This window comes from Virgibacillus halodenitrificans, from assembly GCF_001878675.1.
GTDB classification, from domain to species: Bacteria; Bacillota; Bacilli; order Bacillales; family Amphibacillaceae; genus Virgibacillus_Q; species Virgibacillus_Q halodenitrificans.
The window spans coordinates 344,925-402,595 of the sequence record NZ_CP017962.1 but is presented as its reverse complement, the minus strand read 5'-3'; the positions used below and the strand labels follow the sequence as shown (position 1 = coordinate 402,595).

The following is a 57,671-nucleotide window of genomic DNA, read 5'->3' as shown; positions in this document are numbered from 1 at the left end:
TGGTAGTTATTGATTATCTGTTGCTCTTTTTCATTTCCGTTCATTATTAATCACCTGCTTTTCGTAAGATGAAAACCCACATAAAGGTTAGCGTTTGCTTTAATTCAAGTGAAAGATTTGCATAATTTTGTTCTTTCACCCCTTCTTTATAAACGCCAAAACCATCGATATACTCCAAGCCCTTATCTTGCGCAATCCTCAGAAACTCCCATGGCATCATTGTATTACAAATAGCATTCTCTCCATATAGACGAGGAAAGCTATTTTCTCTGGGGCCAGCTGTCGGGCCTAAAATTCCAACACATAAATAACCATCTCTTTTGACGACTCTCATCATTTCATTTAAAGCACTTACTGGGTTTTCTGTCCACTCCAACACATTAATACCAATTGCACCCTGAAAGGTATTAGCTGCAAAGGGTAATTGATTTATATCTGCCTGATAAAAGTCTGCTCTATTCTTATTGTTTTGTTTTGCTAATTCAATCATCTCTTTTGATATATCTGCACCCGTTACTTCATATCCGGCTTGTGTTAATTTAAATGATCCATAACCATCCCCACAGCCAACATCAAGCAAAGTATGCTCTTTAGGTATGTATTTCTTAATAAAACCAATAATATCTTTTCTGCTCCCACTGTCCCACATTTTCTTGCTTCTTGCATTCCAGAAAGCAGCTCGCTGATTCCATTGCATTTCAGCTTCTTTTTCCCAATCAAATGACTTCATATTGGTTTCCCTCTCCTTTCATCCGCTCGTTCATTTTAAAATGTAAAAGTATTAAGTAGTAATAATTCCTTATTCCTGGCTTGTCTAATCTTTGAGGTTCTATCGCAAATGTTGGGGTAAGACCATTATCTCGTACATTCATAGTTGGAGTAAACAGCGGACTAGTGTGTGAACAAATTAATCGGCTGCAGAACAAGATTATCCGCCGGAGAGCAATTTAATCGGCTGCAGAGCAAGATTATCCGCTGGAGAACAAATTAATCGGCTGCAGAGCAAATTAATCCGCTGCAGACATTAACAAATTAGCTATAGTGTGTTCATTATAAATTATTTTCCGAAATGGGGGTTTGTAGCCATATCAAGTTAGTCCGCATTCATCTAACCTGCGAATCATTGGATAATCCAAGCATATATAATAAAAAAGGTTTATCTCATGAATGAGATAAACCTTTTGATAATCATCTATTATAGACGAACAACGTTAGCTGCTTGTGGTCCGCGGTTACCTTCTACGATTTCAAATTCAACGTCTTGACCTTCTTCAAGCGTTTTGAAGCCGTCAGCTTGGATAGCTGAGAAATGTACGAATACATCGTCTCCGTCTTCGCGCTCGATGAAACCAAAGCCTTTTTCTGCGTTAAACCATTTTACTTTACCAGTCATTAAAATGACCTCCTTATACAAATATCGTGCAAAGTAATTGAATCATAAATACTTTTACAACGCTTTGTTAAAGAGATCGTAAAGTATTATTCAAACTTCAATTTCCTTTTGCTTTCTTAACTTTAACCTTTTTACAGAAAAAATGCAAGTAATTTAGAATTTATTTTCTCTTTGTATTTTCACATTTTATTCACCGAAAAAACAAAAGGCTGATCCATACAAAAAATTAAAGAAAACTAGTCATTTTTCGGTTCAACTTCCTTATATCTTCTTTTTTGCCGATATCCATAAGTAATATCCCTAACCAGTTCCTCATTTTCCAGGCCAGCACCTATTGCACCAGCTATGGTTGATATGGAGGTACCTAGCCAGGCCAGCCTTATATATTGTAACATGGTAAAATCACCTTCCCTATTAACAGCAGAGTTATATGCTTCAGGTGGCACAATTACAATTACAGCAGCCAGGAACAATAAAAATAAAAATGCATAATACGTTAAGACAGAAAGGAGCAGTGTTATCAATGTTGTCTGATTATATAAATGCCTGAGGTGTGGTTGACGTTGACTCGATGGCCTCTCCCACAAATGATGTGCATTAATAATCCAAATGACCATTAAGCTGATTGCAGCAAAAGATAAGACAGTTAATCTGAGGGTACTTAGAATATCACTTAAATTCCAGAGCGTTGTGAAAATCAACCCGAATGCACCTGTTGAGAAAGCAATAGCAATTACTTTTTTAAACGATGACATAATACTCCATGGTCGGTTTGCTTGTGTCATACCCATCAGTAAACGTAACTGTCCATTTATTCTTGGAATTACTATATAACGAACTTCTATATCCTTGTGCTCATTTTTAGGAGAGATTCGTTTCACTTTTGTAAGTGGAAATTGACGTTGGAGCATATCGCCAGTAAACAGCTTTTTCACTTTATGGTCATTATTTTCCAATCGAGAGCCGTTATACAATTCATTCATAATTTGAATAACGGCTTTTCTCATTCTCTTTTTCATGGGCAACCATCCAAATGAAGGAACAGATATTTGAGCAATATAATGCTTTTTACTTATGTCCGCTGCTACGATATTCTTGCCCTCAAATATCGGTAAATCAGTCAAACAAATAGCATATCCCCAATCCTTTCCATTCCGCAGTTCTGCAGCCTTTTCAATAATTTCATCAACATTTTCAGCTGATCCTGTAAGAGGATCTACTACCATTTCCACTTCCCATGTAACACTATCGTCAATTTGCCTTTCAAAGGCTTCAGGTAATTTTTCTACATAGCGATTCGCTATTTCAGCAGGTAGCTCGGGAGCTGCAATTAGGCCTACCTTAACTTTTTCTTTATCCATTCAACCCCTCCTCTCTTCCTTATGTTAAGATTGCTCAGCTTCTTCTTTATTATCGTATTCCTGTCCTACTTCATAATAACGTTGCTGTTGTCGAAAGGAATACGTTATATTTCTGATTTTGTCCTCTTTCTCTAAACCGGCACCAATTGCACCAGCAAGCGTTCCAAGTGAAGTAACTAACCAAACTAAGTTTAAATAATATTTAAATGTAGGTTCCTCATCCAGTCCCGTCCATGCTTGAAACAATTCTGGCGGAACAAAAATAGAGATGGCAATGGAAAACATCATAAATAATACAATGTAATTGATAATAACAATAGAGCTTAATGTACTGAAGGTTGTCCAATTGTATAGATCTCGCCATCGTTTCTTACCACGATCTGATGGTTTCTCCCACAAATTTTGAGAAAAAATAACCCACATAACCATACCCATGATAGCTATAATAGTTAAAATGATTAATCTTATTGGGGTATATACAATGCTCAGCTGCCATGGTGTAGGAAAAATGGAAATATAAGAACCTGTAGCAAAAGATAAAGTTATCATTTTATTAAAAGAAAACAATGCCTTCCATGGTCGATTTGCAAATGTCATACCTAATAACACTCGCAAATAACCAGTAAATCTCGATTTTATGAAGTAACGAAGATCTACAACGTCATCTTTTGATGTTGCTTTCATCCTGCCTATTTGAGAGAGAGAAAACTGATGTGTTAATTTATTTTTGTTTTTATTTTTACTTTTTGAAGGTTGCTCTTTCACTGCCAGCTTGGCTTGTGGCGATTCCGTTTGAGATTCTTCTACATACAATTCTTGCATCATCTGCATGAGGGTTTTTCGAATTCTTCTTCTCATGGGCATCAATCCAAATGTAGGAACAGAGATTTGTGCTACCCGATCCTTTAAACTCGCATTAGCAACAACTAAGTATTTCCCAAAAAAGATAGGGAGATCAGTCAGACAAATAGCGTAGTCCCACTCATTCTCTTCTTTTATATTGTCTGCTTTCTCTAAGACTTCTTGTGTATTTTCAGCGACTCCAACCAAAGAATCGATGGTCATTTCAACCTTCCAGGATACATCTTTATCAATTTTCTCGGAAAGTAGTTCCGGTAGCTCTTTTATAAGGTCACTAGCAATTTCAGCTGGTAGATCAGGTGCTGAAATAAGCCCTAGCTTAATTGTATTAATTTTTCTCACCTCCACCCTCTATATATATTAAATCCCTATAGGGTTCTTTGCTTTGGTATTTTACCCGTTTTGAGTGAACAAAAACATGTCTGCCTTTTAAATGAGTAGTAGTGGCGTATTTAGATCAGCTTGAAAATTAGCTTATTCCTTGGTAAAATAGTTTCTTGCAAGATTATAATTTAATAGTGACTACCAAACATTTATATCTTGCAAATATGAATGACAGGTGGTAAATAAAATGGAAAAAACGAATTATCGGGTTTTGTTGTACTATAACTATGTGCATATTGAGGATCCAGAGGCCTATGCCGCAGAGCATCTTCAATTTTGCAAGGACTTGGAACTAAAAGGAAGAATCCTTGTTGCTCAAGAAGGAATAAATGGTACAGTTTCCGGGACAATTGAGCAAACAAATAAATACATGGAAGCAATGAAAAACGATCCACGTTTTGCTGACATGGTATTTAAAATTGATGAGCATGAAGGGCATGCATTTAAGAAAATGCATGTGCGTCCTCGAAAGGAATTAGTAACACTTCGTCTGGAAGATGATATTAACCCATTGCAAACAACTGGGAATTACCTTTCTCCAAAGGAATTCTATGAGGCAATGCAAGATGAAGATACTGTAGTGATTGATGCTCGAAATGATTATGAATATGAACTAGGGCATTTTCGCGGAGCAATTAAGCCAGATATTAAAACTTTCCGTGAGTTACCGGATTGGATTAAAGAAAATAAAGAAAAAATTGAAGGCAAAAAAGTGCTTACCTATTGTACTGGCGGCATCCGTTGTGAAAAATTCTCCGGGTGGTTAAAAGAAGAGGGTTTTGAAGATGTAAACCAATTACATGGTGGAATTGTAACATATGGTAAAGACCCTGAAGTACAAGGAGAGTTATGGGATGGAAAGTGCTACGTCTTTGATGAACGAATCTCTGTTCCAGTAAATCAAAAAGAACATGTTGTAGTCGGCATGGACTATTTTGATGGAAAACCTTGTGAGCGCTATGTAAACTGTGCAAACCCTGATTGTAATAAACAAATTCTCTGCTCTGAAGAAAACGAGCATAAATATATGAGAGGTTGTACACATGAATGTCGTGTCAGCCCACGCAATATGTACGTAAAAGAATACAACTTGTCAGAAGAAGATATTGACCATAGACTTCAGATGCTGGGTGAATCCAGGAAACAAGAAGCATAATAAGATACGAAAAGAGCTCCAGGATAACTCCTGGAGCTCTTTTTCATGGATAAAATGTTACAACATTTAACCATAACTATTGATTATTTAATTCTAATTCAGCCACTTATTAAAGTGCTGCATCTACGTCTGTATAGTCGTAACCAAATTCATCAGCAACTGCTTTAAATGTTACTTTTCCATTAACCACGTTCACTCCTGTTTTAATTGGAGCATTCTCTCTTATTGCTTTTTCTGCACCTTTAGAGGCTATTTGGATGGCATATGGAATAGTTACGTTTGTCAGAGCAATTGTTGACGTACGTGGCACGGCACCAGGCATGTTTGCAACAGCATAGTGAAGAACACCATGTTTTTCATAAATTGGATCATCATGTGTTGTAATATGATCGACTGTTTCAAAATTACCACCTTGGTCAATTGCCACATCTACAATTACAGATCCAGGTTGCATTGCTTTAACCATATCTTCTGTTACTAATTTTGGTGCTTTAGCTCCTGGAATTAGCACAGATCCGATTACAAGGTCAGATTTCTTTACTGCTTCTGCAATATTATATGGATTCGACATTAATGTTTGTACACTTGAACCAAAGATATCTTCCAATTGACGTAAACGATTTGGGTTTAAATCAATAATTGTAACATTGGCTCCTAAGCCATTAGCTACTTTAGCAGCATTGGTACCAACCATACCGCCACCGATTACTGTAACATTGGCTCTGCTAACACCCGGCACCCCACTTAATAGAATTCCTTTACCGCCCTTTGACTTTTCAAGGAATTGAGCACCAATCTGAGCAGCCATTCTGCCAGCTACTTCACTCATTGGAGAAAGAAGTGGCAATGTATTATTAACAGTAATTGTCTCATAGGCAATTGCTGTTACTTCATTCTCTACTAATGCTTTTGTTAATGATTCTTCTGCTGCTAAATGTAAATAAGTAAATAGAATTAGACCTTTACGGAAATAACCGTATTCAGACTCTAAAGGTTCTTTTACTTTCATTATCATATCAGCTTTAGCCCAGACATCTGAAGCGTTTTCAATAATCTCAGCCCCAGCTTCCTTGTACTCTTCATTAGTAAAGTTACTACCCTCTCCAGCATTAGTTTCAATGATGACCTGATGGCCTGCTTTTACAATAGCTACTACCCCTGCTGGTGTCATGGCAACTCGGTTTTCGTTGTTCTTTATTTCTTTAGGAACCCCTATAATCATGTTTGTTTCCTCCCTATTTTCCATTTAGATTTATTATATAACTTGATTTATTAAAACGCTTTAGTCAGTATACAAAATATAACCAATAGTATTTGTGTAATTCCACATATAATTACACTCACATTTCCAATAGCTTCAAATCCAAAAATAACGTAACTTTTTGATTAGGATCCTTCAAATCTATATCCGTTAGTTCAGTAATTCGCTTTAGACGATAATTTAACGTGTTTGTATGAACATGAATCTCGTTGGCTGCTTTATACACATTACTATCACAATTTAAAAAGGCTTTCAAGGTTTTAAGTAATTCAGTATTATGGTTTTCATCATATTGTTTTAATGTTCTAATCACATCATTTTTATAATTTGTCTGCTTCCGAATTTCTTTTAATTCATCTATGAATTGGTATACTCCCAGTTCGTTATATCCGAATACTTTTTCCAACTGGTTTGGGAATTGACTTTTAGCGTTAAGTACTCTTTCTGCCTGATTATAGCTGTCCTTAATATATTTTGGCGAATCAAATATGAGCCCAAAGGCAGCTGAAATATTATGATGTAGCTTTAACCGTTCTTCTATTTTGGCAGTAAAATTACTGACATATTCTTTTAAAATTTTGTTAGAATCTTTGATGGTCGGAAATCTTACTAATAGGATAAACTGATTTTGGTCGAAAACTTTACATACCACCTCAACCCCTCGAAGAGTTTCTGTTAGATAGAAGGAATGTTTTTCAATTTCCTCTGTCACTTCCTCCTCAAACTCAATCATCGCTATAGCAACATACCCATTGAGGTAAAGACCATATTTTTGCGCTTGCTGTTCAATTTCTGCGGAATCCTTAAGATGGCCTGTAAGCAATTGCCAAAAGAATTCCTTATAGCTTTCCTCCATCCGCTGTTTCTTGATCTGCAGCTTGAGTAATTTTTTCTGAACAGCTTTAGCAGCCTCCGTGAGCATCATGTAATTCTCTTCTGTTATTTCTCTTCCGTTGGTATGTGCCCATATAAAGCCTAATATCTCATTATTTTTGCTGACAGAGATTGCTATACGATCGCCTAGGCCAACTTCTGGTATTGCAGGTATTTTAACTGGTTTATCATCTTTAAATAGTTTTGACATAAACCCTTTTTTCCATAAACTATTTATCACCTTTTCAGGTACTTTTCTTTGAATAATCGTATTCACACGAACATTGTCTACGCTATCTTCATGTGAACTATACGAGATAATATGATGATTCGAATCTTCAATCGTTATGGGACAGTTCATTATTTCTGCAATTCGATCCGCCAGCCCTTCCAAGGAATCAAAATTCAATTGAAAAAGCCCCGAATGATTAACCGCGTGTGACATCTTGCTTCCTCCGATCTTGTACTTTAGGAAGAGTATTTTTTAATATTTATTACCCTTCAAGAATACCACATAATTAGTATGTTTTAGTGACATTAAACAAACTTTCTTCCTTTATTTTTACAAAATGAACAAATAAAATTGATTGATTATTTGTTAAAATAAATGTAATCGTCACCATTTTTCAACGAATTTCGACATTTTAAACTCTTTTGTTCTACATCTGTTTAATATTTTGGTATGATCAGTTACAGACTTGTATTTGGGGGAAAGTAGTATGAAGAAAATATTAAAAATTGGTAGCGCTTTTATTGGAATAATCGTTGGGGCTGGCTTTGCTTCTGGGCAGGAAGTTTTGCAGTACTTTACGAGTTTTGGCTTAATTGGCACCTTAGGAGCCATTGTCGCCACCGCATTATTTGCCTATCTTGGTATGACACTTACTAGATTAGGTAGTCGTTTACAAACAACTTCCCATAAAGATGCGATTTATGAGGTCAGTTTCCATCCATGGTTAGCACTTATTGTTGACTACATTATTATTTTCACTTTATTTGGAGTGGGAGTTGTGATGGTTGCTGGCGCTGGTTCCATTTTTGACCAACAGTTTGGCTTGCCTGCATTTATAGGTACCTTGCTGATGACTATTTTAGTTTTATTAACGGCGATGTTAAATGTGGATCGGGTAGTCAATGTTATTGGAAGTATTACACCTTTTTTAATTATCAGTGTTATCATCGTCTCTGTTTATAGCCTTCTTACGATGGATTCCACCTTTGCTGAATTAAATCCAATTGCAAAGGAACAGGCTTCTACCTTGCCGAATTGGTTTATTGCCGGAGTCAACTATGTGTCCTTTAATATTGCAGTTGGTGCATCTATGTCTCTTGTTATGGGAGGTGCAGAAAAAGATGAACGAGCTGCCAAACTCGGTGGATTAGTTGGTGGCCTCGGTCTGGGACTTCTTATTGTGCTAAGTCATCTTGCCATCTTTTCAAAGGTCGATGTTGTTGCAGAATATGACATGCCTATGCTACAAATCGTCAATGAACTATCTCCGTTTCTTGGTACGTTTTATTCAGTGATTTTATTCGGAATGATTTTTAATACTGGGATTAGTATGTTTTTTGCATTCGGTGCGAGATTCACAGAAATTGGCACAAGCAAATTCAAGTTATTTATTACGATAACATTGATTATTGGCTTTATTGCCAGCTTTGCCGGTTTTACAGATCTTGTTGCCTTCTTCTATCCGCTAATTGGCTATTTAGGTCTTTTCTTAATTTTAGCACTCGTCACCGCTTCCTTTAAGATGCCAACAGGGAAGAAGAACAGGCTAACAGATCATGAATAGTTTTCCTTTTTTGACGGGAGAGATCCTTATTGCTATTCTTTGAGTAAAGGAGGCCGCTTGATATGAATGTTTATGACTTTTCAGCTAAGACTTTGCTAGGTGAAGAAAAATCCCTGTCAGATTATAAGGGAAAAGTACTTTTGATTGTCAATACAGCAAGTGAATGTGGCTTTACGCCCCAATTTGAAGGGCTGCAACAATTATACGGCAAATACAAAGAACAAGGTTTAGAAATTCTGGGTTTTCCTTGTAATCAATTTAATAACCAGGACCCAGGTTCAAACGAAGAGATTTCAGAGTTTTGTCAGCGGAACTATGGAGTCACCTTTCAAATGTTTAGTAAAGTCGATGTAAAAGGAGAGCAAGCCCATCCTTTATTTTCATACTTAACAGAAGAAGCAAAGGGTATGCTGACGAAGCAAATTAAATGGAACTTCACAAAGTTTCTTATTGATAGAAATGGAAATGTCATTAAACGATTTGCACCTCAAACCAAGCCAGAAAGCTTGGAACAGGACATTGAAGAGCTACTATAACTGATAGAAATCCATCAGGCAGCACATAACGTCTCCCTGATGGATTTTTTCTATTTTAAAAATTTCATCTTGCTAATCACACTATTATTTGTGCTAATATTAAAATAACACCTGCACTAGGAAGGGAGCCCTAACTTTGGAAGCATTACATAAAATCAAAAAAGCAAAAGAAGCATTAAACAACGTGATTTTAGGACAGGAAGAGGCTGTAGATCTAGTATTTATTACACTCCTTAGCGGTGGTCATATTTTATTAGAGAGTGTCCCAGGCTCTGGAAAGACAAAACTAGCAAATGCTTTAGCTAAGTTAATCAAAGGTAATTTTAGACGTATTCAATTTACACCAGATGTTCTTCCAAGCGATGTCACTGGCATTCAATTTTTCAATCCAAAAACACAGGAATTTGAAATGCGAATGGGGCCTGTTGACACAAATATTTTATTAGCAGATGAGATAAACCGTGCTCCCCCTCGAACTCAATCCAGCCTTTTGGAGGTCATGGAAGAAAATCAGACAACAATTGATGGGGAGACAATTCAGCTTACACCGCCTTTTTTCGTTATTGCCAGTCAGAATCCAATTGAATCAAATCAAGGAACCTTTCCGCTACCAGAGGCTCAGTTGGATCGCTTTATGATGATAGTTAAAATGGATTACCCTTCCTACAACAATGAGAAACAGATTCTAAAAAATCAGCGTTTAACTGATCCGATAAACGATCTGTCACCTCACGTGACAAAGGAAGACATTATTACACTACAAAAAGAAGTCCGTAAAATAGAAATAACAGATATAGTTATGGATTATTTATTAGAGCTAGTCAGAAAAACCCGTGAACATGAGGACATCGAAATTGGCGTAAGTACCAGGGCCGCCTTAGCCTTAATGCGTGCTTCTCAAAGTAAGGCATTACTGGAAGGAAAAGATTATGTCACCCCTCAGGATATTAAATTGCTCGCCCCTCATTTATTTGAACATCGAATTAATCTTAGTATGGAAGGTTCTCTTCGCTACAACAAGGAAGACATTATCCAACAGCTAATTGAATCAGTCCCTGTTCCTGTAGAAATGGGGCATATGAAATAAATCTATTTTTTGCATGCAAAAAACACATCGGGAACGTACTATTCCCGATGTGTTTTTATAATATTTTTTCGAGGAAATTTTGTGCCCGCACTGTTTGTGGCTTTGCAAAAAACGATTCTGGTTTGCCCTCTTCCACAAGCATACCATTATCAAGAAATAACACTCGATCCGCTACTTCCTTTGCAAAATTCATTTCATGTGTAACAATGACCATCGTCATTCCACTATCTGCCAGATCCTTCATCACATCCAATACTTCTTTTACCATTTCAGGATCAAGTGCGGAGGTAGGTTCATCAAACAGCATGATGTCCGGCTCCATTGCTAATGCTCTTGCAATAGCAACACGCTGCTTTTGTCCTCCTGACAAACGATTTGGATAAGCAGTCTCTTTATCAGTTAAACCGACCTTAGCAATTAAGCTTTTTCCGATTTCATCCGCTTCTGTTTTTTTCATGTTTTTTACTTTTTTTGGCGCATAACTAACATTCTCCAATACTGTCATATGAGGAAATAGATGAAAGTGCTGAAATACCATTCCTATATTCTTTCTAATCTCCAGCTTGTTTACTTTTGATGATGTAATCATCTTTTCATTAATACAAATATCTCCTGCTGTTGGCTGTTCCAAAAGGTTTAAACATCTTAAAAAGGTTGACTTACCAGATCCAGAAGGCCCGATGACTGCTACTACTTCGCCCTGTTTTATAGTTGTTGATATATTTTTTAATACTGCATTTTCTCCAAATGATTTAGAAACATTATCTACCTTAATCACTGTATCTCATCCTCCGTTCTACTACTTTGCCGAGTTGTGTAAGCACATAGACCATTAGCCAGTAGATCACACCTGCAAACAACAGAGGTTCAAAATTACGATAAATATCAGCACCTACAATTTGCGCACGGCGCATGATATCAAGGTAGCCAATAACCGATACAATGGCAGATTCCTTTGTTAATGTGATAAATTCATTCATTAACGCTGGTAAAATATTTTTAATTGCCTGGGGTAAAATGATGTTTGCCATCATTGATTTATATGGTACTCCCAGCGCTTGTGCTGCCTCTGTTTGTCCTTTATCTACTGCCATAATACCTGCACGTATAATTTCTGAAACATATGCAGCTGAGTTTAGTCCAAACGCCAGGATGGCTGATGAAAATGGTTCAATATCATATCCTGTCAATTGAGGTACAGCAAAATAAAAAATCATTAATTGTAGAATTAATGGTGTCCCCCGGAAGATTGATGTATAAATATCAGCAATAACCTTTAATACTGGTATCTTAGTAATCTTGCATAATGCCAATAATGTACCTATAATAAATCCAATCACAATTGAAGCACTAACAAATTTTAATGTAACCCATATTCCCTCTAGCATAAACGGAATATAAGGCACGATCTGGCTAAAGTCCAAATTCATGCCTTACCACCTCTTTCTCTCTATGTTGTTTTTATTGTTCGTTCAACCATTTATCTTTCAGCTTTTGCAGTTCTCCGTTTTCTTCAAACTTCTTTAACGCCTTGTTCACATCTTCTACAAGATCACTGTCTTTTGGAAATGCGATACCCATCCCAGGAGAACTCGTTGTTGGATCATCAAAGCCTTGTAGATCCTGCTCCTTGATATACCCTTTTGCAACAGATTTATCCATATAAGCTACATCAATACGATTGGAGTTAAGTTCCTGGATCATTGTGCCAGCGTCATCTACTTTCTTAACTGTAAAGCCATATTCTTCACTTAATGCATCGGCACCTTCTTCTTGTATGGTCCCAAGCTGCACTCCTATCGTTTTTCCCTTCAAGCTCTCAAGATCTTTAAAAGCGTTTGTTGGTTTAAATATAAACATTTCACCTGACCGGTTGTATTCCGTAGAGAATTCAACATTCTGTCTTCGCTTTTCAGTTGCACTCATTCCAGCCATAACCATGTCCACTCTTCCAGATTGTAAAGCACCGACTAATCCATCAAATTTCATATCTTCAATCTCTAGCTCATACCCTAATTCCTTTGCTACCATATGGGCTAAATCAATATCAAAACCTTCGTAATTGCCCGCTGTATCACGTGACTCAAATGGGGGGAAATCTGCTGAAGTTGCCATCTTTAGTATTTTTTTATCTTCTGTATTTTGATTATTCCCTTCAGAATTTGCTTCACTTTTCCCACATGCTGCCAATAAAGTGATAACTAAAACTAATAAAGTGAGTGTACCTATTATTTTTTTCAATTTATATTCTCCTCTTTTCTCTTTACACAAGTTGATGAATCTTATTAAATTCGTGTTGAATTTCCTCAAATAACGATGGATCTGTCAATACATCATATCCTGTCTCAGCCAGAGCCAATACACCTTCTGCCAATGTTTGATGTCCGTCTGCTGTAATCGTTTGATCAGCAAATTCTACTGTATGTCCTACTAATCCAGGCTTATTTAAACTAATATATGGATGAATTGCAGGAACGACTTGGCTTACATTTCCCATATCAATCGAACCATAGCTCATCTTTGCAGACTGAATTGGCTGCTCACTTATATTTTTTAAATTAGCTGTAAAAGCTTTTGATAAAGTTTGGTTTGTTTTCATATTGTCATAGCTTAATTCATAATTCGAAATATCTAGTGTAGCTCCTGTCATTAATGCTGCTCCATTTGCTATATTAATTACTTTCGCAACAATTTCATCCAAGCAGCTTCGTTCCTTAGATCGCACATAAAATTGTGCAACTGCTTTGTCAGGAACTACATTAGCAGCTTGTCCGCCTTCAGAGATAATACCGTGTATACGTACATCTTCGGGTAAGTGCTCCCTTAGTGCGTTAATGCCGTTGAACAATTGAATAACACTGTCTAAAGCATTAATTCCCTTTTCAGGTGACGCGGCAGCATGAGACGTTTTACCCTTGTAGGCAAATTGTATAGCATCCATAGCCAGTGAATCGCCACTTTCATAGGATTGATCGGAAGGATGTACCATCATCGCCACATCGATAGAGTCAAAAATTCCTTTTTCACTCATCGGCACTTTAGCTCCGTTTGTTTCCTCAGCAGGGGTGCCTAATACCACAATGCTACCTCCTATTTCATTTAATAGTTTACTTAAAATAATACCCGCGCCTACACTCATCGTCCCTATTAGATTATGACCACATCCATGTCCCACTTCAGGCAATGCATCATATTCAGCTAAATATGCAATAACAGGGCCAGGTTTACCACTGTTAAATTCAGCTTTAAATGCAGTTTTTCTATCTACTATATTTTTCTCAATATGAAAGTTATGTTGTTCAAGATATTCCGTTAAAAGCTTCATTGAATTGTATTCCTGATCACCGATCTCAGGGTTTTTATAGAGTTGATCACTCATATTACATAACTCGCCTATAATATTACTCAATTCCTTCTTTAACTGGCTCTTCATGATGTATCCTCCAATATGTATAATTATTAATGAACATGTATATTTATACCACGAATATTATATTTATGCAATAGTTTTTTTATAAGCTGTATGGAAAAACGTTATAGGATAAAGAGGAATGATGAAAAGTTAAAAATTTACTAACAAAAATTGCAGTGGTCATAAATTAATTCAGATTATAGATATACTGCGAAGTAATTTGCTACTTGGTAAGACTGCAAACTCCCATTTTAAAAAAATTCAATATAGCTAATCCCTAACTATCTAAGGCAATTTTATTTACTCTCCGGTGGATTAATTCACTCTACTGCCGATTAATTTGCTCTCCGGCGGATTAATTCATTCTACTGCTGATTAATTTTGTTCTCCGGAAGATTATCTCGCTCTGCTGCAGCCCTAACTTTATGTGTGTGCACAAAAAAACAAGCACGTCTTATGTGCTTGTTTTTCCATTTTTTCGTTATACGTATTAGTATGCTTTTGCCCAATATACTAATTCTTTTGCTTCCTTACCACAACATACACAGGTATCTGAAACTTTCTCCTGTTCGAATGGGATACAACGGGAAGTTGCTGTCGTTTCCTCTTTTATCTTTTCTTCACATGCTGTATCTCCACACCACATAGCTTTAATAAAGCCTGGGTTTTCTTCCAATGCTGCTTTGAACTCGTCCATGTTTTTTGCTACAGAAGTCTTTTCTTCTCGGTGTGCTTTTGCTTTTTCATATAAGTTTTGCTGAATCTCTTCTAGCAATACAGGAAGGCGGTCTTGTAATTCAGCTAGTGCAATAAATTCTTTTTCCCCTGTATCCCTACGCACAAGTACTACTTGGTTCTTTTCAATATCTTTTGGTCCCATCTCAATACGAACAGGGAATCCCTTCATTTCTGTTTCATTGAACTTCCATCCAGGAGTTTTATCACTCGCATCTATATCTACACGTACAAGATTCTTCAGTTGATCACGTAGTTCATATGCTTTATCCAATACGCCTTCTTTATGCTGGGCAATTGGTACAATCATAGCCTGGGTTGGTGCTATTCTTGGAGGAATAACTAAACCACGGTTATCACCATGCACCATAATTAGTGCACCCATTATGCGAGTAGACAGACCCCATGAAGTTTGATGCACATATTGACTTTTCCCATTTTCATCAAGATACGTAATATCAAATGCTTCTGCAAAGCCAGAACCAAAGTGATGGGATGTACCAGATTGCAATGCCTTACCGTCATGCATCATACTCTCGATTGTTAAGGTATACTTTGCGCCTGCAAATTTTTCTTTATCTGTTTTCCGCCCCTTCAGCACAGGAATAGCCAAGTACTTCTCTACAAGGTCAGCATAAATACCAAGCATTCTGTCTGTTTCTTCTGCAGCATCTTGATCAGTAGCATGCGCTGTATGACCTTCCTGCCAATGGAACTCAGAAGAGCGAAGGAATGGGCGAGTTGTTTTTTCCCAACGGACTACATTACCCCACTGATTATACAATTTCGGCAAGTCACGATAGGAATGGATATTATTTGAATAATAATCACAGAAAAGAACTTCTGAGGTTGGACGTACAGCAATTCTCTCTGTCAGCTCCTCTTCTCCCCCATGCGTTACCCAAGCAACTTCAGGTGCAAACCCTTCTACATGGTCTTTTTCCTTTTGTAAAAGGCTCTCTGGGATAAATAATGGAAAGGCTACATTAGAATGACCAGTTTCTTTAAATTTTTTATCTAATTCATCCTTAATATTTTCCCAAATTGCATATCCATATGGTTTAATAATCATTGTTCCACGAACTTGACCATACTCCACTAATTCCGCTTGTTTCACTACATCTGTGTACCACTGTGCGAAATCTTCCTCCATCGCTGTCACTTTTTCAACAAACTGCTTATTTTTTTTACCCAAGCTGAACACCTCTTTATATAAATTTATAATTTAATTAACAAATCGGAACACAAAAAATCCTCCATCCGAAAAGGGACCGAGGTCTGGTGGTACCACCCTTGTTTACAGGAAATACTGTACACTTAAATTGGTAACGGTCATAGACCGCGCACATCTTACAGCAACAAGGCTTTAACGATGGCGAACTCAGAGGCAGGTTCCCACTTATGTCTTTAGAAATTTCCAGCAGCCATTTCCTCTCTTGAAAAGACAATAAATTATACTAATCCTCTTCTACGTTTCATATATATTTCTAAATATAAAGCTATGCACATGGAAAGTCAAGCACTCTTAATAAAAGGCTTTTTCGTAAAGAGAGAACTGATCTCCCGCTTCCCCCACATGGCCCATAAACTGAAATCCAGCTCGCTGATAGAATTTATTTAATACAGGGTTATTTCCTATACAATCTAATCGTATATAGCTATTATTCACTTGGTATGAATTAATCATCCATTCAAGCGTTCGTTTACCAATTTGCTTATGATGATGTTCTTGATGTACAGCAAAACGATGCAAATAAAAGGCCTTATCTTCACGCTTTCCCCACATTTCAATATCCCACGGATTTTGATTAGGAGAAAAATTGAATACAGCTACTATATCAGTATTCTTATTTTCTACTATATAAGTGATATCCTCCACAATGTCTTCCATAATTTCGTTAATTTCAACATCATTATGCAGGTGCTCCCATTGATTTATATTCTTCTCATTCAACCAACTGGCAGCATTTCGTAAAATTTGAAATACTTCCTTAGCATCATCTTTTATTGCCTTTCTTACAGTATATTGATCAAAAGTATAAGAGCTGAATATTGAACTCAGTTTTCTCCCCCCCTTTAGCGTATTTGCACACCGAGCGTGTTTTCAAAATGGCTAAGAGCCCATTCGTGTCCAGCTTGATTAAAGCTTGCTACTGCATCTTTATGAATAACAATTTGAAAGCCTTTATTATAAGCATCTACAGCAGTATGAAGAATACAAATATCTGTACAAACACCTACAAGGTGAACTTCCTCGATGCCTCTTTCTCTTAACCTGATTTCAAGATCCGTTCCAGCAAATGCACTATACCTGGTTTTATCAAAATAATAAATATTATCTTTTTCTTTATGGGTTTCAAAGACCTCCGCTAAGGCCCCGAAAAGATTCCGACCGGAAGTACCGATAATATTATGTGGTGGAAATAGATGTGCTTCTGGATGCAAAACATCTCCTTCAACATGTGCATCTATCGCAAATACTACATACTCGCCTCTCTCAATAAATTGTTTAGTTAGAGAAACTATTGTATTCTCAATTTCCTGTCCAGGCAATCCACAAGTAAGTTTTCCTTCATCCGCAACAAAATCTACCGTATAATCCACATTTATTAAAGCTTGCTTTCCCATCTTGGCTTCCTCCAGTCTATTTTCATCTCCGCTTTATAGAATAGGTGCATATCAGCTATAAAATTATTTACTTTACCTATTTATTTCGTAACTCAAACATAAGTTACTTTAATTTTATGAGCTTGCTTGTATTTCCTCTCTGCAGCATGATAAGTCGGCCCAACAAGTTCTGTATATGAAAAACCATGTTCAATCGCTGTAGTAACAAAGCTTTTCGCCAACTCAACTGCATCTGAAACCTGCTTTCCCTTTGCCATATGTGCAGCAATGGCAGCAGAATATGTACAACCTGCACCGCTGGTATTCACCGTATCAATTCGCGGGGCTTCGTAAACAATCAGCTCTTCACCATTGAACAGCACATCCACCGCCGGACCAGAAAGCCTTCCACCTTTAACTAACACATATTCAGAGCCCAATGCATGTAAATCGATCGCCGCCTGCTTTAAATCTTCTACTGTAGTAATTTCTCTATTTTGAAGTAAAATAGAAGCTTCCGGTATATTTGGTGTAATAATTGTTGCCATCGGAATTAGCTTTTCTTTTAATGCATCAATCGCATCATCTTCCAATAATTTGGAGTCCAGCTTCCCTACCATAACTGGATCTACAATGATATTTTCAATTCGAGAGTGCTTTATCAATTCTACCGTTTTTTCAATTACTGCTTTGGAAAACAGCATACCTGTCTTTAGCCCGTCAGCTCCCACTTGATGCATAGCCGTAGCAAATTGAGCTTCAATTGCTTCAATTGTTTGTGGGTGCACATTTTTATTCGTTTCCGGATGTTTGCCGACAATTGCTGTTATGACACTCATCCCATACACGTCTAATTCCTGAAATGTTTTTAGATCCGCTTGAATCCCTGCACTTCCTCCTGCAGCTGATCCAGCAATCGTTAACACTCGCGCTGGATAATTCATTATGTAAAACCCTTTCTATATATTACTAGTTACAACAATACTACGATAAAAAACCAGATTATCATAATCATTTGAATAACTATTTTGGCTAATGCTCCCCCCAAAAATCCCAACAAGGAACCGATAGAGGCACGAATCGCCTCGCCGACTGTTTTACTTTGCAGTATTTCAATAAAAAATACGACTAAAAAAGGCAAAATGATGATTCCAAAAGGAGGAATAATAAAAGAGCCAAAAATTACCGCGACTGCTGCTCCTCGTTCTCCCCATTTACTACCACCGAAACGCTTCACAAAATAGCTGTTAGCAATAATATCCGCTAAAATCAATACAACTGTAAAAATACTCATCCCAATCCAAAATGCCGCATTCAACTGTTCTGAATTAATTAAGAATTGGTATAATAAAAATCCTCCCCAGAGAACCAATACAGACGGGATGATTGGGAAAACAATCCCTATAAAACTTAAAATAAATAATGCAATTATTAAAACCCAAATGATAATATCCAGTGTCCCTACCCCCAAAGTTACTTTTTACCAAACATACTTGATAGTTTGGTTTCTTCTTTTCTTATTATACGTTTGTAGTTTTCCATATGTTTCATAATACTTAAAAGAGTTAAGAGGATAACAATCATTGTAGGTTCTACGCCAAAGAAAATAAAGGTTGTAGTTAAGAAAGATAGATACATAAATAGAACACCTATAACAAGGTAATCTGTAGCAAAGGTAAAAATAAGTAAGATTCCAATACCTATCAGAGCGATTTTCCAATCAATCGCTAACAAAACACCTACAACGGATGCCGTACCCTTTCCCCCACTAAACTTCATAGTTATCGGGTAATTATGACCCACTACAACAAAAAAAGCTGTAAGATAGATTAAAAGCGTCTGCCTTTCTCCTGTAACACCATATTCATTAAGGATAAATAACATAAGTAAAATGGCTAATGTAGCTTTAAAAATATCAATAATTGCAACAAGTATTCCATACTTCCACCCAAGTAATATGGTTGTATTAGAAGCGCCAGAATTCTTTACACCGGAATTCTTAATATCTACCTTTTTAAGTTTGCTAACGATCTGGGAACCATGTAGACACCCAAAAAAGTAGCCAATGAACCCAGCTATAAGCATATACATCTCAACACCCCTTTTCACCTATTATATCGCAATTAACTTTCTATAAGAATATGCTATAAAAATTTGTTAGAATAAGATTATATTAAACAACAAGAGGAGTACCTTATGAATGAAAAGTCTACTTCGAATTTTGCTGACATGGTTAGTAATTATTTTATTTATAGTCACTGTATTTATTATATATAACACAAAGGAAGAGAAATATATAAATAATGGTGAAGATGCCCCTATTCCCGAATCCCTTCACCCCACAGTAGATAAACAGCTGAATAAACTTCTAGAGCAATCAAAAGGAAAGAATATTGATATCGTCATTACAGCAGGACTGCGATCTAAAGAGGAGCAAAACCAGCTCTATAAAAAAGGGCGCTCAAAAGAAGGAAATATTGTAACACATGCCAAAGCTGGGGAGTCATATCACAATTATGGATTGGCTGTAGATTATGCCGTACGCAACAAAAAAGGGGAAATTATATGGGATATGAACTACGATGGCAACGGAAATGGAAGATCTGATTGGATAGAAGTAGCAGAGCTTGCGAAAGATCTTGGTTTTGAATGGGGTGGAGATTGGAGCGGTTTTAAGGACTATCCTCACTTACAGATGACATTCGGCCTGAGCATAGCACAGTTGCAAGAAGGACTTCGACCAAAAACGGAAGAGGAACAGCAAGATTAATTAATGGGAATCTTCCTTATGCTTATAGCTATTCCATCTATTCCAGTAATGAAAATGATCCAAGGTTTACCAAAAAATTGGTTCTACTGCAAATATTGAGGTACAAACGTATTTTGTTCCTTCATAGTTGGAGGAAACTGCGACGTAGTGCAAAATAATCCGCTGGAGAGAAAATTAATCAGCTGCAGAGCGGAGTAATCCGCCGGAGAGAAAACTAATCGGCAGCAGAGCGAAGCAATCCGCCGGAGAGAAAACTAATCGGCTGCAGAGCGAAGCAATCCGCCGGAGAGAAAACTAATCGGCTGCAGAGCGAAGCAATCCGCCGGAGAGAAAACTAATCGGCTGCAGAGCGAAGTAATCACCCGGAGAGAAAATTAATCGGCAGAAGAGCGAAGCAATCCGCCGGAGAACAAATTAATCAGCTGCAGAGCGAAGTAATCACCCGGAGAGAAAACTAATCGGCTGCAGAGCGAAGCAATCCGCCGGAGAACAAATTAATCGGCTGCAGAGCGAAGCAATCCGCCGGAGAGAAAACTAATCGGCTGCAGAGCGAAGCAATCCGCCGGGGACATTCGCAAACTAGCTATAATTTTTTTCACTATACATTATTTTCTAAAACGGCCATTTGCAAACAATCAAGTTACGTCGCAGTTTATCTATTTTGCGAATCATTGAACAACCCAACTTATATATAAGGACCAAAATTTTCAGTTTCCTAAGCTATGAAAAAAGTTGCACGACCGAGGTTGTGCAACTTTTTTTTATTCCCCAGGAAAAAGGATACCTTGCTTCTTTCTAGCAATTTCCGTCCACTTGGCAACCTGCCTGCTCCGCTCCATCCATAATTCATAAGAAGCTTTATCTTTTTGGTTTATCATATTAATAAAAGCATTGAGTTCATAAATCATGTCTACATCTTCTTGCTCTTCTGCAAACTCATTTGTATTCTTGGTCTTTCTGTCATAGAAAGTTAACTTATCAATAGGAGAGATATGGTCCATCGTCCACGTACCATCTTCACCTTGAATTTCTGAAGGTATTGTTGCTTGGGCAATTTTCGAACACAGAATGGTTACATTAAATTCGCCGTATTCCAAAATGAGTGTACCGCTCCCATCAATCCCATTCGATAAATGTACTGGAAAGTAATGAATTTCTTGTGGCTCACCAAACAAATCGATTGTCATACTAAGTGGGTACACACCTAAATCCATTAATGCTCCACCAGCAAATTCCTTTGTAAATACATTGGGTTCCTCTCCATTTTTAAATCGATCATATTTAGAAGAGTATTGAATGTATTGAAACATCGCACTGCGAACTTTACCGACCTTCTTCAATTCTGATTTAAGTGTATGATAATTTGGTGAGAACAGGTGCCTATAACCCTCGAAAACATAGAGACCGAGCTCATCTGCTTTATGTTTAACTTTTCCCCACTGTTTTTCCGTAAATACAAGGGGCTTCTCACAAAATACATGTTTCCCACTCTCCAGGCATTTCATAGTATGCTCAAAATGAAAGCTATTAGGAGAAGCTATATAAACAAAATTTGTTTCATTATCAGCTAACATATCAGCCATGTCAGTAAACCAATGCATAGCTCCGTGTTTCTGTGCAAATTCTCTTGCTGACTTTTCTTTCCTTGAGTAAACAGAATGCAATGTGGTCAATCCTGTCTGCTGAGTGGCTTTTATAAATAATTCTGTAATCCAACTTGTACCAATGATAGAAAACTTCACTCTTTATCGTCTCCTTCCTTGTCTTTCTCTTTCTTTTCATCTGGATGAGGGTCGATAGAATGCTTATAACCATATCCTTTTGATATCGTAACAAGCGACAAAATTAACACAATAGCTACTACTAGAATAGAAACTATGCTTACAATCGTTGTTGTTGACATGTCTATATAATTCCTCTCTTTTTATTCTGTCGGGTGTTCATATGGTTTTATTGTTCCATAAATTGCTTCTATATATGGAAGAGATAGCTCTTTTTTCTCAGCTAAACGAAGAGCTCCACCATGTAAATGCTCCACCTCAAGAGTCAATCCTTTTCGGCGATCTTGATGCATGGATGAGGTTGCTTCTTTATCGAGATGAAGCAGATTATTTATTGCCTTCTCAGCATCCGTATCAGCAAGCTCAGCTCCATAACTGTTGGCGAGTAATTTCATTTCATGCACAATCATTTCTGCAAGATGAAAGGTTGACTTTTGATCTCTTACCGGTCCAATTGGCAAATTAACTGCTGTTGTTATTCCGGAAAAGGCATTTATAAACATATATTTTTTCCATAGTTCTTGTGAAATAGATATGCTGTTTTTGGCATCCATATTTGCTTTAGCTGCAAGCTCATCCAGTTGTTCACACACTTGTTCTTGTTTCGGATCTAAAGCTCCAAAAACCAAATCATGAAAATCACTTGAATGAACGACATGTCCATTTTCATCCAGAGTGGCAATAATAAATGCAAGACCACCTAACACGCGGTCATGGCCATATCGCTCCTGCAAAACATCAATATGCTCTATCCCGTTTAGAACTGGCAGGATAAATGCTCCTCTTTTCACCAATACATCCAGCTGCGCAAGGGTACCTTCTAAGTGATATCCTTTCACACCAACAACTACGACATCAGCTGATGGGATATTTTCAGCAGTTGTCTTAATTTTTAAATCGTTAACTTCATAATCTCCTTGTTTACTATGGATCTTTAACCCTTTTTCTCTAAGCTGCTTTGCTCTTTTTTCTCTTACTAAAAATGTAACATCTGCATTTGCCTCGTGAAAACGCAATCCAAAATAAGCTCCTAAAGCCCCTGCTCCCAGTATAACTAATCTCACGCCATCCCCTCCAAGCTTTATTTTACTATCTTCATGGTACTTTTTTTATATTGTTTTGTCTATTTACTTTTCATTCAAGTTTATTTCCCAACCAAATAACGAGTATCCAATAGCTAAAATGATGATAACAGAGCATATATCTATATACTTCCATTAAATTCATTTAAATCAATAATTTGGAGGTTAATTAAGAATTATCTAAAAATATAGAGATTGAACCAAATACGCAATACCTATACCATTAAAATATAATGCTTTTACCCCCCCTATAACTCCGACCATACTATTTTTTTGCATCAATTGGGGTGATTTATACCTAGGATAAAAGACACCTCACCACTACTTAGTATCTATGTTTAAAAATTTAAAGGAGGTCATTAGTTAAGATGAAGAAAATATTACTTACATCTATTTTATTATTATCATTAATCGCTTTAGCTGCATGCGGTTCGGATAGCAGTGAAGACGCTAGCGGAGAAGGAAACAGCAGTGATGGAGAAAGCGGTAAATTAGCAGAACTACAGGATGCGGGGAAGGTCACGATTGGATTTGCCAATGAGAAGCCGTATGCTTACGAAGAAGATGGAGAGTTAAAAGGTGCTGCGGTTGATATTGCAGCTGCAGTATTTAAAGAGCTGGGTATAGAAGAAATGGATTCACAGCTAGCAGACTTTGGCCAGTTGATCCCTGGTCTTAAAGCAGGAAAATTTGATGTAATTACTGCTGGTATGGCTATTAACCCGGACCGTTGTAAAAATGTTGCATTTGGAGAGCCAGAAATGAAGTATGGGGAAGGTCTGATTGTACAAAAAGGCAATCCATTAGGGTTGAAGAGCTACAAAGACATTGCTGATAACCCGGATGTGACTGTTTCTGTAATGGCGGGGGCGACAGAAAATGAATTTCTTAAATCCGAGGGTGTAGGCGAAAAACAAATTCAAAGCGCACCTGATATTCCAGCTACATTCTCTGCTGTTGAATCAGGAAGAGCCGACGCTACGACCGGAACAGAGATGACGATTAAAATGGCATTGGAGTCTGCAGGTTCAGACAAGTTAGAATTTGTGGAAGGATTTGAGCAGCCGGATATTGACGGGGTACCTAGTTACGGAGCAGCTGCATTTCACAAAGATAATACTGAACTGCGTGATGCGTATAATGAAAAGCTTGCAGAGTTAAAAGAAGATGGAACAGTTGCAGAACTATTAGAGAAAAACAGTTTTAGTGAAGAGAATAATATGGTGGAAGCTGAGGTTACTACTGAAAAAGTTTGTAATGGTGAATATTAATTTATAGCTAAGCTGAACGATAAATAGATTGATTACTCCATAGGGTCCGGCTCCCTCGCCCAGGGAGTCAGACCCTATGTTTTTTCGGAATACTTACTAAAATTATAAAAGGGAGTGATTACCATTAGTGCAATTGAGGAAATATTCCCCGCTCTTATGAAGGGGATAAACATAACAATCACGGTTCTTATCGCCTCAGCCTTTTTCGGCTATTTGTTTGCGTTTATTGCTGGACTATGTCGTCTCTCAAATAATATCGTACTCCGAAAATTTACTGGCTTCTATGTAGAAATATTCCGTGGTACCTCACTTATAGTTCAATTATTTTGGCTTTATTACGCAATTCCAATTTTGTTCGGCATTGATTTAGGTAGTGACTGGTGGGCTGGTGTTATTGCTATTGCATTAAATTACGGAGCATATATGTCAGAAATCGTACGTGGTTCTATTCTATCCGTCGCCAAAGGACAGTCAGAAGCTGCTACTGCTTTAAACATGTCTCGATTTCAACGCATGCGGCTCGTTATATTTCCACAAGCAGTGCGAATGATGCTTCCAGAATTCGGAAACTATCTCATTCAGATGCTTAAAGCAACTTCTCTCGTCTCCTTAATTGGATTACATGATATTTTGTATTACGGAGATATTTTACGAAGTTCAAATTTATCACAGGCACCAATCGTATATTTACTCGTACTTGTATTCTATTTCATTCTTGCACTTCCGTTAATATTTTTAACGCGGAAAATGGAGAGCATTTCTAAGAAAGGGGTTGCTAGCTAATGGAAAATTGGAGCTGGGATGTCTTTTTAGATGCCTTCCCTATTGTTCTACAAGGCTTGGGTATAACAATTGGATTAACACTTACTTGTTATCTGTTTGCTCTTATATTTGGGTTTGTTTGGATTTTCCTACGAAGGGTCCCTTTTAAACCGCTAAACTGGATTGTCACTTGGATTATGGAATTTATCCGATCCACCCCACCACTTGTTCAGTTATTTTTTATTTATTACGCATGGCCAATGGTTCCTGGAATTGGCATGACCTTAAGTCCATTTACCAGCGCTGTACTTGGACTAGGAATTCACTTTAGTACGTATATTGGTGAAGTATATCGTTCCGGGATCGATGGTGTAGACAAAGGCCAGTGGGAAGCTGCTCGAGCATTAAATTATCCTACTGGAAAGAAGTGGACGAAAATAATTTTACCGCAAGCAATTCCACCAACTATTCCTATGCTGGGAAATTACTTGATTATCATGTTCAAGGAAGTACCTTTAGCATCTACAATTGGGGTTGTGGGTATCTTGCATATGGCTAACAGCTATGGTTCTCAATACTGGACATATTTAGAACCGCTAACAATAGTAGCTATATTGTTCTTAGTATTAAGCTATCCTTCTGCTATCCTGATTAACAAGCTGGAAAGAAAAATGAATCGACGATTTGATAAAAAAGAAGCGTTAAAAAGTAGTGAAGGAGCGATCACATAATGACAGAACCTATTGTTACATTTAAGGATGTTCATAAATCATTTGGAGATGTAGATGTATTAAAAGGAATTGATTTAGAAATAAAGCCGGCAGAAAAGGTGGCAGTAATTGGCCCGAGTGGTTCCGGAAAAACGACCATTATTCGAATGCTGATGACATTGGAACAGCCTACTTCAGGAGATATATTCGTAGGCGACCAAAATCTATGGAAAATGGAAAAGAATGGTGAGTTTGTTGCGGCAAATGAAAAGCATCTTCGTGAGGTACGAGGAGATATTGGTATGGTCTTTCAGCATTTCAATCTATTTCCTCATATGACCATTTTGGAGAATTGTATGACGGCACCTATTCATGTAAAGAAAGAAGCAAAAAAGGTAGCTCGGCAACGATCCATAGAAATGCTTGAAAAAGTTGGGCTTGGAGATAAACTGGATAACTATCCAAGTCAGCTCTCAGGTGGGCAAAAACAACGTGTAGCTATGGCAAGAGCACTGGTCATGCGCCCAAAGGTCATGCTGTTCGATGAAGTGACCTCTGCTTTGGATCCCGAATTGGTTGGAGAGGTGTTAGAGGTAATTCGCGACATTGCTAAAGAAGGAGAAATGGCAATGATCTTAGTAACTCATGAAATGGACTTTGCTTTGGATGTGGCAGATAAAGTGCTATTCCTTGATGAAGGCGTGATAGCTGAGCAAGGTTCCGCAAGCGAAGTCATCGAGCATTCTAAAAACGAAAGACTTCAAAGCTTCCTGCACAGATTCAGAAGCTAGACATAAGGCAGTACCTCCTTTTGAGAGGTACTGCCTTTATCTGTAACTGGATAGATTACAGGGAGCCTTCTTTGAAAAGAAGAACGCCCCACCATATATATGGAAGCTAAATTTTATAGTCCCCTAAGAACTAAAAAACTGTGTCCGCATATCCATACGCACACAGTTTCTATTTCTATTAATTTAAATCTTCTCCAATAATTTTCACTTCACGTTCTAAAGTCACGCCAAACTTATCTTTCACTGTGGCCTGTACGTGGTGGATTAAATCAATGTATTCACTAGCAGTGGCTTCACTTTTATTTACGATAAAGCCGGCATGCTTCTCGGAAACTTGTGCCCCTCCTATTTGTTGTCCTTGAAGGTCACTATCCTGTATTAGTTTTCCGGCAAAATATCCAGGTGGCCTCTTAAATACACTTCCACAGGAAGGATACTCCAATGGCTGCTTTGATTCTCTTTTAAAGGTCAAGTCATCCATAATTGCCTTAATCGCTTTGTACTCTCCTTTTTCCAAAGAGAAGGTAGCTTCTAAAACAATATAACCATTATCAGGAATATTACTGGTACGATAATCCAAATCCAGTTCTTCCGCTGTTAAGGTTAAAAGCTCCCCATCTCGATCGACAACCTTTGTACTAACTAAAACATCCTTTATTTCCCCACCATATGCACCAGCATTCATGAACAAAGCTCCTCCAACAGAACCAGGGATTCCACAAGCAAATTCCAAACCACTTAGTTCCTCTTTTAGAGCCTCTCTGGATACATCTATAATCCTTGCTCCACTCTGGGCAACGATGGATGTTTCATCTATTCGAATTGCAGTTAATTTTTTCAGATTCATTACAATACCGCGAATCCCGCCATCTTTTACAATTAAATTAGATCCATTTCCAAGAAGCGTAAACTTTACTTCCTGATGGTTGGCAAGCTTCACAATTTCCTGTACTTGTTCATATGTCTCTGGTGTAACAAGAAAATCAGCTTTTCCACCAAGACGTGTATACGTATGATTTCTTAAAGGTTCATCTACCATAACGTTCTTTGGTGGCGTAACCTCCGTTAGTTTCTCATACAAATGACGATATTCTGCCACTCTTATCATTCCCTTAAAATTATTCCTAACTGTAATTAATCATCTTCTACATTGTAAGTTATTGCTCTCGATCTTGCCACAAAAAAGAGTGAATTAATTGATCGATTTGAACGTTTTCGTGAAGAGCACTATGACCAAGTTCCGGGTCTTCAATAACTACTTCTTCTAATTGATTACTTGGTATAATACTTCGTAATGCGTGTACACTTTCTGGGACTGCCACGGTATCGCCTGTACTGGCAATACTTAGAACATTTATGCCTTTAGGAAACTCACCTTCTCTTAATCTCTTGAGCGCGTTTGATTGAGGCTTTAAATCTTCTGCAGCAGGATCATGGTGTATCCGAAAATAAGCATCACTGTAAATACCATCATATGGACTTCCAATGGTAACAAAATTAGCAACCGATGGGTATGCTTTTTCATTATATTCCTTGATATACTTTAACGAGACAATTCCTCCCATCGAATGTCCCACAAGATTAACCTTTTCTACTTCATATTTTTCTTTTAATTGCTGTAAAACAGAGGCTAACCAAAACGATGTCGTAGCAAAGCTTGCTCGGTTATTTTGAAAAACCACTTGAATAAAGGTTGGTTCTTTTCTACCTTTATTTAAATTATGTTCCTCCACTTTTCCTGAGGCTGATACATAATAGACAATGGCCTTGTTTCCCCAATTATATTTATTTTCGAATCGGTTTAACATAAAGTCAAAGGAATTAGCTGTCCCCTTATATCCGTGTACAAAAACGGTGGGGATTCCAGGTTCATATTCGGATTGCGTATTATCTGGAACATATAATAGGAAAACAACTCCTACTACGGCAAGGCTTATGAATGTAATTCCTGTTAGTTGCTTTTTCTTCAAAGACATTCCTTTTTTACACACCTTTTTGCAATGTTTTCTGTTTTAAAATAAACCATGTAAAATAACCAGCTACGGCTAATAAAAGTAACTTCACTGCTAGCAAAGGAATGACGAATATTACTGTATAAGACATAGATATCCATATTAAAAGGATACTAATAATTTTTGCTTTTAGGGGAATTCCTTTTCCTGAACGGTAATTCTCGATATATGATCCAAAATATTTATTAGTTATCAGCCAATTATATAATTTTTTAGAGCTTCTAATATAGCATGCCGCCGCTAACAAGAGTAACGGTGTAGTTGGAATGAGCGGCAAGACGATTCCAATAATCCCGATTGCCAAGGAAAGAGACCCAACGATAACCAATAACGTCTTTTTAAAATAATCCATTTGCATCACCAGCTCTAAAATGTAATCCCCTTTAGTATATCATTTTAAACGTGCCTCCACCTAAGTGAAACGACAAATATCCGAACATTTTCCCACGTAGGCTGTTTTAATTCCTTGAGAGAAGTCGATGACGGACATTACACATGAATAAACTTGTTCCAATGTCCTTCATGATCTCATTACAGTCGTTAAATAATTTTGTTCTAAAATTTATAAATCAAGCTATATTAGTTCGTCAATACGATGAAACTCAGGCTCTTGGTTGGTAAATGTTACTACATATTTAAAACCTACAGACTCTAAAAGCTGCAATCCTTCCTTTAATTCATAGCCTACTGTGCTTTCTACATGAGAATCCGAACCTATGGTTATGATTTCTCCCCCACAATCTTTATATAACTTTAAAATATCTGGACTGGGCATTCCACTTTCAAGCCCGTATCGAATTCCTGAGCTGTTTAATTCGATTCCTTTTCCTTCTGAAACAATAATGCGAAAAATCTCGCGAATAATTTCATGAAAATTTCGTTTGCTCTTTTCTTTTGTATAACGCTTCACCAAATCAAGGTGACCAAGTACACTATAATGCGAATAATTTTGCACACAATAAAGCAGTTCCTCATAATACAGCTGATAGGCTTCCTCAATTGTTTTGCCACTAAAAAATGCTCCGGAATGTAGATCTTTCTTATCGGCAGTGTGCATGGAACAAATCATGAAGTCATAACTGTTTCTACTAATTAGTTCATTATACTTTTCAAGTAAATGAGGCTGTACTCCAATCTCTATACCCTTCTTTATTTTAATTTTGTCTGCATATATTATCTGCATCTCTTTTATTTTTTTATCATACGCTTCCTGGTTAAAATCAAAAACAATGGACGGATCTGGATATTCATAATCAATATGTTCTGTAAATGCGATTTCTTTAATACCTGATTTAATTGCCTGCTCAATTGTTTTTTCCATTGGTGTCACACAATCTGCTGAAAAATTACTATGAATATGAAAATCAAACATTATATTTCTCTCCCCCTAGGTTGACATTTTAGTTATTAATTATTAGAATACTATATAACTTTACTTAGATAAAGTAATAAAGCGATAAAGTAATGAAGTGGAGGAAGCTGCAAATATGAAATCTTATGTTTACCCTGCCAGCGTCAGAAATAGTATGGAAGACTTTCTGGTTCGAGAAGAGCTTGTAACAAAACTTAAAAATCGCTTTACTACCTATGGATATAATCAAGTACGTACCCCAGCATTTGAGGATTATGATATGTATTCCCTCGTAAGTGGGACGGTTAAAACAGATGATATGATCAAAGTTATTGATTCTACAGGACAAGTGCTTGTACTGCGACCAGATGTTACTACTCCTATCGCTCGGATGGCTGCATTGGAAGAAAACACAGTTGGTGGCAATCTCCGGTATTTCTATGTTTTGGATGTCTTTCGTCAAGCAAATGATGAAAGCAGGCAGAAGGAGCATACACAAGCTGGGGTCGAATGTCTTGGCGAAAATCCTCCAGAAGTGGATGCGGAAGTAATTATGCTGGCTATTCATACCCTGAAAGATCTTAAATTTCCAAACTTTAAAATAGAAATTGGTCATGCTGGTTATTTTAAGGAATTAATGGAACAAGCTGCATTTTCAAAACAAGAAACAGAGCAACTGCAGACACTTATCCAATCCAAAAATTTGGCAGAGATCGAACCTTTTCTGAATCGATTTTCTCTTAATGAGGAGATTAAAAGAGCCATAATGGCCATCCCGTTATTACACGGGGACCCTAATCAGATTATGAAGCAGGCTAAAAAGTATGTGATAAACGAGGACATGCAAGCTACCTTGGAAAACCTTAGTGAAGTAATTAAATTACTAGATATGTATGGAGCTAGAGAATCTGTATCTTTAAATTTGGGTTTAATAAACCATATGAATTACTATACAGGGGTAATTTTTCAAGGATTCATAGATAAAGTGGGAAAACCTATACTCATGGGAGGCAGGTACGACCATCTTGGAGAACAATTTGGAAAAACACTTCCTGCAATTGGTTTTGCATTTCATTTTGATCTCCTTTTGCAAGCATATGAACAGAATAAGTTGGATGCAACAAACATGGAAGAAGATGTTTTTCAACTTTACTATGATGATAACCATCAAGAAAACGCTCTATCTGCAGCATGTATTTTACGGAACAAAGGTTATCGGATTCTAACGTTCCCCCTCAGTAAATGGAAGAATGATCACCAACCAACCTCAAAAATAATTATGATGACAATAGAGAAAAAACAAGCGCAAACAAAAGCAGGCGAGTTTGAATTCAAGAATATAGATGAGCTTATTTCCTTTTTGAGCTCTGGAAAGGCGGGTGTGTAAGTGGAATCAATAACGTTAGCCTTGGCTAAAGGACGAACTGCCAAAAGCACAATTGCATTACTGGAAAAAATGAATATTGAATTTGAGGATTTCCACGAAGATAGCAGGAAACTAATTTTTTATAATAACGATAAATCAATCAAACTATTATTTGTTAAAGCAGTGGATGTTCCAACTTACGTAGAAAAAGGAGCAGCTGACATAGGCATTGTTGGAAAAGACAATATTTTGGAAGCACAAGCAGATGTATATGAAATGTTAGATTTACAAATAGGAAAGTGCCAATTTGTAGTTGCTGGCAAACAAAACACAGAGCTTGGGACAAATCAAACACTTACCATTGCTTCAAAATACCCTAATATCACAAAAAAGCATTTTCAAAAAAAGAGGCAAACAGTGGAAACCGTTAAATTAAATGGTTCCGTGGAATTAGCGCCCCTTATCGGTCTAGCTGACTTCATCGTAGATATTGTTGAAACTGGTACGACATTAAAGGAAAACGGCTTAGTTATATTAGAAGAGGTAGAAGCCATTAGTACGAGACTAATTGTTAATAAAGCGAGCTTTGCTACAAAATCTGCTTCTATTCAGCTATTTATTGAGAAGCTGAAAGAAGCCTTGGAGTGAACTTATATGGAAGTGATTACTACAGAAACATTCTTACAACAAAAAAATACACGTTCTACGCAGCTTGATGTCCAGCTCGATGACGTAGTTCAAGAAATCATCCGAGAGGTCAGAGAGAAAGGTGATCGTGCATTGTACGACTACACAGAAGCCTTCGACAGTGTCAATCTGGAAAATCTGATTGTTTCGGAGAGGGAATTTAAAGAAGCAAATGACTTGGTCACTGATGACTTTCTGTCTGCTTTAATACAGGCTAAAAGCAACATTAAGGATTTTCATGAAGCCCAAAAGGAAAAATCATGGTTTTATACGAAACCGGATGGCATTATGCTCGGACAAAAGGTCACCCCTCTGGAAAGGGTCGGCGTTTATATTCCAGGCGGAAAAGCCGCTTACCCATCGACCGCATTAATGAATATTATCCCTGCGCAACTGGCTGGCGTAGAGGAAATAGTTATCACTACCCCTCCTCAGCCTAATGGTAAGGTAAATCCATATGTACTGGCAGCTGCCAATGAACTGGGGATACAAACAGTGTATAAAATAGGTGGTGCTCAGGCAATAGCAGCTTTGGCTTATGGAACGGAAACAATTAAAAAGGTAGCAAAAATTGTAGGTCCGGGTAATGCCTATGTAGCACGTGCAAAAAAATGGGTGTACGGTGATGTTGCGATTGATATGATCGCTGGCCCCAGTGAAATATGTATTTTTGCCGATAAAAGTGCTCCGCCAAGTTATATTGCCGCTGATTTGCTTTCACAGGCAGAGCATGATGAATCCGCAACATCTATATGCATAACTTCAGATCGGGAAGTAGCTAATAAGGTTAACTCCGAGATAGAAAAACAAGTACAACAGTTAGAAAGAAAGGATATTATACAGAAATCCTTAGAGTTAAATGGACGGATTATACTTGTAAATGATCTAAGTGAAGGCTTTGAATTAATTAATTCCATTGCGCCAGAACATCTTCAATTAATGATTGAGAATCCAATGGATAACCTTCATGCAATTAAACATGCCGGGGCTATTTTCCTTGGTAATTATTCTCCTGAACCACTTGGTGATTACTTTGCAGGACCAAATCATACACTTCCAACAAATGGAACTGCAAAGTTTTCTTCTCCATTAGGAGTTTATGATTTTGTAAAACGCTCTAGCATTATAAATTACTCTTCATCGGCATTAGACAAAGCTACGAATTCTATTATTAAGTTAGCCAATACCGAAGGATTAACAGCACATGCTAATTCGATTGAAATAAGAAAGGGGAAACGTTAATGCGTACGTATAAAATTGATCGAAAAACAACAGAGACGAATATCTCCCTGGAGCTTCAGTTAGATGGAACAGGGGACTCCAAAATACAAACAGGCATTGGTTTCCTTGATCATATGCTCACTCTCTTTACTAAGCATGGATTGTTCGATCTTCAATTAAAATGTGATGGCGACTTAGAAGTGGATCAACACCATACAGTTGAAGATATTGGAATAGCATTAGGGCAGGCGTTCACCAACTCCCTCGGTAATAAAGAAGGAATTACCCGATATGCTGCAGTTACCTCACCTATGGATGAAGCATTGGCGACTATCTCCTTAGATATAAGTGGGCGCTCCTTTCTCGTTTACCATGTTGATGGACTAAAAGATAAAGTTGGTAACTTTGATACAGAGTTAGTGGAAGAGTTTTTTCAAGCTTTTGCAAGTAACGCAAAACTAACACTCCATATAAACCTCGAATACGGGAAAAACTCCCATCATATTATTGAAGCTATTTTCAAGGGGTTTGGACGTGCTCTTGATCAGGCAAGTCAAATTAATCCTAGAATTAACGGGATACCATCAACAAAAGGCATACTTTAACAGGAAGGATTTGATCATAATGATTGCAATCGTCGATTATGGAGCTGGCAACATTAAGAGTTTGCAGTTTGCTTTAAAGAAGCTAAATATGCATTCATGTGTTACTACGGACGCAACACAAATAAGAAACAGTGACGCTATTATCCTCCCTGGGGTAGGAGCATTTAAGGATGCTATTAATGAACTGCAACAGTCCGGTTTAGCAACAACCTTAAAAGAAGAGGTCTCTAACGGAAAGAAGCTTTTAGGTATTTGCCTTGGTATGCAATTATTCTATGAAAATAGCTATGAGGATGGAGTTTGGGAAGGACTGGGTCTGCTTAAAGGTAACGTAAAAAAAATGAATGATACGGTCAAAGTTCCACATATGGGATGGAACACACTAACAAAACATCGTAACAGTCCCTTGTTAAAGGATACAGTAGAGGAAGAATATGTTTATTTTGTCCACTCTTATGCTGTTCAGGATTATCAGCAGAATACACTCGTATCCAGTACCAATTATGGAGGAATTGTACCAGCAATTGTCCAGCAGGATAATGTAATAGGAATGCAATTTCACCCGGAAAAAAGCGGCGAAGCAGGGATACAGCTATTAAGAAATTTCAAGGAGTTGATTGGATGATTTTATTTCCGGCAATTGATATAAAAGATGGAAAATGTGTGCGACTTACCCAAGGTGACTATAACAAAGAGAAGATCTACAGTGATTCCCCTGTTTCGATAGCTGAACAGTGGCAACAGTCAGGAGGAGAATTCATACACATCGTGGACCTTGATGGAGCTAAAACCGGAGAATCTATAAATAAACCGATTATTGAAGAAATTGCAAAGACGATTACGGCACCAGTTCAAGTTGGAGGAGGGATTCGTTCATTAAACACTATCGAAACCTATATTAATGCTGGTGTAAAGCGTGTAATCATTGGTACTGCCGCTATTCATGATAAAGATTTTTTACGGAAAGCTGTTACTGAATACGGGAATAAAGTAGCCGTTTCCATTGATGCAAGAAATGGTTATGTTGCAACTGATGGCTGGACAAAAACCAGTAAAGTCAAGGCAGTTGATCTGATAAGAGAGTTAGAGGAAATCGGTATTCAAACTATTATTTATACGGACATTTTAAAAGATGGTATGCTGCAGGGCCCAAACTTTGAAGAACTTGAAACAATCAATAAGGCAACCTCTACTAATATAATTGCTTCAGGCGGAGTAACTACAAAAGAGGATATTAACAAGTTAAATAATCTGCAGCTCTATGGTGCCATTATTGGTAAAGCGTTGTATGATGGCAGCCTATCATTAGAAGATTTAGTTGGTGATCCATATGCTCGCTAAACGAATTATCCCATGCTTGGATGTAGATAAAGGAAGAGTAGTTAAAGGGAAAAAGTTCCAAGATATTCAAGATGTTGCAGATCCTGTATCTTTAGCTAAAAAATACAACGAGGATGGGGCAGATGAGCTTGTATTTTATGACATTACGGCTTCCAATGAAACCAGGGATATTTTCATTGATGTGGTAGAAAAGGTAGCAGCTGAAGTTGCTATTCCATTTACAGTCGGCGGTGGTATCCGTGCAATAGACGATTTCCATAAGGTTCTTCGTGCAGGTGCTGATAAGGTTTCTATAAATAGTGCTGCTGTAGACAATCCCAGACTCATACAAGAAGCAGCTTGGAAGTTTGGTAGCCAGTGTGTGGTTTTGTCTATTGATGCAAAAGAAAATAAGGATGGAAATTGGACTGTGTATACAAATGGCGGGAGAATAGATACTGGTTTAGACGCACTGGAATGGGCAAAACGTGGAGAAGAACTTGGTGCAGGCGAAATTGTAATAAATGCCATTGACACAGATGGAGAGAAAAATGGATACAACCTCTCCCTAACACAGGCAATTGCTCAATCAGTCAATATCCCAATTGTAGCCAGTGGTGGCGCAGGTAAGTTAGAGCACTTTCAAGACGTATTGCAGCCCGACGTGGCAGATGCTGCACTTGCTGCATCGGTATTTCACTATAATGAGATTTCAGTATCCCAATTAAAACAGTTTTTAGTTGAAAATGGAGTTCCTGTTAGGAAAAGGAGAGTGACACCATGGAAATAAACACTAGCCAACTAAATTTTGATGATAATGATTTAATAGCAGCTATTGTCCAGAATGCAGAGACTGGTAAGGTGCTGACACTTGCCTACATGAATAAAGAGGCATTACAACGAACAATAGAAACAAAGGAGACATGGTTTTACAGTAGAAAAAGACAGCAATTGTGGAACAAGGGAGAAACATCCGGAAATAAGCAACAAGTAAAAAAAATTACTTTTGACTGTGATGCAGATGCTTTATTAGTACAGGTAGAGCCTTTGGGACCAGCTTGTCATACTGGTAGCGAAAGCTGTTTTACAAACGCATTGTATCAGCAGGAGGAAGTAAATCACAACGTAATACCTGACTTAGTTTCACGCATTCAAAAGCGCAGGAATAATCCAAAAGACGGCTCCTATACTACTTATTTATTTAACGAAGGGATAGATAAGATCCTAAAGAAGGTCGGCGAGGAAGCGAGCGAAGTAATCATTGGAGCAAAAAATAATGATAAACAAGAGGTCACATGGGAAATTGCTGATCTTACTTATCACTCACTTGTATTAATGGAATTACTTGGTGTATCCATCTCAGATATAAAAAAGGAATTACGCAAAAGGCATATTCAAAAAGAAGGTGGCAAGGATGAGTAAGTTTTGGAGTGAAGCAGTAAAAAGAAGTTCTCCCTATGTACCTGGAGAACAGATGAACGTATCCAATTTAATTAAACTCAATACAAACGAAAACCCTTATCCGCCCTCTCAACAAGTAAAGGAAGCAATACAGTCAGAAATAGACACTAACCTTCAGCTTTATCCTTCCCCAACTGTAGATGATCTTAGGGAGGAGCTTGCTACCACTTATCAATTGAATAAAGATCAGGTATTTGTCGGAAACGGGTCAGATGAAGTGCTAGCCTTCTCATATATGGCTTTTTTTGACCCAGGTAGAATTATACGATTTCCCGCTGTCTCCTACAGCTTCTATCCTGTCTATGCAAAGCTTTTTGATATTCCATATGAAAAGGTTGCATTAAACCGAGATTTCACCTTGCCTGTCGGGAAATTTTTCCAAGCGGATGGTGGGGTTATTTTCCCAAATCCGAATGCTCCTACAAGTATTTATTTAGATCTCCAAGCTATTCGGGAAATTTTAGATAATAATCCCGACTGTGTCGTCATTATTGACGAAGCATATATTGATTTTGCTTCGGCATCCGCAGTATCACTTATTAATACGTATGAAAATCTGCTTGTTATCCAAACCTTTTCTAAATCTCGCTCACTTGCTGGATTAAGAGTAGGTTTTGCGTTAGGAAACAAGCAACTAATTGAAGGCCTAAACAGAATAAAGGATTCTTTTAATTCTTATACAATAGATCGTCTGGCAATTGCAGGGGCAAAAGCTGCATTAAAAGACACTACTTATTTCGATTATACAATAACAAAGATAAAGCAAACTCGTGAATGGGTAACTTCGGAAATGAAAAAAAGAGGGTTTTGTGTCCTTCCCTCTTCTGCCAATTTTATTTTCGTCACACATTATAAAGAAGCTGCGGAAGATCTATATAAATGGTTTAAGGAAAATGGAATTCTGATTAGATATTTTCAAAGTCCAGGTATTGATAATTACTTACGTATTACAATTGGAACAGATGAACAAATGAGGGCCTTCTTTGAGAAGCTGGATTATATATTAGAAAAGAAAAATTCAAAAGAAGCATCAGCCAATAATTAGCTGATGCTTCTTTTAGTATTAAATCATTTTTTCAACTTCTGCATCTTCTTTTAGTTTTTTCACTTTCTCTTGTAGCTTCTTAGATGTTTTGTCCTTTTTTAATTGAGATTTAATAGGTTCTTTTACTTCTTTAAGTTTACCTATTTCTTCGTTTTGTTCCTTGATCTTATTGTAGTATTCTTCGATTTCTTTGTCTGTTACCTTAACATCGATCTCAGAATCTATATACTTTTGGGTTACAAGATCATTTGCTAACTGATTTTTAAAGTCTTCTTCCGACATCTTGAACTGTTTTAATACTTTTTTCAGTTGGTCGCCATTCTGCTCTTTAATTGTGTCAAATTCTTTTTGAACTTCTTTATCTGTTACTTCTAACCCTTTATCCTTTGCATCATTACGAATCAGCTTTTGCTCAACAATCATATTAAGTGTCTGGTCTTTCACTGCAGTTACATCACTTACATCTTGACCGAATTGAGCCATTTGCATTTTTATTTGCATATATAATGGATTATAAGTTTCCCCTTTAATTTCTTCCCCATTAATGCTGACAACCGGAGTCTTTTCATCTACTTTTTCTTTTTCAGTTACTTCAACATTTTGCTCTTGTGGTTGAGCTTGTTCTTCCGTTTTATTCGCAGATTGTTGTTCATCTTTTTTTGCATTTTCTTCTTCATTATCTCCACATGCTGCCAATACTATCGTAAACGTTAGGGCCACTAACACCATTATAATTTTCTTCATCTAATTCCCTCTTTTCTTTAGTAGGTAGTTACATTCAAACATATATCATGTCCACATTTCAAGTAGGTAAAACAGCCAATTCTCTCTGGACATAAGGCGGTGACTGGTTTCAATAGGGTTAATAACATTTCGGTAACAAAACATGAGCCCCATTCCGTATCTTTGCCACAAAATGCTTGGTTCTAAGCTTTTATCACTTATACAGAGGTATACACCTTTTATTCCTTGCGTATTTGGAAGAAACTGCGAACTAACTAAGAATATAGAGACTGCGTAAATCACCGCTACGGGGAAATATTCCGCTTTCCGCGGGCGGCTGATGAGCCTCCTCACGCTACGCGTTCCGGGGTCTCATCGAGGCCTCTCCTCCCGCAGGAGTCTCCATATTTCCCCTTCGCTACTATTTACTATAATATCTAAGAAGAAAAGTTAAGTTCGCATACACCCAGAATGAGCTGTGTACGAATTGATTGGAGTGTAGGGTGGCGACTCCTGCCGGAATAGCATGAGGCGAAGACCCTGGACGTAGCGTAGCGGAGGAAGCGGCTGAGGCCATGCCGGCGGAAAGCGTCCGCCTGAAACGCAAATCAATGGGTGCTTCCTCTGTAAAATGAATTACTCCATTCTCCACAAGTTACTTCGCATTTCATCTATAATATGAATTAATCCTTCGTTTACATTTCAGAGTGATGTATATAGAAAAAGAGCAGCTCTGTTTTAGAGCCACTCTTCATACTATTATTTTTCCAGGCTTGCTTCCACTTCTTTAATCATTTCTTTAACAGAAATTAGGCCGCCCCCAGATAGATACCATAGTTCTGGATCTAAATAATAGATATCATCATTTTTATATGCAGTTGTATTTTCTACCAATTCGTTTTCAACCATTTGCTTAGCAGATGAACCTTCTGCGCCGATAGCAGCACTACGATCGATAACATATAACAATTCAGGGTTTTGCTCCACAACATATTCAAATGAAACGTTCATTCCATGTGTAGATGCCTCAATATTTTCATCAGCTGCCGGTAAGCCTAATACATCATGAATTAATCCGAAGCGGGAATTAGGACCGTAAGCACTGATTTTATCGTCATTTGCTAATAATAGTAATGCTTTTTTATCTAACTTCTCTGCTTTTTCATTTACAGAGCTGATTAAACCTTCAATATCTTCTAATTCAGTTTTAACTTCTTCTTCTTTACCAAAAATTTCTCCAACAGTAGTTACATTTTCTTTAAATGAATCCATGTAGCGCGTAGCGTCCAAACCAAGGTATACAGTAGGTGCAAGCTCTTTCAGCTGCTCATATACATCAGATTGGCGACCAGAAATGATAATTAGATCAGGGTCAATTTCAGCAATTTTTTCAAAATCAGGTTCTTTTAAACTACCTACGTTTTCATATTTTTCATCATTGTATTCACTTAAGTATTCAGGGATGATTTTCTTCGGTAGTGCTGTAACCTCAATCCCTAATTTATTCATTGTATCAAGCATTCCAAAATCAAATACAACTACTTTCTCAGGATTTTTAGGAACTTCCGTCTCACCAAGTTCGTGCTTAACTGTAATTGTTTCTGATTGTTCACTGCTTTCTTCTTTTTTACTTCCTTCATCTGAACCAGAAGTTTTATTTTCCTCTTCACTTGTACCACAAGCTACTGTAAATAGAGCAATAAATGCTATAACTGCTAATAATAAAAATTTCTTCATGTCTCTAACTCCTTATGTTTTTTATATATTTTTATACTAATAATCGGTAATGAAGCGTAGCAGAGCGATTGAATCTATCAACATGAGCGAGAAATATAAGGTTGGCAAATATGGGCTTGCCATTCCTATTTTATTTTTATACAGACTCCAAGCGTGTTTTTTTGTTTACCAAAGCATGGAGTTAAGGTATGATAATAGTTAGTAGGGTCCTTTTTTATGAATTTGGTCTGCACACCGTTTTCATGGAAAGGGCTTTTTTTAATTGCTCACATGATAGGAAAACTCCTTCTATAGCCTCTTCACCTTTTATTAGAAATAAACACAGATTCGTTTGTCATCAATATTCTTAATATCTATATCCATATCATAAATATCTTTTAATACACATTCATCGATGACATCACAGGTTTTGCCATGCTTAACAACCTTGCCATCTTTGAGTGCTACAATATTGTCTGAATAACAGGATGCAAAATTAATATCATGGATGACAATTACAATTGTTTTATTTAATTCATCCACCAGCCTGCGCAATGTTTTCATAATTTGCACGGAGTGACGCATATCCAAGTTATTTAACGGTTCATCAAGTAAAATGTATTCCGTATCCTGTGCAATAACCATTGCAATATGAGCACGTTGACGTTGCCCGCCACTTAGCTCATCAAGAAATTTATCCTGCATTTCTCTTAATTCCATGTAATCAATCGCCTCATCAACTTTCTGCCAGTCCTCTTCTTTTAACCTGCCTTGAGAATACGGAAAGCGGCCAAAGGAAACAAGCTCCCTAACAGTTAATTTTAGGTTAATGGAGTTGGACTGTTTGAGGATAGAAATCTTCTTTGCCATCTCATTGTTCTTTGTTTTAAGAACATCTTTTCCATCAATAGTGATCTCTCCGCCATCCTTTGTTATAAGTCGGCTAACCATAGAGATTAGCGTACTTTTACCAGCTCCATTAGGCCCGATAAAGGAAGTGATTTTCCCTTTTTCAATATGAACAGAAACATCTTCAATCACTTTTTTCTGGTTATACGCTTTAAAAACATTTTTAATATCTACCATGATTTATTCTCCTTTAACAAAAGATATATGAAGTAAACTCCACCTACGAAATTGATAATGACACTTATTGTAGTTTGAAATGTAAATATCTTTTCTACAATAAATTGCCCGCCAAGTAGTGCAATTATGCTAATTAACATGGAACCTGTCAGCAAATATGAATGTCGAAATGTCTTCAGGAATTCGTAAGCAACATTGACAACCAACAATCCTAAAAAGGTAATTGGTCCTACGAGAGCAGTAGATATGGCTATTAATACTGCCACGATAATAAGTAATCGTTTTACTACATGGTCATAAGGAACACCTAAGTTTATTGCCTCATCTTTGCCTAGTGCCAATACATCAAGATATTTGAAATAGCGCATAAAATACAAGGCAACGAGGACTATCAATCCAACTGACAGGTATACGAGATCAGTATTTACATTGTTAATACTTGCAAACATTTTGTCCTGCGCTATCATAAACTCATTTGGATCAATCAGTACCTGCATGAAAGATGTCAGACTGCCAAAGAAGGTACCGAGAATCATACCAATTAACAAAAGAAAGTAAATATTGTTCTTTTCCCCTTTGAAGAGGATTCGGTAAAGTATGAGTGAAAACACCACCATACAACCAATAGATACTAGATAATTGACTTTACTGTTCATCATGACAAGCGATTGAGAACCGAATACAAATACAATCATTGTTTGGATCAATAAATATAAAGAATCCAGACCCATTACACTCGGTGTTAAAATACGGTTATTAGTAATTGTCATAAATATGGTTGTTGCAAAAGCTATTGCACCGCCAGTGAGAATAATCGCAACCACTTTAATAATCCTTCTCGGCAGAATATAATCAATATTTCCAGTGAGATTATAAAATATATATAGACAAGCCAGCAAAGCTGCTACAATAGCTAAAATAATTGTTTTTTTCTTATAATCCATATTTCTTTCTCCTTAATAATAGGTAGATGAACACGCCACTACCTATCACCCCGACCGTTAAACTGATTGGGATTTCATATGGATAAATGATTACCCTGCCGATAATATCACATGCCATTACAAATATTGCCCCCAGCAGTGCTGTATGTATCAGACTTTTCTTCAAGTGGTCGCCCTGGTATATTGTGACAATGTTCGGGATAATTAATCCTAAAAATGGAATCATACCAACCGCCAATACAACTGATGCGGTTACAAGTGCTACGATAACTAAACCTAAATTCACTACCTGCCGATAATTCAAACCAAGGTTTTTGGAAAAATCTTCCCCCATCCCGGCAATGGTAAATTTGTTCGCATAAAAAAACGCGAGACCTAAAATCGGTATACTTACGAACATCAATTCATAATTCCCACTCATAATCATTGAAAAATCGCCTTGCATCCATGATGACAAATTTTGAATCAAGTCATTCTTATATGCAAAAAAAGTAGAAATAGAACTTATGATATTACCAAACATCAGCCCGATTAATGGGATGAAAATAGCATCCTTGAATTTAACCTTTTCAAGTATTTTCATAAAAATAAACGTACCAAGTAAAGCGAAGATAAAGGATACGAACATTTTTTGGAAGGGACTTGCGGATGTAAAGATCATCATCGAAACAAGTATCCCCAGCCTCGCAGAATCCAATGTTCCAGACGTTGTAGGTGAAACAAACTTGTTCTTACTAAGCTGCTGCATAATCAATCCACAGATACTCATGCTCATTCCAGCAATTAGAATGCTTACTAGTCTGGGAAGTCTACTTACTGTTAATATTTGTATTTGATCTTCGGTTAAAGAAAAAATATCTAATATAGACACACTGGAGACACCAGTAAAAACGGATATAATTGATAAGATAATAAGTACTGTAACTAAGTAACGGATTTTCATAGACGAACCTTCCCAAATCTTACTTTTTATTGCAGGTTTTGAGCGTGATATCCCTTTTGCTGTTCAACCTATTTAATAATTATTATTACTTTTTACTGAGTTTAATTAATAATGAGATTCATTATCAATTAGTTCTCAGTTACCAGTATAGCAGAATTTAAGTAACCGTCAACACAAAATGAGAATTATTTATTCTTTTTTGGTATGCATTTAATCCTCTACTTTACGCACAGTGCACTTTCCCAAATAGAGATATATGTATAAAGATAGTATTTGTACAGGAGTAACCTCTCCATATTAAATTAAAAAACAACCAGGCGAGAAAAGTTTCTCACTTGGTTGCTTCTAGTTACTTAATCAATTATTTTTAACAATTTATTCTTCCGTTTCACAGCCTTCATCCGTACAGTAGGTTGTTTTAGACTTCGTCGGATTTAATGACTGTAGTGTTGGTCCTTGATTTTCCTCTAACCAAACTTTTTCAAGAACTTCAGCAAATACAGAAGCAGGTTGTGCCCCTGACACAGCATATTTCTCATTGAAAACAAAGAACGGGACACCTTGCACCCCAATTTGGCGTGCTTGTTCTTCATCTGCGCGAACATGGATAGCGTAATCATCTACTTTCAATAATTCTGTTACAGCTTCCTCTTGCAATCCAACCTCTTTAGCAAGGTCAATTAGTGTGACATGGTCACTAATCAGCTTACCTTCAGTAAAGTAGGCTTGAAGCAATCGTTCTGTCATTTCTTTTCCTTTTCCTTGTTCCGCTGCGAATTTCGCAACACGATGGGCATCAAAGGTGTTGGTATGTTGCATCTTGTCAAAGTGATAAGTTAGTCCAACTTCTTCTGCCTGCTTTGCCAAATCTTCATTCATACTCTTTGCTTTCTCCACTGTCATGTTATACTTACCTGCCAGCAATTCGTGAAAGCTTTTACCAGGCTGTTGCTTTGCATTTGGATCTAATTCATAACTTTTATATTCTAATTCTACTTCTTTATTATGTTTGAAATCAGTTAATGCATTTTCCAGCCTTCGTTTACCTATATAACAAAAAGGGCAAACAAAATCTGACCAAATCTCTATTTTCAATACATACACCTCATTTCTGTAAATTATTGTAGCACAGCTTTTGTTTTTGAATGAAGCATTGTGCTTATTTTTTTGAAAGAAGTGTGGGTTAATGAGAATTAGGACTTTCACCGTCTACAAATTTCCCATACTCTGGAACGGCCATTTCATCGAAATTATTCACTAATTTCTCCAGACCAACAGCCAGTTTTTTTCCCTTCATAACTGTTCCGTGCCCAGGAATTACAGTTTCAGGTTTTAATTCAGCCAGTTTTTCAACAGAAGCTTTAGCTGCTTGCCAGTCTGTTGTCAAATATCGGGGCGGACCGTTTACTTCTTCCTGCTGCATTAACACTTTGTAAAATGAATCTTGCCTTACCGTAATTAATGCATCCCCTGATAGTAGGAGGGAATCACTTTCTCTATAAAAGGAAACATGTCCAGGTGAATGACCAGGAGTATGAATCCAAGTCCAGTCATTCAACCCAGGAACACGGTGATCGTTTGGTAACGGCTGTACTGCATCACCTAAATCAATAGCTTCATTTGGGTAAACAGAAGATATTTTTGCTAACAATCCTCCCTCTACGGATGTATCAGGTTCCGGATAATTTTTCTGTCCTTGTAAATACGGCAGCTCTAATGGATGTGCATATACAGGTACTTCCCATTCATCAATTAAGTCGGCTAACCCGCCTACATGGTCAAAATGGCCGTGTGTCAAGATAATAGCAGATGGCTTACTCCCTCTTCCAAAACGATCTACTACTACGGATTTTATCTCTGGTGCTGCATTTGGCAGCCCAGCGTCTACAAGCACCCAATCTCCTTTCTCGGGATATCCAATAAAACAGAAATTTGCAATTTGATCTGTATAATAATAGACATCGCTTTTAACTTGAATACCTCCACCACTCGTAATAGAAGTCATTGGTATAAAATTTTTATGTTCACGTATATTGCTTTCTTGGTCCATAAATATCCTCCTTGTTGGTATGATTGTAAAATTAGTATCTGGAGAAACAAAAAAAATAACCACCCATAGAAGAGTAGTTATTTTAATCAGCTATTAAGATTTATAGGACTGTTGTTTTTGAATAGAGCCTTCTTTATTAAATATAGTGATTGAGGTTCCTTTGTTTTCGGCAATTTCCTTCGCTCGTTCGATAGCTTCGTCTTTATTTTTATACACTTTACTTGGTTTTTTAGCATTTGTTGATTGTACTGCCCAACCATCTTCATGAGATATTACTTGTTCTCCTTCTTCCAGTCTTTCCGGGTTGTTATCGTACTCTTTACCTTCTTCGGAGCGCTGGGTTGGCTTTCCCTTTTTCTTATAATCTTTTACATCCTGCTTATCATGGTTTCTTCTCCATTCCTTTGCTTGTTCAATCGCAATGGGTATAGCCCGACCTTCATCATAATCATCATCTATCATTGAATTCGCAATATCTATTGCCTTCTTCTTAGTTGCATCATCTAAATTTTTCATTGAAGATGGGTAATCATTCATTGTCCAAGGCATAAGTATTCCTCCTTTAGAAGTAATTCCTTATTAATTTCATACCCTGTTCAGCAAAAAAAGAAACAGCTAAGGCATCCACCTTAACTGTTTTCCTCTAATAATGATCTTCCCATTACTGTTACTCTTTGGGTATTCTTTAATTCATCTAAATTCTTAACACCGATGCCAAACATGGTCATCTTAAGCTCTAGCTCAATCTGCTGCATTGTTTGTTCAACGAATTCTGGAGATTCAGTGGCAGCCTGCAATAACTGTCGTGCATAACCTACTACATCTGCTCCAATGGTAATTGCTTTGGCTGCATCGACACCAGTTTTCATTCCCCCACTTGCCACAAGCGGGATATCCGGCAGTTTGCTTTTCACTGAGACCAAACAATCTTTTGTCGGCAAGCCCCAGTCGTTAAATGCTTCAGCAGCCGCCTTTTTTAAAGGATCCTGTGAACGAAGCTTTTCGACCTGACTCCAGGAAGTTCCCCCGGCACCAGCCACATCAATATAGGAAATACCAGCATTGTAAAGTTCTTCAGCGACAAAACCATCGATTCCAAAGCCAACTTCCTTGGCTCCAACTGGCACATCAAGTGTATTACAAATTTCTTTAATTTTAGGCAGCAAATCTTTAAAGTTTAAATCTCCGCCATCCTGTACCGCTTCCTGTAAGCTATTAAGATGCAGCACAAGCGAATCAGCATCTGTCATATCTACAATGCGTTGAGCCTCTTCTGCTCCATACCCGTAATTAAGCTGAACAGCGCCGAGGTTAGCAATGAGGGGAACAGTAGGCGCATATTTTCGAATTTGGAAAGACTCTTTGTGTGCATCACTTTCCAAAAGTGCTCTTGTCGAACCTAATGCCACTGCCCAGCCCCTTTTTTCAGCCGCAACTGCCAGATTCTGATTGATTGTCGCCGCAAGCTCAGACCCACCCGTCATGGAGCTTACTAAGAAAGGTGCTTGTATCGACTTATTAAGAAAGCTCGTGCTCAAGCTTATATCATCGAAATTAATTTCAGGCAGTGCATTATGTATAAATGAAATTCCTTCCAGTCCTGTTGATTTGTCAACACCTTCTACATTCTCTGTCAAACAAAGACGTATGTGTTCCGTTTTTCGCTTATTTATTCCTTCCTCCATCTTAAGAGCCTCCTTCGTTACATGTATATTTTCTTATTTATATCTGTTGCTTTATTTGTTTTAGTTTCGGGTACAATGGTATAAAAAAGTAAACATCGATATATTTATCATCATCATACCAATAAATTAAAGAAATGTAACGGGATAGGTATTATACGAAGTACCAACTATCAGATAGATTACCATCCCTTAATAGAAGAAGCATCTGGAAACATATTTTTTTACTGTCAAATTAATATAATATGACTTAAAATAGCTGATAAATCCACCAATAATTAAAGGAGGGAAACTATGAAAGAGCGTGCGAAGGCTTTTGCTATAAAAGCACATGAAGGACAAGTACGGAAAAACTCAAAAGCTGCATATGTTACCCATCCAATACGAGTAGCTGAACGATTAGAAAAGGCAGGATTTAGTGATGAGCTGGTTAGTGCTGCTTATTTGCATGATGTAGTAGAGGACACCCCTTATGTAATTGAGGATATTGAAAGGGAATTCGGACCCCAGGTTGCTCAATTTGTTGCAGCACATACGGAGGATAAGTCCAAGTCTTGGAAGGAACGTAAGCAGCATACGATAAATACGGTCCTGCATGCAGATAGAGAGATAAAATGTTTAATTATTGCTGACAAGCTTGATAATATTCTTGGTTTAGAAGAGGATATGGAAGTAATGGGAAATAAAGTTTGGGAGAACTTTAATGCAGGGAGAGAAGACCAAAAATGGTATAACTCTTCCATAGTTGCGGCAATGTATCATGGTTTAAACGAAGAAGAAACACCTGCATATTTTAATGAATATGAACAAGCTGTAAAGCGAGTATTTGATTGATCAGAAAAAGAAACGACATCCCTTCCTCTCTGGAAGGGATGTCGTTTACCTCATATTCTTATATTTATGGCGTTGCTCTTTACTTATTTGCTTCCAACGATGTTTCTCATCGAGCATCGACTTTTTATTCTGCTTTCTTTTTTCGTATGCTAGTTCACGCTGCAATTTTCTATAGCTCTCGAAGCGTTCTGTTGACAACTCCCCCGAATCCAATGCTTCTTTTATCCGGCAGCCCGGCTCGGTACGATGACTGCAATCCGCAAAACGACATTCTTCTTCCAAAGTTTCAATATCTTGAAAAGCAGTATCCAAAACCGCTTCTCCTTCCCAAAGCTGCAGTTCTCTCATACCTGGCGTATCAATGAGCAAGGCGCCGTTAGGTAAGAAAAATATCTCTCTGTGAGTTGTTGTATGCCGACCTTTACTATCTGCTTCCCGAATCGATTTTGTCTCTTGCACTTCAGCATTCATTAACTTGTTTACTAACGTAGATTTCCCAACTCCAGATGAACCAAGCAATGCTCCAGTTTTGCCTGATGGAAGGTAGTTGTCGAGAAGTTCAGATATCCCGTCACCAGTTAAACTGCTTATAGTAAGGATTGGAATGCCAAAAGCTATTCCTTCCACTACCGCTACGTTCTCTCTGATCTCTTCTTCTGTACATTCATCTTTCTTCGTTAAGATTATCACTGGAGATGCTCCACTATCATATGCAGACAAAATATATCGCTCCATACGTCGTAAATTAAGGTCTTGATTCAACGAATTCACAATAAATACAGTATCTATATTTGCTCCGACGACTTGAGCCTCCGTTTTGCCTCCAGCTGCTTGACGAATAAATTGACTTTTCCTTGGAAGAATTTCCAGAATGACTGCTTTCTGTTCCTGCGGTAATTTATCAACAATAACCCAGTCACCTACAGACGGGAAATCCAATGATTGACTTGCATTCATTCGAAACTTCCCACTAACATGAGCCAAGAAGTCATTTTCTCCATCAGTGACCCGATACCTATTCTTCTGCACGGTAACTACGCGGGCAATTCTTTCCTCATCAACATCATGAGAAGAAAACTCCCAACCTATCTTATTCAGTTTGCTCAAACTTTTTCCTCCTTCATTGGAGGAAAACCTATCGTTCCGACAGTTCCTCCATTATATCCGATGTTTTGCCGTGAATTATGCATACATGTAAAATCATAAAACATCACTCCTTTCAAATGGTTGAACTAAACTTATCTTAGTTTACTATAAATACGCGTAATTAACCATAATTTTTAGATAATTATTTTTATCTTAAAACCTAATTCTTGCGTATTCGTTTCAGAAACTTATTTGTGATTATACAAAAAGAAACAGTCCGTCAATCGGACTGTTTCTTTAAAAATACACTTTACTGTAATGATTATTTTAATTACCGTACGTTCATTTCACTTGGTTCCGGGCCTTTGCGCTCGTTACGGTTTAATTCTTTCAATTTATTCATTTCCTCTGTACTTAACTCAAAGTCGAATACATTAAAATTTTCTTCAATTCGTGATGGAGTCACTGATTTAGGGATAACAATGTTTTCATACTGTAAATGCCAGCGAATAATTACCTGTGCAGCTGTTTTCTTATGCTTCTCTGCAATCTGTTTTACAGTAGCATTTTCTAACACTTCTCCCCCTTGCATTAGCGGGCTCCATGCTTCCAAGTAGATATTATGCTTCGCACAAAATTCTTTTAACTCTGGTTGCTGAAGATATGGATGACATTCCACTTGGTTAACTGCTGGTGTTACCTCACACTCATCCAATAATCGTTGTAAGTGTTCGATATTAAAATTACATACTCCGATGGCTTTTGCGCGACCATCATTATATATTTTTTCCAATGCTTTATAAGTTTCTACATAATCATCAAATTCAGGTGTTGGCCAATGAATAAGGTACAAATCAACATAGTCAATCCCTAACCTTTCAAGGCTTGCATCAAATGCTTGGAGTGTTTTTTCATATCCTTGATCACTATTCCAAACCTTTGTAGTAATGAAAAGATCTTCACGAGCCACATTTGAATTGGCCAGCGCTTTTCCTACACCTTCTTCATTCTCATATACTTTCGCTGTATCAATGGAACGATAACCAACCTCAATTGCTTTTTCAACTGCTTTTGTTACCTCATCATTTGGTACCTGCCAGACTCCAAAACCAAGTTGCGGCATCTGCAGATTATTATTTAATGTGATATATTCCATGATCAAGCTCCCTTTCCACATCTAATTTGAATTATAGTTTACCATACCCAAAAGAGAATGTTTACTAACAGGCTTTACTAGATGAGAACTCTCCTATCTATTCTGCTTATTTAAGATTATTCGTCTGATAAATTTGCTCTATTTTTTCGAGACCTCTAAGTGACCAATATTTTCATTTTTCTATATTGTAAGACAGACTTTTCCATAGGATCAAGTTATAATGAAATCAAGTAACTTAACAGGAGGAAGATTATGTCTAAACCAACTTTTAACATTTTGGAATCCACAATAACTGAAATCCAATATGCTATACAACAAGAGAGCTTAACTTCAAAAGAACTTACCCTGCTTTACATGGAACAAATAGCAAATTTTAATCATGCAGGACCAAATATTAATGCCGTTTTGGAAATTAACCCTGAGGCATTGCACATTGCTGAAGCACTCGATATGGAGCGAAAACAAAAAGGAGTCAGGAGTCCGCTACATGGAATCCCGATCTTACTTAAAGATAATATCGACACAGGCGATAAAATGCATACTACTGCTGGTTCCATTGCATTATCTAATCATTACGCGAAAGAGGATGCCTTTTTGGTAAAGAAGCTTCGGGAGGCAGGCGTTGTAATTCTAGGAAAAACCAATCTTACAGAATGGGCTAATTTTATGACTGAAGATATGCCGAATGGATATAGTTCACATGGTGGCCAAGTATTAAATCCTTATGGACCAGGTAAAATCGATGTAGGTGGATCCAGTTCAGGCTCAGGGGCTGCTATTGCTGCTAATTTTGCATTAGGTGCTATTGGTACAGAGACTAGTGGCTCGATACTTAGTCCTGCGAGCCTGAATTCCATTGTTGGTATTAAGCCTACGGTAGGCCTTATTAGCAGAACTGGTATTATTCCTATCTCTAATAGCCAGGATACTGCGGGCCCTATGACTCGTACAGTGGAGGATGCCGCATTACTGCTTGGTGCTATCATGGGAACAGATGCGGCTGATCCTTCTACAGGGATGGCGGAAGGACAAACTACTAATTATACTTCCTTCTTAAATTTGGATGGTTTGGCAAATAAAAGGATTGGGTTGCCAATCAACTATTTCAATAAAATGGATAAGGAAGAAAAGCAATTATGTCAGCATGCCATTCATGTCATGAAGGATTTAGGAGCAATTATTATTGAAGTGGAAGAATTACCTCTGGAGCTGCCGGAATCTACAGTAATGTTTCACGAGTTTAAGAATGGAGTTAATGCTTATTTAGCAAGAAGTTCATCCGTCTCCTCAGTAAGCTCTCTTACAGATATCATCCACTATAATCAAGTTCATAAAAAAGAAGCTTTAAAGTATGGGCAAACTGTCTTGCTTGAAGCTGATATGAAAAGTGGTTTAATGACAGAAAAAGAGTATTTACAGCACAGAATAAATGATATCCGACTATCTCAAAAAGAAGGGATAGATAAAGTGCTGGAAAGTAACCAACTGGATGCATTATTATTTATGAATACAGATGGTTGCCAAATCGCTGCAAAGGCAGGATACCCTTCTATTACGGTTCCGGCTGGTTACACAACAAAAGGGATGCCTTCTGGTATTACATTTACAGGTACGGCTTTTAGTGAAGCAAATTTAATTCAACTTGCTTATGCCTATGAACAAGCTACACTTCACCGAAGAACTCCACACCTGGAAGCAGAGTAGACGGAGAACATTCAAAAAAAAATATTTACCTTCTCATGATAGGCTGGCTATTTTATAAAAAGTGGCAAGCCTATTCCATTTTTTAATATTTACCTATCATTCCAGATAATTTCTCCACATTGCTCCTGATGGTCAATTTTCACATCGAAATGATGTTTACTGTAAAAATGCTTTAAACGATCGACATGATCAAAATCCCTCTCCACAATATCACCGGTTATATATTGGAAATTATCTTCCCGAGCAACTTCTTTCAAATGATGCATTAAAACAGAACCATAGCCCTTATTTTCTTCTCCCTTAATATCCGCTATATGAAGCGTACTACCTTCTCTGTATTCCACTTGAATTGCTGAATCCCATTTCCCTCGAAATGGCTTGGTGCAGTCATGAAGCATAAGCTGACACACTTCTTCGTCTCTATCTGCATAAATGACAACCCATTGTTCATCACATGCTTGATCGATACTAATCACTTCTGACTTTTTAGCAATTTCTTTTATATTATTTTGCATTCGAAACAGCTGGATTTCCAATGTATCCAACTCTTCCTTTAATTCCTCTTTATTCTTTTCCTTTTCTAAAAAAGCAGTATAAACCATATATAATCACCTAACTACATATAACTATTTTTTCGCATACAGTTTGCTATTCTACAAGAAACACCAACCATCATGCAAGTGTTTGAAAATTCTATTTCTAAAAATTATAAATAGTACTTAATACTTAGACAATAATGACCGATAATAAATAAAAAGATCTATTAACGGGGGATAATTATGAAGAAAAAAGGAAAGAACAAGCCAGTTAGACAAAAGGGTCGACCAAAGAGAAGAGAAACTCTTTTCAAATGGCAGAATATCAGGATAGGCTATAAATATGGTATTATTTTTGTTCTTATCGCCTGTCTGTTTATTACTGCGGGAGTCATAGTATATTTACAATTAAACCAGGGACAGAAAGATATGAAAGCAATAAATAATCAGAGCAGCCGTGTTAATGAAATGGCTCAATTAGCATCCATTATTCAAGGAAAAGATGTGCAAATTGCAGATTATCTTCTCACGGAAGACTACAAATATGTAAATACATATAAAGAATACGAGGAAAGGTTTAATAGTCTGATAGATGATCTGAAGCCAACTATGAAAACAGAGAAACAAACGCAGTTGCTTAATGGGATTGTGGAAAATGACCAGAGCATGAACGAGAGTTTTTATAATGAAATGGTTGCGTCTGTACAAAGTGGACAGGAAACAATGGCAAATTCTCTAAGAGCCTATTCTACTAAATTACGAACACAAACAATTGAAGATGTAAACAATTTGATGCAAATCGTTAAAGAGGAACAGGTTCAATCAGTACAATCAGCTAATGAACGAATGAATAGCAGTATTGCTATATTGGCCCTATCTAACCTTGCAGCCATTATTATAGGTACTATTTTAGTTATCATTATCAGCAGGAGAATTTCAGGTAACTTACATAGAGTTGTAAATACAACATTTGAGGTAGCAAAAGGTAATCTTCGCGTACCATCAGTTAACTATCAAGGAAGAGATGAAATTGGAAAACTGGCGGAAGCAGTAAATCATATGAAAGATAATATAAGCAGTATTTTGCTTAACGTTAATAGTGCAGCAGAGGATGTACTTTCAAAAAGCAGTTCACTAACTCATGCTGCTAATGAAGTTAAACACGGCAATGAACAGGTTGCTATAACGATGGAAGAGCTCTCTAACGGAGCAGAAACACAAGCAAATAGTGCCTCAGAACTTTCTGGAAGCATGCATGGCTTTGTTCAAAAAGTCCTCCATTCTGAGAAGGGCGGGCAAGAGATCGCATTGAGCTCAACAAACGTTCTGGAGCTAACTAATAAAGGAACAACTCTCATGCATCAGTCTGTCAGCCAAATGAAGCAAATTGATCGCATTGTATCTGATGCAGTCCAAAAAGTGCAAGGATTGGATAAACAATCAAATGAAATTTCTAAACTTGTACTCGTTATTAAAAGCATTGCTGACCAAACAAATCTACTTTCATTAAATGCTGCCATTGAAGCAGCACGGGCTGGAGAACATGGTAGAGGGTTTGCTGTAGTTGCTGATGAAGTAAGGAAGCTTTCAGAACAAGTCACTTCTTCAGTTAGCGAAATTACTGCTATTGTTCAAAATATCCAATCAGAAACAGATGTAGTAGTCGAATCATTAAATAAAGGCTATGCAGAAGTAAAGGAAGGAACCAGTCAAATTAAAAAAACTGGGGAAAGCTTTGAAGATATTAATTCTTCTGTTTCCAATATGGCAAATAAAATAAATTTAATTTCTAACAACTTAAAAGAAATCGCCAACAATAGCTCAGATATGAATAATTTAATAGAAGAGATTGCATCTGTATCAGAGGAATCAGCTGCCGGAGTAGAACAAGCTGCCGCTTCAGCACAGCAAACGTCCAGTTCCATGGAGGAAGTATCTCACAGTGCAGATGAATTGGCAGAACTGGCAAATCAGTTAAATGAACAAATAAAAACATTTAAATTGTAAAAGCAGTAATCTAGTACATCCAATTAAATTACGTTATTTCATAAAAGGTCGAGCATTATTCGAATTAATAAACCTATAAGTCGAACATGTTCGACTTTTTTTCTATCCTTATTTATTTGTTTGTGCTAAAAGCATAGATTACAATCACGACTAACATTATAAAAAAAATGTACAAACCTTTTTGGCATATGATATATTTATTGTAAACCATAAATAAAATAGGTTAACAATAAAGGTGGGAACTGGAATGAATAATACCAAATGGACATCATTGAACTTAACTTTTGGGGCTTTATTTGTAGCTTTAACAGCTATCGGAGCAAACATAACATCCATTGCTCCATTTCTTGTTGTTGGCGGAGTACCTATCACACTCCAAACATTTTTTGCAGTTTTGGCAGGCTTAGTTTTAGGTAGCAGACTGGGGGCATTTTCCATGCTTGTATACATGGTCCTCGGATTAGCAGGCGCACCTGTTTTCGCCCATTTTAAAGGAGGAATTTCAACTATTCTATCACCTACCTTCGGATTTATTATATCGTTCATTTTAGTTGCTTACATTGCCGGCAAAATTATTGAGCAAAAACGCTCTTATAAAATGTACATCGTAGCTGGTTTGATTGGTATGACAATTAATTATATTTTGGGTACCAATTGGATGTATGCAGCTTACCTGTTTTGGTTTGAAGCACCGGCTGACCTTACCTACTCAATGGTATGGATGTGGATGATTGCGCCTTTGCCAAAGGATATAATTCTCTCTATTCTAGCCGGAATGTTCGCCTTTCGCTTAAGTAAACATGGGATTACAAGTAATAAGTTTATAAGTAATAGAAGAATTGTCTAACAGTACATACAGGAGGGATTAAATTGGATTGGGATGAATTAGCGAGCTCAGTGCTGGCGGGGAAAAAAATTACCGAACAAGAAGCAATGAACATATTGAATTGTCCTGACATAGAAATATTAGCACTATTGAATGCTGCTTATACGATTAGACATCATTATTACGGAAATAAAGTAAAGCTTAATATGATCATTAATACAAAATCAGGTTTCTGCTCGGAGAACTGTGGTTACTGCTCTCAGTCGAGAGATTCTAGTGCTCCTATCCAAAAGTATCGAATGATGGACAAAGATTCCATCATTGAAGGAGCAGAAAGAGCGCATAAATTAAACTCAGGGACATATTGTATTGTGGCAAGCGGACGAGGGCCTACTACAAGAGAGCTAAATGAAGTGACTAGCGCAGTACTAGAAATTAAAAACAAGTATAATTTGACGGTCTGTGCATGTTTGGGAATCTTAAAGCCTGGACAAGCCGAGCAATTAAAAGATGCTGGTGTAGACCGTTACAACCATAACATTAATACATCCGAAAACCATCACGAACAAATAACTACCAGCCACACATATCAAGACAGAGTGAATACAGTCAATGAGGCAAAACGCGTTGGGATCTCCCCATGCTCAGGTGTTATTGTCGGTATGAAAGAAAGTAAGTTAGATGTAATTCAGATGGCAAACGCTTTAAGAGAGTTAGATGCCGATTCCATCCCGGTTAATTTTCTTCATGCGATCGATGGAACAGCTTTAGAGGGGACAGATGAACTTACTCCATTATATTGCTTAAAGGTTCTTGCATTATTTCGTTTTATTAACCCAACTAAAGAAATCCGCATCTCCGGCGGCCGAGAAGTAAACCTTCGGAGCCTTCAGCCTTTTGGTTTATTCGCTGCCAATTCGATATTCATTGGAGACTACTTAACTACAGATGGACAGGAAGGAACCAAGGACCATCAAATGTTAAAAGATCTAGGTTTTGAAGTAGATTATGAGACAAGTGAAATGCCCATCTAGCGAAGAATAATTATCTATTTTGGTAAAGGAATAGCCGCTTCGGGTGAAGCTGCTATTCCTTTTGATATAGAAAACAATCTACAGTATGGTCATTTACCATACCCGTTGCCTGCATAAATGCATAGCAGATTGTCGGACCAACGAATTTAAAACCTCTTTTCTTTAGATCCTTGCTCATTCGTTCTGATTCTTCTGTATAAGCAGGCACATCTTCATGCTTTTGCCAATTATTTTTTATTGGCTCTCCCCCAACGAAGCTCCATATATATTTATCAAAACTGCCGAACTCCCTCTGTACCTCTAAAAAGGCTTTTGCATTCTCAATAAAAGCTCGCACTTTAAGTTTGTTGCGTATAATTCCTTTATTTTGCAGCAGTCTTTCTACCTTCTCTTCCGAAAATCGACTTACCTCTTCTGGATCAAAACAAGCAAAAGCTTGCCGGTAATTTTCCCTTCGGCGCAAGATAGTAATCCAGCTTAAACCAGCTTGGGCCCCTTCTAAACAAAGCATCTCAAATAATTCTCGTTCATCATGTGTGGGCCTTCCCCACTCTTCATCATGATATCGAATATATAAAGGGTCCTCTGTCACCCATTTACATCTATTCATTGTCATTTTACTCATCCTTCGTCTCCACAGGATTTTCTTCATAAGAAATCCAGTCACTAAAGCTTCCCGGATACAGTTTTACATTGCTGTAGCCTGCTGACTTTAATGCTAAAATATTTGGGCATGCTGACACACCGGAACCACATGATACAATAATTTCTTTATTTTTAGGAAGGGATTTGAAATGCTCTGCCAGCTCCTCCCCTTTCTTCCAGGTTTGATTGTCTTTTATCAGTTCTTTCCAAAAGAAATTCTTAGCTCCTGGGATATGACCAGCCTTTGCATACATAGGCTCAGTCTTACCTAAATAACGTTCCTTCGCTCTTGAGTCGATTACTATCGTGTTTTCATTTGTTAATTTCTGTTTTACCGTTTCTATATTTACTTTCTCATCTTCACGTACGGAAGGAAAAAAATGCTTTTTTTGTAGCTGTGGAATTTCTGAAGTTGTTTCATTCCCCTCTTTTTTCCAACAATCATATCCACCTTCAAGTACATAAACCTTTTTGTGCCCCATATAATGGAGAAGCCACCAGAACCGTGCGGCGAACATATCATTTTCCTTGTCATAAACTACAACTGTTGTATCATGATCGATTCCAATATTACTAATCTTTGCGGCCAACATATCAATATCAGGAAGCGGATGACTACCCCCGTGTTTCTCCTTTTTTCCTGATAAATCTTTTTCCAAGTCCATATAAACTGCTCCCGGAATATGTTCTTCTAAATAAGCCTTCCTACCAGCCTGGGGATCACCTAACTGGAACCTCACATCAACAAGCACCGTATTATCCTGATTATTTTCCAAGCGACTCTTTAATCTGTTGACACTGATTAAATATGACATGTTATCCCTCCAATAATAATGGTTGTTACTTTTCTGTGCTTTTACACTTGATGAATTATTTTCGTATAACTTTCTATTTACTGTATAATTATACTAATATTCAACTAATATGAACAGGAGATGAATGGAGATGAAACAAGAATTAGTGGAACGTTTTACTACATACGTAAAAATTGATACACAATCG

General features: G+C 37.3%; 62 protein-coding genes and 1 other annotated feature (2 of these 63 cut by a window edge). Of the genes, 24 read left to right on the top strand and 38 right to left on the bottom strand.

From position 1 onward, the window contains the following. From BME96_RS02155 to BME96_RS02135, 5 genes are all read right to left on the bottom strand, one after another. Positions 1 to 44: the 5' end (the start) of a hypothetical protein gene (locus BME96_RS02155; protein ID WP_019377390.1), read on the bottom strand. Its footprint begins 274 nt before the window's first position; only the first 44 of its 318 coding nucleotides appear in the window; its start codon is at positions 42 to 44; its stop codon lies beyond the left edge, outside the window. A gap of 2 nt (positions 45 to 46) precedes the next feature. Continuing rightward, positions 47 to 730: a class I SAM-dependent methyltransferase gene (locus BME96_RS02150; RefSeq protein WP_071648160.1), complete on the bottom strand. Its 684-nt coding sequence runs from the start codon at positions 728 to 730 to the stop codon at positions 47 to 49. 465 nt (positions 731 to 1,195) lie between these two features. Further along, a complete protein-coding gene (gene cspD / locus BME96_RS02145; RefSeq protein ID WP_011064983.1) occupies positions 1,196 to 1,393 on the bottom strand; it encodes a cold-shock protein CspD in 198 nt (65 codons plus the stop codon). Between the two features lie 236 nt (positions 1,394 to 1,629). Then, on the bottom strand, positions 1,630 to 2,754 hold the full coding sequence (locus BME96_RS02140) for a hypothetical protein (protein WP_060681135.1): 1,125 nt from the start codon (positions 2,752 to 2,754) through the stop codon (positions 1,630 to 1,632). Between the two features lie 24 nt (positions 2,755 to 2,778). Further along, entirely contained in the window at positions 2,779 to 3,957 is a 1,179-nt protein-coding gene (locus tag BME96_RS02135; protein WP_071648159.1) for a hypothetical protein, read from the bottom strand. 229 nt (positions 3,958 to 4,186) lie between these two features. On the opposite strand from BME96_RS02135, the gene trhO reads away from it, so the two are divergent. After that, the gene (trhO, locus tag BME96_RS02130) at positions 4,187 to 5,155 is read left to right on the top strand and encodes an oxygen-dependent tRNA uridine(34) hydroxylase TrhO (protein WP_071648158.1); all 969 of its coding nucleotides are present in this window, start codon (positions 4,187 to 4,189) and stop codon (positions 5,153 to 5,155) included. 109 nt (positions 5,156 to 5,264) lie between these two features. Here trhO and ald read toward each other — a convergent pair whose 3' ends face one another. Next, on the bottom strand, positions 5,265 to 6,377 hold the full coding sequence (gene ald / locus BME96_RS02125) for an alanine dehydrogenase (RefSeq protein ID WP_019377395.1): 1,113 nt from the start codon (positions 6,375 to 6,377) through the stop codon (positions 5,265 to 5,267). Positions 6,378 to 6,495: 118 nt separating this feature from the next. Beyond that, positions 6,496 to 7,734, bottom strand: coding sequence for a PucR family transcriptional regulator (locus BME96_RS02120; protein WP_071648157.1), 1,239 nt, complete (start codon positions 7,732 to 7,734; stop codon positions 6,496 to 6,498). Positions 7,735 to 8,008: 274 nt separating this feature from the next. On the opposite strand from BME96_RS02120, the gene BME96_RS02115 reads away from it, so the two are divergent. The 3 genes from BME96_RS02115 (at position 8,009) to BME96_RS02105 (ending at position 10,708) form a co-directional block, all read left to right on the top strand. Next, the gene (locus BME96_RS02115) at positions 8,009 to 9,085 is read left to right on the top strand and encodes a YkvI family membrane protein (RefSeq protein WP_071648156.1); all 1,077 of its coding nucleotides are present in this window, start codon (positions 8,009 to 8,011) and stop codon (positions 9,083 to 9,085) included. Between the two features lie 62 nt (positions 9,086 to 9,147). Continuing rightward, on the top strand, positions 9,148 to 9,621 hold the full coding sequence (locus BME96_RS02110) for a glutathione peroxidase (protein WP_071648155.1): 474 nt from the start codon (positions 9,148 to 9,150) through the stop codon (positions 9,619 to 9,621). A 136-nt stretch (positions 9,622 to 9,757) separates the two neighbouring features. Then, positions 9,758 to 10,708, top strand: coding sequence for an AAA family ATPase (locus BME96_RS02105; RefSeq protein WP_071648154.1), 951 nt, complete (start codon positions 9,758 to 9,760; stop codon positions 10,706 to 10,708). 55 nt (positions 10,709 to 10,763) lie between these two features. Here the strand turns inward: BME96_RS02105 and BME96_RS02100 are convergent, their stop codons facing one another. The 10 genes from BME96_RS02100 to BME96_RS02055 all read right to left on the bottom strand — a co-directional run bounded on the left by BME96_RS02100 (position 10,764) and on the right by BME96_RS02055 (position 19,553). Next, positions 10,764 to 11,486 carry an amino acid ABC transporter ATP-binding protein gene (locus BME96_RS02100; protein WP_071648153.1) on the bottom strand — a complete coding sequence of 241 codons (723 nt, stop codon included), beginning with the start codon at positions 11,484 to 11,486 and terminating at the stop codon, positions 10,764 to 10,766. Next, entirely contained in the window at positions 11,479 to 12,138 is a 660-nt protein-coding gene (locus BME96_RS02095) for an amino acid ABC transporter permease (RefSeq protein ID WP_071648152.1), read from the bottom strand. The genes BME96_RS02100 and BME96_RS02095 overlap by 8 nt, the downstream gene beginning before the upstream one ends. 31 nt (positions 12,139 to 12,169) lie before the next feature. Beyond that, a complete protein-coding gene (locus BME96_RS02090; RefSeq protein ID WP_019377402.1) occupies positions 12,170 to 12,949 on the bottom strand; it encodes a substrate-binding periplasmic protein in 780 nt (259 codons plus the stop codon). Positions 12,950 to 12,971: 22 nt separating this feature from the next. Then, complete coding sequence (locus tag BME96_RS02085; RefSeq protein ID WP_071648151.1) at positions 12,972 to 14,141, bottom strand: M20 family metallopeptidase; 1,170 nt, start codon at positions 14,139 to 14,141, stop codon at positions 12,972 to 12,974. A gap of 469 nt (positions 14,142 to 14,610) precedes the next feature. Next, entirely contained in the window at positions 14,611 to 16,050 is a 1,440-nt protein-coding gene (proS, locus tag BME96_RS02080) for a proline--tRNA ligase (RefSeq protein WP_071648150.1), read from the bottom strand. Between the two features lie 68 nt (positions 16,051 to 16,118). Then, positions 16,119 to 16,335: a binding site (T-box leader), on the bottom strand. Between the two features lie 45 nt (positions 16,336 to 16,380). Next, the gene (locus tag BME96_RS02075; RefSeq protein WP_060681112.1) at positions 16,381 to 16,809 is read right to left on the bottom strand and encodes a GNAT family N-acetyltransferase; all 429 of its coding nucleotides are present in this window, start codon (positions 16,807 to 16,809) and stop codon (positions 16,381 to 16,383) included. 122 nt (positions 16,810 to 16,931) lie between these two features. Further along, the gene (locus BME96_RS02070; protein ID WP_071648148.1) at positions 16,932 to 17,483 is read right to left on the bottom strand and encodes a cysteine hydrolase family protein; all 552 of its coding nucleotides are present in this window, start codon (positions 17,481 to 17,483) and stop codon (positions 16,932 to 16,934) included. A gap of 92 nt (positions 17,484 to 17,575) precedes the next feature. Beyond that, entirely contained in the window at positions 17,576 to 18,406 is an 831-nt protein-coding gene (thiD, locus tag BME96_RS02065; protein ID WP_019377407.1) for a bifunctional hydroxymethylpyrimidine kinase/phosphomethylpyrimidine kinase, read from the bottom strand. A 29-nt stretch (positions 18,407 to 18,435) separates the two neighbouring features. Then, positions 18,436 to 18,933, bottom strand: a complete 498-nt coding sequence (locus tag BME96_RS02060) for a DUF456 domain-containing protein (RefSeq protein WP_019377408.1) — start codon at positions 18,931 to 18,933, stop codon at positions 18,436 to 18,438. Positions 18,934 to 18,935: 2 nt separating this feature from the next. Next, positions 18,936 to 19,553: a glycerol-3-phosphate acyltransferase gene (locus tag BME96_RS02055; protein WP_019377409.1), complete on the bottom strand. Its 618-nt coding sequence runs from the start codon at positions 19,551 to 19,553 to the stop codon at positions 18,936 to 18,938. A 109-nt stretch (positions 19,554 to 19,662) separates the two neighbouring features. On the opposite strand from BME96_RS02055, the gene BME96_RS02050 reads away from it, so the two are divergent. Beyond that, positions 19,663 to 20,232: a M15 family metallopeptidase gene (locus BME96_RS02050; protein ID WP_071648147.1), complete on the top strand. Its 570-nt coding sequence runs from the start codon at positions 19,663 to 19,665 to the stop codon at positions 20,230 to 20,232. Between the two features lie 761 nt (positions 20,233 to 20,993). Here BME96_RS02050 and BME96_RS02045 read toward each other — a convergent pair. Genes BME96_RS02045 through BME96_RS02035 form a run of 3 tightly spaced genes read right to left on the bottom strand, consistent with a single transcriptional unit; the run spans position 20,994 to position 23,077 of the window. After that, positions 20,994 to 21,974, bottom strand: coding sequence for a Gfo/Idh/MocA family protein (locus BME96_RS02045; RefSeq protein WP_060681839.1), 981 nt, complete (start codon positions 21,972 to 21,974; stop codon positions 20,994 to 20,996). Then, on the bottom strand, positions 21,971 to 22,135 hold the full coding sequence (gene ytzI / locus BME96_RS02040) for a YtzI protein (protein WP_071648146.1): 165 nt from the start codon (positions 22,133 to 22,135) through the stop codon (positions 21,971 to 21,973). The genes BME96_RS02045 and ytzI overlap by 4 nt, the downstream gene beginning before the upstream one ends. Positions 22,136 to 22,156: 21 nt before the next feature. Then, positions 22,157 to 23,077 (bottom strand): ketopantoate reductase family protein, encoded by a 921-nt coding sequence (locus tag BME96_RS02035; RefSeq protein WP_071648145.1) that lies wholly within the window; start codon positions 23,075 to 23,077, stop codon positions 22,157 to 22,159. A gap of 386 nt (positions 23,078 to 23,463) precedes the next feature. Here BME96_RS02035 and ehuB point away from each other — a divergent pair, with 386 nt between their 5' ends. From ehuB to ehuA, 4 genes are all read left to right on the top strand, one after another. Then, a complete protein-coding gene (gene ehuB / locus BME96_RS02030) occupies positions 23,464 to 24,366 on the top strand; it encodes an ectoine/hydroxyectoine ABC transporter substrate-binding protein EhuB (protein ID WP_019379002.1) in 903 nt (300 codons plus the stop codon). A gap of 156 nt (positions 24,367 to 24,522) precedes the next feature. After that, the gene (locus tag BME96_RS02025; protein WP_019379001.1) at positions 24,523 to 25,149 is read left to right on the top strand and encodes an amino acid ABC transporter permease; all 627 of its coding nucleotides are present in this window, start codon (positions 24,523 to 24,525) and stop codon (positions 25,147 to 25,149) included. Further along, entirely contained in the window at positions 25,149 to 25,859 is a 711-nt protein-coding gene (ehuD, locus tag BME96_RS02020; protein ID WP_019379000.1) for an ectoine/hydroxyectoine ABC transporter permease subunit EhuD, read from the top strand. Before BME96_RS02025 ends, ehuD begins: the two co-directional genes overlap by 1 nt. Continuing rightward, on the top strand, positions 25,859 to 26,629 hold the full coding sequence (ehuA, locus tag BME96_RS02015; RefSeq protein WP_019378999.1) for an ectoine/hydroxyectoine ABC transporter ATP-binding protein EhuA: 771 nt from the start codon (positions 25,859 to 25,861) through the stop codon (positions 26,627 to 26,629). Before ehuD ends, ehuA begins: the two co-directional genes overlap by 1 nt. Before the next feature lie 178 nt (positions 26,630 to 26,807). On the opposite strand, the gene murB is transcribed toward ehuA, so the two are convergent. The 4 genes from murB to BME96_RS01995 all read right to left on the bottom strand — a co-directional run bounded on the left by murB (position 26,808) and on the right by BME96_RS01995 (position 30,013). Continuing rightward, positions 26,808 to 27,737 (bottom strand): UDP-N-acetylmuramate dehydrogenase, encoded by a 930-nt coding sequence (gene murB, locus BME96_RS02010; protein WP_033354207.1) that lies wholly within the window; start codon positions 27,735 to 27,737, stop codon positions 26,808 to 26,810. 49 nt (positions 27,738 to 27,786) lie between these two features. Next, positions 27,787 to 28,605: an alpha/beta fold hydrolase gene (locus BME96_RS02005; protein WP_060681842.1), complete on the bottom strand. Its 819-nt coding sequence runs from the start codon at positions 28,603 to 28,605 to the stop codon at positions 27,787 to 27,789. A gap of 7 nt (positions 28,606 to 28,612) precedes the next feature. Beyond that, complete coding sequence (locus tag BME96_RS02000) at positions 28,613 to 28,993, bottom strand: YbaN family protein (RefSeq protein WP_026041503.1); 381 nt, start codon at positions 28,991 to 28,993, stop codon at positions 28,613 to 28,615. A gap of 222 nt (positions 28,994 to 29,215) precedes the next feature. After that, positions 29,216 to 30,013: a histidinol-phosphatase HisJ family protein gene (locus BME96_RS01995; RefSeq protein WP_071648144.1), complete on the bottom strand. Its 798-nt coding sequence runs from the start codon at positions 30,011 to 30,013 to the stop codon at positions 29,216 to 29,218. 115 nt (positions 30,014 to 30,128) lie between these two features. Here BME96_RS01995 and hisZ point away from each other — a divergent pair, with 115 nt between their 5' ends. Genes hisZ through hisC form a run of 9 tightly spaced genes read left to right on the top strand, consistent with a single transcriptional unit; the run spans position 30,129 to position 37,697 of the window. Next, positions 30,129 to 31,379 (top strand): ATP phosphoribosyltransferase regulatory subunit, encoded by a 1,251-nt coding sequence (gene hisZ, locus BME96_RS01990; RefSeq protein WP_071648143.1) that lies wholly within the window; start codon positions 30,129 to 30,131, stop codon positions 31,377 to 31,379. Next, positions 31,380 to 32,006 (top strand): ATP phosphoribosyltransferase, encoded by a 627-nt coding sequence (hisG, locus tag BME96_RS01985; protein ID WP_019378993.1) that lies wholly within the window; start codon positions 31,380 to 31,382, stop codon positions 32,004 to 32,006. A gap of 6 nt (positions 32,007 to 32,012) precedes the next feature. Next, entirely contained in the window at positions 32,013 to 33,287 is a 1,275-nt protein-coding gene (gene hisD / locus BME96_RS01980; RefSeq protein ID WP_019378992.1) for a histidinol dehydrogenase, read from the top strand. Further along, complete coding sequence (hisB, locus tag BME96_RS01975; protein ID WP_071648142.1) at positions 33,287 to 33,871, top strand: imidazoleglycerol-phosphate dehydratase HisB; 585 nt, start codon at positions 33,287 to 33,289, stop codon at positions 33,869 to 33,871. The genes hisD and hisB overlap by 1 nt, the downstream gene beginning before the upstream one ends. Before the next feature lie 19 nt (positions 33,872 to 33,890). After that, entirely contained in the window at positions 33,891 to 34,496 is a 606-nt protein-coding gene (gene hisH / locus BME96_RS01970) for an imidazole glycerol phosphate synthase subunit HisH (protein ID WP_071648141.1), read from the top strand. Further along, positions 34,493 to 35,212, top strand: coding sequence for a 1-(5-phosphoribosyl)-5-[(5-phosphoribosylamino)methylideneamino]imidazole-4-carboxamide isomerase (gene hisA, locus BME96_RS01965; RefSeq protein WP_071648140.1), 720 nt, complete (start codon positions 34,493 to 34,495; stop codon positions 35,210 to 35,212). The genes hisH and hisA overlap by 4 nt, the downstream gene beginning before the upstream one ends. Further along, entirely contained in the window at positions 35,202 to 35,981 is a 780-nt protein-coding gene (gene hisF / locus BME96_RS01960; RefSeq protein WP_071648139.1) for an imidazole glycerol phosphate synthase subunit HisF, read from the top strand. Before hisA ends, hisF begins: the two co-directional genes overlap by 11 nt. Continuing rightward, complete coding sequence (hisIE, locus tag BME96_RS01955) at positions 35,972 to 36,613, top strand: bifunctional phosphoribosyl-AMP cyclohydrolase/phosphoribosyl-ATP diphosphatase HisIE (RefSeq protein ID WP_071648138.1); 642 nt, start codon at positions 35,972 to 35,974, stop codon at positions 36,611 to 36,613. The genes hisF and hisIE overlap by 10 nt, the downstream gene beginning before the upstream one ends. After that, entirely contained in the window at positions 36,606 to 37,697 is a 1,092-nt protein-coding gene (gene hisC, locus BME96_RS01950) for a histidinol-phosphate transaminase (RefSeq protein WP_060681849.1), read from the top strand. The genes hisIE and hisC overlap by 8 nt, the downstream gene beginning before the upstream one ends. 18 nt (positions 37,698 to 37,715) lie before the next feature. On the opposite strand, the gene BME96_RS01945 is transcribed toward hisC, so the two are convergent. The 9 genes from BME96_RS01945 to fni all read right to left on the bottom strand — a co-directional run bounded on the left by BME96_RS01945 (position 37,716) and on the right by fni (position 46,844). Continuing rightward, positions 37,716 to 38,441 carry a SurA N-terminal domain-containing protein gene (locus BME96_RS01945; RefSeq protein ID WP_019378985.1) on the bottom strand — a complete coding sequence of 242 codons (726 nt, stop codon included), beginning with the start codon at positions 38,439 to 38,441 and terminating at the stop codon, positions 37,716 to 37,718. A 738-nt stretch (positions 38,442 to 39,179) separates the two neighbouring features. Beyond that, positions 39,180 to 40,157 carry a siderophore ABC transporter substrate-binding protein gene (locus BME96_RS01940; RefSeq protein WP_019379138.1) on the bottom strand — a complete coding sequence of 326 codons (978 nt, stop codon included), beginning with the start codon at positions 40,155 to 40,157 and terminating at the stop codon, positions 39,180 to 39,182. Between the two features lie 309 nt (positions 40,158 to 40,466). After that, the gene (locus BME96_RS01935; protein ID WP_019379137.1) at positions 40,467 to 41,222 is read right to left on the bottom strand and encodes an iron ABC transporter ATP-binding protein; all 756 of its coding nucleotides are present in this window, start codon (positions 41,220 to 41,222) and stop codon (positions 40,467 to 40,469) included. Beyond that, positions 41,216 to 42,166: an iron chelate uptake ABC transporter family permease subunit gene (locus tag BME96_RS01930; RefSeq protein WP_019379136.1), complete on the bottom strand. Its 951-nt coding sequence runs from the start codon at positions 42,164 to 42,166 to the stop codon at positions 41,216 to 41,218. Before BME96_RS01930 ends, BME96_RS01935 begins: the two co-directional genes overlap by 7 nt. Next, positions 42,156 to 43,109, bottom strand: a complete 954-nt coding sequence (locus BME96_RS01925) for an ABC transporter permease (protein WP_019379135.1) — start codon at positions 43,107 to 43,109, stop codon at positions 42,156 to 42,158. Before BME96_RS01925 ends, BME96_RS01930 begins: the two co-directional genes overlap by 11 nt. A 375-nt stretch (positions 43,110 to 43,484) precedes the next feature. Then, complete coding sequence (locus tag BME96_RS01920) at positions 43,485 to 44,204, bottom strand: DsbA family oxidoreductase (protein ID WP_060681614.1); 720 nt, start codon at positions 44,202 to 44,204, stop codon at positions 43,485 to 43,487. 88 nt (positions 44,205 to 44,292) lie between these two features. Further along, entirely contained in the window at positions 44,293 to 45,159 is an 867-nt protein-coding gene (locus BME96_RS01915) for an MBL fold metallo-hydrolase (RefSeq protein ID WP_019379133.1), read from the bottom strand. 93 nt (positions 45,160 to 45,252) lie between these two features. Beyond that, complete coding sequence (locus BME96_RS01910; protein ID WP_019379132.1) at positions 45,253 to 45,708, bottom strand: DUF2188 domain-containing protein; 456 nt, start codon at positions 45,706 to 45,708, stop codon at positions 45,253 to 45,255. An 80-nt stretch (positions 45,709 to 45,788) separates the two neighbouring features. After that, on the bottom strand, positions 45,789 to 46,844 hold the full coding sequence (gene fni / locus BME96_RS01905; protein ID WP_019379131.1) for a type 2 isopentenyl-diphosphate Delta-isomerase: 1,056 nt from the start codon (positions 46,842 to 46,844) through the stop codon (positions 45,789 to 45,791). Between the two features lie 291 nt (positions 46,845 to 47,135). Between fni and BME96_RS01900 the strand changes: the two genes are divergently transcribed. Then, on the top strand, positions 47,136 to 47,675 hold the full coding sequence (locus BME96_RS01900) for an HD domain-containing protein (protein ID WP_071648137.1): 540 nt from the start codon (positions 47,136 to 47,138) through the stop codon (positions 47,673 to 47,675). A gap of 45 nt (positions 47,676 to 47,720) precedes the next feature. Here the strand turns inward: BME96_RS01900 and rsgA are convergent, their stop codons facing one another. Together rsgA and BME96_RS01890 are read right to left on the bottom strand one after the other, a co-directional pair. Next, positions 47,721 to 48,782 carry a ribosome small subunit-dependent GTPase A gene (rsgA, locus tag BME96_RS01895; RefSeq protein WP_071648136.1) on the bottom strand — a complete coding sequence of 354 codons (1,062 nt, stop codon included), beginning with the start codon at positions 48,780 to 48,782 and terminating at the stop codon, positions 47,721 to 47,723. Positions 48,783 to 49,092: 310 nt separating this feature from the next. Beyond that, the gene (locus BME96_RS01890; RefSeq protein WP_040954203.1) at positions 49,093 to 49,917 is read right to left on the bottom strand and encodes an aldo/keto reductase; all 825 of its coding nucleotides are present in this window, start codon (positions 49,915 to 49,917) and stop codon (positions 49,093 to 49,095) included. Positions 49,918 to 50,169: 252 nt separating this feature from the next. Between BME96_RS01890 and BME96_RS01885 the strand changes: the two genes are divergently transcribed. Next, positions 50,170 to 51,621: an amidase gene (locus tag BME96_RS01885; protein WP_071648135.1), complete on the top strand. Its 1,452-nt coding sequence runs from the start codon at positions 50,170 to 50,172 to the stop codon at positions 51,619 to 51,621. An 89-nt stretch (positions 51,622 to 51,710) separates the two neighbouring features. Here the strand turns inward: BME96_RS01885 and BME96_RS01880 are convergent, their stop codons facing one another. Further along, positions 51,711 to 52,223: a GNAT family protein gene (locus BME96_RS01880; RefSeq protein ID WP_071648134.1), complete on the bottom strand. Its 513-nt coding sequence runs from the start codon at positions 52,221 to 52,223 to the stop codon at positions 51,711 to 51,713. Between the two features lie 177 nt (positions 52,224 to 52,400). On the opposite strand from BME96_RS01880, the gene BME96_RS01875 reads away from it, so the two are divergent. The 3 genes from BME96_RS01875 (at position 52,401) to bioB (ending at position 56,024) form a co-directional block, all read left to right on the top strand. Further along, on the top strand, positions 52,401 to 54,164 hold the full coding sequence (locus BME96_RS01875) for a methyl-accepting chemotaxis protein (RefSeq protein ID WP_071648133.1): 1,764 nt from the start codon (positions 52,401 to 52,403) through the stop codon (positions 54,162 to 54,164). 247 nt (positions 54,165 to 54,411) lie between these two features. Further along, positions 54,412 to 55,011 carry a biotin transporter BioY gene (locus tag BME96_RS01870; protein ID WP_071648132.1) on the top strand — a complete coding sequence of 200 codons (600 nt, stop codon included), beginning with the start codon at positions 54,412 to 54,414 and terminating at the stop codon, positions 55,009 to 55,011. Positions 55,012 to 55,034: 23 nt separating this feature from the next. Next, positions 55,035 to 56,024 (top strand): biotin synthase BioB, encoded by a 990-nt coding sequence (bioB, locus tag BME96_RS01865; RefSeq protein ID WP_071648131.1) that lies wholly within the window; start codon positions 55,035 to 55,037, stop codon positions 56,022 to 56,024. A 52-nt stretch (positions 56,025 to 56,076) separates the two neighbouring features. Here the strand turns inward: bioB and BME96_RS01860 are convergent, their stop codons facing one another. Together BME96_RS01860 and BME96_RS01855 are read right to left on the bottom strand one after the other, a co-directional pair. After that, entirely contained in the window at positions 56,077 to 56,649 is a 573-nt protein-coding gene (locus BME96_RS01860) for a DNA-3-methyladenine glycosylase I (RefSeq protein WP_197035840.1), read from the bottom strand. Next, entirely contained in the window at positions 56,642 to 57,484 is an 843-nt protein-coding gene (locus BME96_RS01855; RefSeq protein ID WP_060681595.1) for a sulfurtransferase, read from the bottom strand. Before BME96_RS01855 ends, BME96_RS01860 begins: the two co-directional genes overlap by 8 nt. Positions 57,485 to 57,614: 130 nt before the next feature. Between BME96_RS01855 and pepT the strand changes: the two genes are divergently transcribed. Further along, positions 57,615 to 57,671: the start of a peptidase T gene (gene pepT / locus BME96_RS01850; RefSeq protein WP_040954198.1), read on the top strand. Its footprint extends 1,182 nt past the window's final position; 57 of the gene's 1,239 nt are visible here — the first part of the coding sequence; it begins with the start codon at positions 57,615 to 57,617; its stop codon lies beyond the right edge, outside the window.

What these genes read in the sequence shown, in the direction of transcription:
- BME96_RS02150 (WP_071648160.1), bottom strand. Translation starts at nt 730, where the DNA reads ATGAAGTCATTTGATTGGGAAAAAGAAGCTGAAATGCAATGGAATCAG.
- cspD (WP_011064983.1), bottom strand. Translation starts at nt 1,393, where the DNA reads ATGACTGGTAAAGTAAAATGGTTTAACGCAGAAAAAGGCTTTGGTTTC.
- BME96_RS02140 (WP_060681135.1), bottom strand. Translation starts at nt 2,754, where the DNA reads ATGGATAAAGAAAAAGTTAAGGTAGGCCTAATTGCAGCTCCCGAGCTA.
- trhO (WP_071648158.1), top strand. Translation starts at nt 4,187, where the DNA reads ATGGAAAAAACGAATTATCGGGTTTTGTTGTACTATAACTATGTGCAT.
- ald (WP_019377395.1), bottom strand. Translation starts at nt 6,377, where the DNA reads ATGATTATAGGGGTTCCTAAAGAAATAAAGAACAACGAAAACCGAGTT.
- BME96_RS02120 (WP_071648157.1), bottom strand. Translation starts at nt 7,734, where the DNA reads ATGTCACACGCGGTTAATCATTCGGGGCTTTTTCAATTGAATTTTGAT.
- BME96_RS02115 (WP_071648156.1), top strand. Translation starts at nt 8,009, where the DNA reads ATGAAGAAAATATTAAAAATTGGTAGCGCTTTTATTGGAATAATCGTT.
- BME96_RS02110 (WP_071648155.1), top strand. Translation starts at nt 9,148, where the DNA reads ATGAATGTTTATGACTTTTCAGCTAAGACTTTGCTAGGTGAAGAAAAA.
- BME96_RS02095 (WP_071648152.1), bottom strand. Translation starts at nt 12,138, where the DNA reads ATGAATTTGGACTTTAGCCAGATCGTGCCTTATATTCCGTTTATGCTA.
- BME96_RS02085 (WP_071648151.1), bottom strand. Translation starts at nt 14,141, where the DNA reads ATGAAGAGCCAGTTAAAGAAGGAATTGAGTAATATTATAGGCGAGTTA.
- BME96_RS02070 (WP_071648148.1), bottom strand. Translation starts at nt 17,483, where the DNA reads ATGGGAAAGCAAGCTTTAATAAATGTGGATTATACGGTAGATTTTGTT.
- thiD (WP_019377407.1), bottom strand. Translation starts at nt 18,406, where the DNA reads ATGAATTATCCAGCGCGAGTGTTAACGATTGCTGGATCAGCTGCAGGA.
- BME96_RS02055 (WP_019377409.1), bottom strand. Translation starts at nt 19,553, where the DNA reads ATGTATATGCTTATAGCTGGGTTCATTGGCTACTTTTTTGGGTGTCTA.
- BME96_RS02050 (WP_071648147.1), top strand. Translation starts at nt 19,663, where the DNA reads ATGAAAAGTCTACTTCGAATTTTGCTGACATGGTTAGTAATTATTTTA.
- ytzI (WP_071648146.1), bottom strand. Translation starts at nt 22,135, where the DNA reads ATGTCAACAACAACGATTGTAAGCATAGTTTCTATTCTAGTAGTAGCT.
- ehuB (WP_019379002.1), top strand. Translation starts at nt 23,464, where the DNA reads ATGAAGAAAATATTACTTACATCTATTTTATTATTATCATTAATCGCT.
- BME96_RS02025 (WP_019379001.1), top strand. Translation starts at nt 24,523, where the DNA reads ATGAAGGGGATAAACATAACAATCACGGTTCTTATCGCCTCAGCCTTT.
- ehuD (WP_019379000.1), top strand. Translation starts at nt 25,149, where the DNA reads ATGGAAAATTGGAGCTGGGATGTCTTTTTAGATGCCTTCCCTATTGTT.
- ehuA (WP_019378999.1), top strand. Translation starts at nt 25,859, where the DNA reads ATGACAGAACCTATTGTTACATTTAAGGATGTTCATAAATCATTTGGA.
- murB (WP_033354207.1), bottom strand. Translation starts at nt 27,737, where the DNA reads ATGATAAGAGTGGCAGAATATCGTCATTTGTATGAGAAACTAACGGAG.
- BME96_RS02005 (WP_060681842.1), bottom strand. Translation starts at nt 28,605, where the DNA reads ATGTCTTTGAAGAAAAAGCAACTAACAGGAATTACATTCATAAGCCTT.
- BME96_RS02000 (WP_026041503.1), bottom strand. Translation starts at nt 28,993, where the DNA reads ATGGATTATTTTAAAAAGACGTTATTGGTTATCGTTGGGTCTCTTTCC.
- BME96_RS01995 (WP_071648144.1), bottom strand. Translation starts at nt 30,013, where the DNA reads ATGTTTGATTTTCATATTCATAGTAATTTTTCAGCAGATTGTGTGACA.
- hisZ (WP_071648143.1), top strand. Translation starts at nt 30,129, where the DNA reads ATGAAATCTTATGTTTACCCTGCCAGCGTCAGAAATAGTATGGAAGAC.
- hisD (WP_019378992.1), top strand. Translation starts at nt 32,013, where the DNA reads ATGGAAGTGATTACTACAGAAACATTCTTACAACAAAAAAATACACGT.
- hisB (WP_071648142.1), top strand. Translation starts at nt 33,287, where the DNA reads ATGCGTACGTATAAAATTGATCGAAAAACAACAGAGACGAATATCTCC.
- hisH (WP_071648141.1), top strand. Translation starts at nt 33,891, where the DNA reads ATGATTGCAATCGTCGATTATGGAGCTGGCAACATTAAGAGTTTGCAG.
- hisA (WP_071648140.1), top strand. Translation starts at nt 34,493, where the DNA reads ATGATTTTATTTCCGGCAATTGATATAAAAGATGGAAAATGTGTGCGA.
- hisF (WP_071648139.1), top strand. Translation starts at nt 35,202, where the DNA reads ATGCTCGCTAAACGAATTATCCCATGCTTGGATGTAGATAAAGGAAGA.
- hisIE (WP_071648138.1), top strand. Translation starts at nt 35,972, where the DNA reads ATGGAAATAAACACTAGCCAACTAAATTTTGATGATAATGATTTAATA.
- hisC (WP_060681849.1), top strand. Translation starts at nt 36,606, where the DNA reads ATGAGTAAGTTTTGGAGTGAAGCAGTAAAAAGAAGTTCTCCCTATGTA.
- BME96_RS01945 (WP_019378985.1), bottom strand. Translation starts at nt 38,441, where the DNA reads ATGAAGAAAATTATAATGGTGTTAGTGGCCCTAACGTTTACGATAGTA.
- BME96_RS01940 (WP_019379138.1), bottom strand. Translation starts at nt 40,157, where the DNA reads ATGAAGAAATTTTTATTATTAGCAGTTATAGCATTTATTGCTCTATTT.
- BME96_RS01935 (WP_019379137.1), bottom strand. Translation starts at nt 41,222, where the DNA reads ATGGTAGATATTAAAAATGTTTTTAAAGCGTATAACCAGAAAAAAGTG.
- BME96_RS01930 (WP_019379136.1), bottom strand. Translation starts at nt 42,166, where the DNA reads ATGGATTATAAGAAAAAAACAATTATTTTAGCTATTGTAGCAGCTTTG.
- BME96_RS01925 (WP_019379135.1), bottom strand. Translation starts at nt 43,109, where the DNA reads ATGAAAATCCGTTACTTAGTTACAGTACTTATTATCTTATCAATTATA.
- BME96_RS01915 (WP_019379133.1), bottom strand. Translation starts at nt 45,159, where the DNA reads ATGGACCAAGAAAGCAATATACGTGAACATAAAAATTTTATACCAATG.
- BME96_RS01910 (WP_019379132.1), bottom strand. Translation starts at nt 45,708, where the DNA reads ATGCCTTGGACAATGAATGATTACCCATCTTCAATGAAAAATTTAGAT.
- fni (WP_019379131.1), bottom strand. Translation starts at nt 46,844, where the DNA reads ATGGAGGAAGGAATAAATAAGCGAAAAACGGAACACATACGTCTTTGT.
- BME96_RS01900 (WP_071648137.1), top strand. Translation starts at nt 47,136, where the DNA reads ATGAAAGAGCGTGCGAAGGCTTTTGCTATAAAAGCACATGAAGGACAA.
- BME96_RS01890 (WP_040954203.1), bottom strand. Translation starts at nt 49,917, where the DNA reads ATGGAATATATCACATTAAATAATAATCTGCAGATGCCGCAACTTGGT.
- BME96_RS01885 (WP_071648135.1), top strand. Translation starts at nt 50,170, where the DNA reads ATGTCTAAACCAACTTTTAACATTTTGGAATCCACAATAACTGAAATC.
- BME96_RS01880 (WP_071648134.1), bottom strand. Translation starts at nt 52,223, where the DNA reads ATGGTTTATACTGCTTTTTTAGAAAAGGAAAAGAATAAAGAGGAATTA.
- BME96_RS01875 (WP_071648133.1), top strand. Translation starts at nt 52,401, where the DNA reads ATGAAGAAAAAAGGAAAGAACAAGCCAGTTAGACAAAAGGGTCGACCA.
- BME96_RS01870 (WP_071648132.1), top strand. Translation starts at nt 54,412, where the DNA reads ATGAATAATACCAAATGGACATCATTGAACTTAACTTTTGGGGCTTTA.
- BME96_RS01860 (WP_197035840.1), bottom strand. Translation starts at nt 56,649, where the DNA reads ATGAGTAAAATGACAATGAATAGATGTAAATGGGTGACAGAGGACCCT.
- BME96_RS01855 (WP_060681595.1), bottom strand. Translation starts at nt 57,484, where the DNA reads ATGTCATATTTAATCAGTGTCAACAGATTAAAGAGTCGCTTGGAAAAT.